The following is a 56,546-nucleotide window of genomic DNA, read 5'->3' on the forward strand; positions in this document are numbered from 1 at the left end:
GAGAGAGGTTGACCGCGATCTTGAGCGGTTTGTTCCAATGAGCAGCTTCAAGACAGGCCGTCTTGAGTACCCAATCCCCGAGTGCGTGAATAAAGCCAATCTTCTCTGCCACAGGAATAAATTCAACCGGCGAAACTGCCCCCCGGATAGGGTGGGTCCAACGGAGCAAAGCCTCATAACCGCAAATCTCACGCGTTATGGTGCAGGCCTGCGGCTGATAGTAAACTTCCATTTCACCATTCTCCAGTGCCTTCTGAAGATCGGCTTCAAATGACTTCTTCTCCCGCAAACGCGTCTGCATCTGCGATTTGAATACGCTCGCATGACCAGGCCCGAGAGCCTTTGCCTCATAAAGCGCCAAATCGGCATGTTTGAAAAGTTCCTCCGTGTCGGGTTCACCCTCGGAGATTGCGACACCAACACAGGTTCCGATTTTGATTTCCAGCTCGCCGACATGATAAGGCTGGCTGATCACGTCCATCAGGCGATCCGCAAGTTCCAGTGCTTCCTCTTCCCGTAATCCCGTGGAAAGCACGGCAAACTCGTCCCCACCCAGGCGACACACCATGTCACCTCGTTCGCCGAGTTTGGTAAGACGTCGTGCAACTGCCTGCAACAGTGCGTCGCCAACATCATGCCCAAGCGTATCGTTTACGTCCTTGAACCCATCAAGATCCAGAAGAAGAATAATGGCCGACTGGCTTCCCGTCTGTGCGGCCTCAAGCCTTTTCTCCAAATCCTGCCGGAACAGGACACGATTGGGCAATCCGGTGAGCGCATCGTGATGTGCATCGTGCTCCAGCCGAAAATTCTGCGACTGCAGTTCACCTGTCGCTTGCCGAAGATCGCTTGTCAGGCGTTGCATGCTGCCATGCGCCCGATCAAGAAGCTTGTTGTGACGCAGCAGAAGAATAACGAGCACGACGCCGCAGAGAATGAGGCCCGCTGCCAATCCGGTGTAGATGAGATGCAACTGGCGAACCTCTGCCTGGGCAGCATCGATAAGTCCGACATCATACTCAACTGCAGATGACGCAAGCGCTGTCATCGGACCATCAAGCGCACTCATTAATTGCAGATGGGTTTTGACCTCGTCTGCATCAAGTTTATCCAGTTGGACGTCAAGTGCCTGAAGAACGTCGCTTAACTTCAAAAAGAGATCGCGTCGCCGCTGATCGTTTTGAATGAAGGAGCGCAGATTGCCTTGCTGCAACAGTTCCAGTCGCCCGAGCATAATATCGAGGCGAAGCCGCACTTCGTCGCGCGTTTCTTCGTTCATATCCAGGACGTATCCAGCCAGAACATGTTCAAGCCGCATATATTCCGATACTGTCTGACCAACAGCCCAGGAATCATTATAACGGGAGAATTTCTGAAGCGCTGTCTGTCGTTCGGCAATGACATAGGCGATATAGGCCGTTGCCACCACGAAACAACAGATAATGACGCCTAGAATTCGTCTCACACTTTGCCTCTATTCAACTATCAGCTTGGCAACCTGCCACGCGGAACGTGTGTAATAGGTCTGGCTTTGGAGCTGTGGGTCGCTGTCATACGGGTAAATAACAAACAATGGCCCTTTATCGCGAACCGGCATGTAATTGCCATCTCGTTTCATGGCAAGAATAACATTGAACTTCTTGAAGTCTTCCATCGGTAACGAGCTAACATAATCGTTCAACGCTACCGCAGTCACTTTCGTTCCCTTGGCACCGACAAGCGTCATAAGCTTGTCCATCGACACGCCGTCAAAACGCACACGACCATCATACCATGGATTTGCCGTTTCTACGGTCACCAAACCCAGGGCCTCCAGCATATCCCGATCAAATTGCGCTGTATTACCAACATTTGTATTCGAAATATTGCCGGATATGACCAGGATCGGCTTACCCGTCGGTTTGGCCAGCGGTTCAGCAGCGGCCCCGGATAGCCAGACGAAAGGCAAGAGCAGACAGGCAAGGACTCGAATTAGTTTCATTGCATTTCTCCATGATAAATTAGAACAATAAAGAGAATTGCCTAAACCAACGTGAAGATCGCATGAGTCTTGTATTTTTTCATGTTCTTATGCAATAAAAATGGAATATCGACGTCAAGCTTGCCGCAACGTAACTTCAAACGACCGCAGTTAGTGAATTACCCTAATGTTAGATCGTTTTTATTGGATAGTAACGCTTTTAATATGCCGTATCAGCTGAGCACTAGGTCAATCAGGCTCAATTCGTGCTGTCAAAAACAAAAAAGACAACGTGTTTGACGCTGCCCTTTGGAGAAATTGGATAGTTATTGTCTCCTCAACCGACTAGTTTTCCGCCGGTCATCGGCTCAGGAACGCCGGTTGTGCTCGGAAAACTGATAGGCAAACTGCGCAAGGCTCGCACTGCGAGGAAAGCAAAACATTCAGCTTCTACAGCATCGCCTCGCCAGCCAAGCGTTTCGACAGGCACGAGTTCCACCTTGGCTCGCTCGACCAGCATATGCATCATGGTTGGATTGCGACGGCCACCGCCACTGACTGCAAGCCGTTTCGGCCGACGCGGCAGAATGTCCAGAGCCTTCCCCACCGCTGAGGTCGTGAACGCTGTCAATGTCGCCGCGCCATTTTCCTCGTTCAGACCGTCTGCCATCGTCTCAGTAAAGTCGAAGCGATCCAACGACTTGGGATACGGAGCAATCAGATAGGGGTGCTTGAGCAGTTCGGCGAGCCGGTTTTCGTCTACCTTACCCTTTGCCGCCAGTGCCCCATCGCGGTCCATTTCGCCCAATCCCCGCTTTTTCATAAAGTCATTGATAGGCGCATTGGCTGGACCGGTATCGAATGCCACAAGCGCATCATCACCATCCCACCAGGTGATGTTACCGACGCCACCGAGATTGAGGATCGCAGTATTGCCACTCGCATCAGCACTGCGAAGCAAGGCAGCATGATAGACGGCCGCAAGCGGAGCACCCTGCCCGCCAGCCCGAATATCTGCCGTCCGGAAATCATAAGCCACTTTAGTAGCGAGCAGTTCGCTCATAAGTCTTCCATCGCCAAGCTGCCTCGTATCACCAAGCCTGCCTGCCTGCGGTGCACGATGCAAAACCGTCTGCCCGTGGAAACCTACAACGCCGATATCCGTCATCGACAGCCCGCTTTCCTCGACCAGTTCGCGCACAGCCGCAGACTGCGCGCGTGTCAGCGCTTCCTCGGCCTCAGCAAAAATCGCAGGTTCCGTGCCCTCAAAATTCCAGACGCGAGCCTCGGCCTGCGCCTGTTCGAGAAGATCACGAATCCAAAGGGGATAAGGTTTCAACGCGTAAGCGCCGAATTCCGCAATGGTTTCGCCATCAGTTTTCAACAGAGCAACATCGATGTTTCCATCAAGAACGGTACCGGTCATCAGGCCAACGGCCCATATTGGCTGCATAGACGTCTCCTATCCCAATGAAATTGCGTCGCCGACACCCTGACGCAGCGCCAGAATACCGCCGTCAAAGTGACGTGTCGGATGAATACGATTGGTGAGCAAGGTCCATGCCCTGCCCGCTTCAAAATCAATCCACAAGCCGGTTCCCGTGAAACCGGTATGCCCGATTGTATCCTTCGAATTGAAATTGCCCCCCGACCAACCGTCATAAGGCCGTTCCCAGCCATGCGTGCGGGTGGCGGATAGTGGTTGGCGCATGTGTTCGATAACGTTTTGCGATGCACCCGTGCCGTCAAGCAAGCCAAGCGCAAAATCGAGTATGGACGCACCCGTACCGAACAGACCCGCGTGCGCCGCACCCTGCAACGCTGAACAATTGTCGTCATGCACCTCACCGCAGAGTACACGATTGCGCCAGGTGCAATCTTCGGTAGCGGCACTAATCTCCGGCTCCGCGGAAAAGGCAAAGCCTTCGCCGGGGTCCATCTCGCGAATGGTCTTGCCGTAAAATCTTTCCATCGCAAAACCGAGCAGAATGAAATTGATGTCTGAATAAACCAGCGCGGATTCTCTCCATTCGCGTTGCAATACGAATGCGCGCAACAATTCCGGATCTCGTCCATATGTGTAGATCGGTTCGACCGACGGAAATGGCGTCTGGTGGCCGAGACATTCACGAAAGGTGACTTTGCGCTCCCAGGCATCATTATCATATTGCCGAAGATCCGGAAGCAACGTGATCAATGGTGCATCGAGGTCAATGACACCTTCCTCGGCCAGCGTAAGGATGCGAGGTGTCGTGAAAATCACTTTGGTCAGCGAAGCGAGATCGAACCACGTATCGGTTGTCATCGCGCGCCGGGCCGGAATGGTCTGCGCATAGCCGGTCGCCCGGACAGCCCGGTTCCCGGAGAGATCGACCATTCCGAGCACACCTCCCGGAATACGGCCTGAGTCACACGCACCTGTCAGAAGGCTAAAAGCTTTTTCAAAGCGAGCCGTAAAAGCAGTATCGACGGAGTGGCGGACATTCGGTTCTGCCATGATAGTTATGCCTCGGTCCGGGCCATGTGATCATGACCATATGTCTGCCAGTTTGCCGGTGCCGGCTCATATCCCAGCGGGCGTACGAGTGAAGGCACTTGTCGCGTATCGAGGGTAAAATGCTCGTTGCGCCGATCAATACTTGGAACGGCAGAGATCAGCCGCTTCGTATAGGAGTGTTTTGGTGCAGAAAGGATGGAAGCGGCATCGCCAATTTCCACGATCTGCCCAGCATAAACGACGGCGATGCGATGCGCGATACGCTCCACCACCGCCATATCATGCGACACGAACAGATAAGCGAGACCACGTTCCTTCTGGAGATCGATCAACAGCTCCAGCACTTTCGCCTGTACGGATACGTCGAGAGCTGAGACGGCTTCGTCGAGCACCACCACTGAAGGATTCAGCATCAAGGCGCGGGCTATACAAAGCCGCTGGCGCTGCCCACCCGAAAACTCGTGTGGGTAGCGCTCCAGACTGTTTGCAGGCAGCCCCACCCGGTCAAGCAACTGCAGCATCTTCTGTCGTGTTTCCGGCCCGCCGCGCCCGCCAGCAGCTATAACCGGTTCAGCAAGAATGCCGTCTATACGCAGACGAGGATTAAGCGATGCATAGGGATTTTGAAAAACCATCTGCACAGAAGATGAATTTCGAGTGTCGGCGGTATCAGTTACACCGACTTCAAGCTTGCCGCGTGACGCTTTGACGAGCCCGAGAATTGCACGCGCAGTCGTCGACTTACCCGAACCACTCTCCCCTACGACCGCCAGTGTTTCGCCCGGAACAAGATCGAAATCGACACCCTCCACGGCATGAACTGCACCAAGTCTGCGGCCAAGAATGCCGCCCTTGACGGGGAACCGGACTGTGAGCCCTTCCACAGCCAGAATCGGATTCGTTCCGGGTTTGGCTGCGCGTACGTTATCCGTTCGTACAGCCTTGCCGCTTTCAAAATGTGGCACAGCCTTCAGGAGATGCTGCGTGTAAGGATGCTGAGGCTGATCGAGAACGACATTCAGTTCACCTTGCTCCACTGCCTCGCCGTGTTGCATGACCATGATCTTGTCGGCCATACCTGCGACCAGACCAATGTCATGAGTGATGAAGATCATCGCCATGCCGGTTTCGCGCTTCAGCTCTGCCAGAAGTGCCATGATCTGTGCCTGTACCGTAACATCGAGCGCAGTGGTCGGCTCATCGGCGATCATGAGGCGCGGATTGCACGCAAGCGCCGTTGCAATCATCACCCGTTGCAGCATACCGCCGGAAAGCTGGTTCGGGCAGTATTTGAGACGCCGTGCAGCATCCGGAATGCGTACGCGATCAAGTACGTCCTTGGCAGCGGAAGCTGCCTGCTTGCCGGTAAGTCCACGGTGAAGACGAAACGATTCCTCAATCTGTGTCCCGATAGTGAGCACTGGATTGAGTGACGTCATCGGCTCCTGAAAAATCATGCCGATTTCCGCGCCGCGGACTTTCGTCAGCTCAGCTTCTTTCGCAGTCGCAAGATCGATGGTGGTACCGTTCGCGCGATTCAGCTCGATCGTTCCATCGATAATGTGCCCGCCGCCAAAATCCACAAGGCGATTGATCGACAAGGCCGTTACAGATTTACCGGAACCGCTTTCCCCGACAATCGCCAGCGTTTCCCCGGCGGCGAGATCGAAACTCACACCGCGCACAATCTCATTGGCTTCAGGATTGCGCCCGAAACCGACACGAAGGTTTGAGACGGACAGAAGCTTGTTCATGCCGCTACCCTCCGCATTCTGGGATCGAGAATGTCGCGCAGAGCATCACCCAGAAGGTTGAAGCCAAGAATACCGATCATGATCGCCAGTCCCGGAAATGCCAGCAGCCATGGCGCGGTTTCCATGAGATTGCGCGCATCTGCCAGCATGAGACCAAGCGACGAAGCCGGCGGCTGCGTGCCGAGACCGAGGAAGCTCAAGCCTGCTTCAGTCAGCAGCGACCAGGCAAGCGCCAAGGTGATCTGTACGGTCAGAGGCGCGACCAGATTAAGCAGTAGATGGCGCGAAAGGATGTAACGGTTGCTACTGTGGAACGTACGCGCTGCATCAACAAATTCACGTGTTTTGATCGACAACGCCGGACCACGCACAACCCGCGTAAAAATCGGGGTATAGACGATGGCAATGGCGGCGATACTTGTTCCTGTTCCCGGTCCGACAACGGCAATGATCAGAAGCGCAAGCAAGATTGCCGGAAATGCCAGAAGCACGTCCATGACGCGCATGACAGTTCCATCCCACCAGCGCCCAAACCATGCCGCAGTCAATCCCAGAACGGTGCCCGTGATGGCGGCAATTCCGACCGCAGAAAAGCCAACGATGAAGGATTGCGCGATGCCTGCCATCAGGCGGCTCATGACGTCACGACCGAACAGATCAGTTCCCATCCAGTGAGCAGCACTTGGAGGACGCAGCCTGTCTATCCGGTACTGCATCAACGGGTCATGCGGCGTAAAACCGAAATACCCCAGAAACGCGACGATCAGATAGATCAATACGATGAGCCCGCCGATACGGCCACTCGGATGAGCAAAAACGGAACGCAATATCTGCATTAGTTTTCCCCCAGACGAATGCGCGGATCGAGCGCAACGTAAAGAAGATCAACAAGCAGATTGACGATCATGAAGTTTAACGCGATGAAGAGAATACTACCCTGTACCAGCGCATAGTCGCGCTGCAATATGGCATCCAGCACCATGCGTCCGAGCCCCGGCAGAGCATAGATCTGCTCGACCAGCACAGCTCCGCCCAGAAGGTAACCGAATTCTACACCACTCAGCGTCACCACAGGGATGAGTGCGTTCGGCAATGCGTGTCGCCAGATGACAGAGCGAGCCGAGGCCCCCTTGCTGCGCGCTGTGCGAACATAATCATCACTGAGAACATCCAGCATAGCCGAACGCGATATGCGTGTGACCGACGCCGCAAATGCACAGCCGAGCGTTATGGCGGGCAAAATCATCTGTAGAAAATTCTGCCACGGATTTACCCATAGTGGCGTGAATTCGCCCATGGCAGGCAAGACACCGAACCCTGCCGAAAGAATATAAATGAAGAGGAGACCAAGAACGAAGCTCGGAGTCGACTGCCCGATCATTGCAAAAATGCGAACCACGAGATCGGACATTTTTTCGTTGCGCGTTGCTGCATAAACCCCTGCCGGGAGGCCGATGAGCAAGGCAATAATCATCGACATCAATGCCAGCTGCAGTGTCAGCGGGAAGCGTTCAAGAATAACTGTCAGAACTGGCTTCCCGAATGTGACCGAGACACCCAGATTACCTTGCACTACGTCACCGAGCCAACGCCAGTACTGTGTGGTCCAGCTTTGGTCGATACCAAAATATTGCGCCAGAGACTGCCGCTGTTCCGGCGTCAGCAGCCCTGCTTCCGTTCCAAGCATAGCCGTAATGGAATCACCTGGAACCATACGGATCGCGACGAAGACAAGGATCGACACCCCCAGCATAACCAGGGGAAATGTCAGCAGCCGACGTGTCAGATAATTCATGTCAGATTACTCACGGCCTGCCATCAAGGAAGGCACTGGAAAGCCACGCCTCCATATTGAAGACGTGGCGGATTTCATGACATCACTGCCCGATCTGCAGCTTGGTTACGCCGAACAGCGAACCGGTAGCGCGAGGCTCAAAACCGGTAACGTTCTTCTGGTAGGCGACGTAGTTGTTGGCCGTATAAAGCCATATCCAAGGAGAAACTTCTGTTATGTGCTTTTCGAAGTCAAAGAAGATAAGCTTGCGTTTTTCAGGATCAGTTTCGGCTCTTCCCTTTTGCATCAAATCGTCAAGCGTATCGTCAATATACTGTGCGACTTTCTGCAGGTTACCCGCCTTTGTCCAGTAACGGCCATACATCGTGTAGGGATCAGCCGAACCACCGTTAAGCGCCACCGCCATATCGAAGTCGCCCTTCAACCACGTATCGACATAGACGTTGAGTTCCATCATGCGGATATCGAGCTTGATGCCGATTTCGGCGAGTTGCGACTGGAGAACCTGGGCTTCGGCTGCAGCGGTTGCAGGCTCTCCATTCGCAGCAATGATAGTTGCCGAAAAACCATCCGCATAACCGGCATCCGCCATCAGCTTCTTCGCTTTTTCGACATCGCGCTTGTAGCAGAAGAGCGTGTTTGGATCGCTCGCATAGGCCGGCATTGTCAGCGGGCCCGTTACCTTGCCTTCACCGAGCAAGGCTGTATCGAGCACATCTTGACGATCAACGGCGCAGGAGATTGCCTGACGCACCGCCAGTTCCGTCATCGGCTTGCGCGACGGGTTCAACTGCAGGACATGATAAGCAAGAGCCGGAGTGCGCACCAGTTCCAGAGCGCTTTCGTTTGACACCATCGTTGCGACCAGCGGGTCGCTGAGGAGCGCAAAGTCGATCTGCTTGGCGCGAAGCGCTGCAAGGATTGCTGTTTCGTCCGGCAGGACACTGATATCGATCCCGTCGATCGCTACTTTACCGCCCGCCCAGTCGGGATTGGCTTTCAGCACTTCCTTGGAATTCGGTTCCCAGCGCTCAAGGACGAATGGGCCCGACCCAACAGTTTTCGTACCTATAGTTCCCGCCTTGATCTCGCTTTCTGGAACGACCGCCGCATTGATGCTGGCGATTGCAGCCAATAGCGGAACGTCAGGCTGGGAGAGTTTGAAGACGACCGTTTCAGCGTCCGGCGTTTCAATAGCAGAAATGGAACCGAAGTTCGCACGCGCGACAGCGCCTGTCTTTTCATCCAGAATGCGCTCGAAGGAGGCCTTCACATCGGCTGGCGTTACCGGCTGACCGTTCTGAAATTTCGCATTCTTGTCGAGCTTGAATGTGAGAACCTTTCCGCCTTCGGAAAATTCCCAGCTTTTGGCAATGGCAGGCGCGATCTGAAGGTCGGAACCAAGACGGACGAGCGGCTCATAGATGAGCTCGAGCAGACGAATCGATGAGAATGCTGGCTGCTTATGCGGATCGAGACCAGTGGCATCCTGCGACCAGGCCATTCGGAGCGTCGCGGCAAAAGCCGTCGAAACACCTAATCCACCAAAGCTTCCAATGCTCAACGCTATTGCGGCTGCGCCCGCAATAAGGCTTTTCTTGAAACTCGCTCCCATTTTCTTCCCTCGCAAATGACTGCAATGCTAATGTCCGACTGCTTCCCCGCTTCGGCTCACGCTTTATTGGCATTTATTGCCTGTCTAAGAAATCCCCCAGCATTCTTTAATGCCTTTCTTGCCTCATCCACTGGCATTCCGGTGATCGTGATGAGGATTGCAAGCTTGACCTCATTATCCGTCAAAGCGAGAACGCGTTTTGCCTCCCCCGCCCCGCAACCGGTTGCCTGCATGACAATTCGCGATGCCCGCGCGACAAGCTTATTGTTGGTGGCACTGACGTCCACCATGAGATTCTCGTATGTTTTCCCTATTCGGATCATGCTCGCCGTCGTCAGCATATTAAGAACGAGCTTCTGCGCCGTACCGGACTTGAGCCGCGTCGAGCCCGTCAGTATTTCAGGCCCAACAACCGGCGATATCGCGATTTCAGCCATGGTCGCAATGGTCGAATCGGGATTGCAGGAGAGCGCTACGGTCGTAGCGCCGATAGATGCTGCGTAGGCGAGACCGCCTATTACATAGGGCGTTCGCCCGCTAACGGCGATTCCCACGACAACATCGTGCGAAGTCAGACCTATGTTGCGCAGATCAGATTCCCCGAGCGACGGATCATCTTCTGCCCCTTCGATTGCATGTTGCAATGCATCCACGCCGCCTGCAATCAGCCCGATCACCATGCCTTCCGGTACGCTGAAAGTCGGCGGACATTCCGATGCATCGAGAACGCCAAGACGTCCGCTTGTTCCTGCGCCCAAATAAATCAGCCGGCCGCCAACCCGAAATGCGTCGACGATCTTATCGACGGCCTCGGCGACCTGAGGCAGCACTTGCTCAACAGCAACGGGAACCAGATGATCCTCGTCGTTGATGCGGCGTACGATAGCAAGGCTCGACAAGAGATCGATATCCATCGTGCGTGGGTTTCGCTCTTCAGAAACCAGTCTATCCAGTTCAGATAACAACGCCTGTTCCGTCATGCCTCTGCCTGCTTATCGAGCAGCGTTCAAAACGCGCCGCCTTATAGTTAATAAATGTTAGGATTATAAATTCCTTCAGTCAATCAAAATAAGGAATAAATTATTCCTTATTTGCAGAAGCCATGTTTCGCGCAAGAATGATCGCACCGGAAACCGCATCACCGTCGGCAGGTTTCAACCGCCTGCGGACGTCGGGCGCCAACCACGGTTCAAGTGGGGTAGCAAGCCCGCCAAGCAAGGTCACGCGCGGCGCCCCCTTTTCGAAAAGCACGCGCACGATAGTATCTATGTGGCCCGCAGCCGCCTGAACGATACGGCGTGCCGCTGCATCTCCCTGGTCCGCATGACGCATGACCATAGGCGCCAGAGACGCATATTCCGTAGCGGTTGCGCAGTCCATCCACGCCACAGCTTCCATCGGGCTTTGGTTAAAGCGCTCCATAACCTCATAGAGAAGCGGCGTACGCTCGATCCGATCATCATAAGCCTGAAGGGCCTGTTGAATCGCTGACAGCCCCAGAAAAGCACCACTGCCCTCGTCGGAAATTGGAAAGCCGTAGCCTCCGACGCGAATGTCGATACCATTCACGAAGCCGAGACCAATTGAGCCGGTCCCGGCAATAACGATAGCCCCATCACTACCCGAATGTGCACCGAGACATGCGCCTTTGCCGTCACTCATGAAATGAATACTCGAAAAGGGATGCTGTATAGCCTGAAGTCCTTCAAGCGCACCTTGCCTGCCTATGCCCGCCAGCCCAACGCCTGCATGTGTTCTGGCCAACTCTTCAGCACCCAGGCCCGCCTCGCTGATTGCTGCGTCAAACGCACGTGCGATGGATTCCCACGCCTTGTCTATCCCGAGCCGTGTAGTTGCCGGGCCAGACAATCCTTGTCCCAGCACATTGCCGGTCTCATTTTCCAGCCGGGCTCGACAGCCCGTACCGCCGCCATCCACACCAAGATAGAACTGATCTTTCCCAATCCTGTCCGACGTCATTCTGACAGCCGTTCTATATCTGCACCGCAAAGCTTCAGTTTGCGGTCAAGCTGTTCATATCCACGATCCAGATGATAGATGCGATTAACGACAGTTTCTCCCTCGGCCACGAGCGCTGCAAGAACAAGTGACACGGACGCCCGCAAATCCGTTGCCATAACCTGTGCGCCATGCAGCGGGCGCCCGCCGCGTACCAGCGCAGTTGTCCCATGCAGTTTGATGTCGGCACCAAGCCGCATCAGTTCCGGCACATGCATGAACCGGCTTTCGAACACCGTTTCGCGAATGAGTGATGCTCCTTCGGCACAAGCTGCCAGTGCCATGAATTGGGCCTGCAGATCGGTCGGAAAACCAGGATAGGGCTCTGTCGTCAGATCAGTTCCACGCAAGGAACCGCTACGTGAAACAACCAATCCGCGATCACTTGGCCAAACGCTTACGCCCATCGTTTCAAGCACTTGCACAACAGACGCGAGATGTTCAAGACGGGCATGCGTGAGTTCGAGCGTGCCGCCTGTAATGGCGGCAGCAACAGCGTAAGTTCCGGCCTCGATTCGATCCGGTATGCCGTGGTGGCGTGCAGTCTGCCAAGATGTATCGCCCTGGATCAGAATGCGATGCGTACCCGCTCCTTCAATCTGCGCCCCCATGCCCCCGAGACATGCGGCGAGGTCGCCAATTTCCGGCTCACGAGCCGCATTCAATATTTCCGTTTCGCCACGAGCGGAAGTTGCCGCCATCATCGCCGTCGCCGTCGCACCAACGGAAGGCGCTGGCAAAACAATCCGGCTTCCGATCAGGCCGTTATCAGTCGAAGCCACGATCCAGCCGCGATCAATGGAAACATCTGCGCCAAGTGTTGCGAGCGCTTTCAAGTGCATATCCACGGGACGCGCACCGATGGCACACCCGCCCGGCAAGGAAACACGAACCTTGCCCAGTCTGGCCAACAAGGGTGCCAGCACCAGAACCGTCGCACGCATTCGCCTTACAGTGTCATAAGGAGTTTCTCCTCCGACAACATCTGTGGCGGTTATTGTCGTCGAGTGCGGCGCGCGGGAGATTCGTGCCCCATATGACTGCACGACATTGAGCATGTTTCCGACATCACTCACCGCTGGGAGGTTGGTAAGTTCAACAGGGTGAGGGTTTAACAAGGAAGCCGCGATCTGAGGCAGCGCGGCGTTTTTCGCACCGGAGATATTGACCGCTCCCTGCAATGGTCGTCCACCGACAATTCGCAATCGTTCCATGTCTCTCCACCATGTCCTCTCTTGCGGATTGTTAGCTCATTCCGTAAATTTTAAAAGATTGGAATTTTATATTCCAAATCAATTTCGGTTATCCTATGAGGCAAGGCAACCGAATATCGAGCCCTCCGGCGCCGGAATGGGGAATAATCGCGCATGTCGATCCTGCAAAAGATCAACGCCAAACTGAACGAATTGACTGTTGCAGACCGAAAGATCGGCCAGTTCATCGTCGATCATCCAGAACAGGTACTGAAGCTTTCCTCTTCCGCGCTCGCGGTCGCAACCGGTCGGAGTCAATCCAGCGTCGTCAAGTTCAGTCAGAAGTTCGGGTTTGACGGCTATCAGGAACTTAAACTCGCCGTCAGCGAGGCGCGCGCCAAGGAATGGCAGGTTCCGGCAGGCATGGTCCATGGCAGCATTGAGACCGGGGACAGCTATATCACGGTTCTGCAGAAGCTTATCGGCAGTAAACTGCAATCCATGCAGCAGACGATTTCCGTCAACAATGAAAAAGGTATCGACGGCGCTTTGCAAGCCCTGATCAGCGCCCGGCGTATCCACCTCGCCGGCGTCGGCGCATCGTCACTCGTCGCACGCGATTTTTCTTACAAGCTGATGAAGCTCGGTCGCAATGTGATGCACGACAGCGATAGTCACATCCAGATGGCCAATGTTTCCACATTGCACGAAGGCGATGTTCTGTTTGCTCTTTCCTATTCCGGAACGAGCATTGAAACCCTTCGCATTGCTGAACAGGCTAAAAAATGGGGAGCGACTGTGATTGCCGTCACAGGACTCAACGAGAACCCGCTCAATAAGATCGCCGACATTCGTCTGTACACAGTCGCAGACGAAGAACGCGTTCGCTCATCATCGATCACCGCACGCGATGCACAACTGGTTCTGACGGACTTGCTTTTTATCCTGCTATTTCAGCGACAACAGGATGCCAATGATTATGTACATAAAAGCGAAGCCGCAGTGTCTTCGCTGAAAATATAAGCGGTTGGATCAATCAATAATAGCTGCGGCGGCCAGGCTCGCAAGAGCGGCAACGAATGCCACTGCGACAGCGCCGACCTTGGTGAAAAGATTGAACATGTCGCCAGGCGTTTCACGGTTGGACATGTTGAGATAGACCAGCGCAGCGACGATGATGACAATCGAAAAACCGAAAGCGGAAACCCACTGCCATATCTCGGACATGAAACCTCACAAACGCTGAACTCATTTTGAAACTGCGCGAATTATATCAAAACATTATTACTACAGTGTGATGTCACTTAATGTTTCACATTCAAGCCTGCAATGTACCATAGGACGTTTGGTCCGGTAATCATCAATTTGTGAGCGCTTGCCTCTCTCATGCAGTTGCAGGAATGGTTTCGCATCTGTCGCAATAAATGCTGAAAAACGAACTCCACATCGTGTTACGCCGATTGACCTTATAGTCCTGCACTTTTGAACACAAGAGCAGAGAGATTACTTTCAGACAGCGCAAGCCGTGATATATCTGGCGACAAGTGAGCCGCTTTCAGACACAGGCTTGCGCACAAACAAAATCACAAAGGTATGCATTATGACTTTACCGTCATCTCCTCCGCGGGTCGAACAGGAAGAGCGCTTGGAACGACTGGCATTGTTGCAAGGCAAGTTGAGAGAGCGCGGGATTGGCGGCCTTCTGCTCGGACCAACGGCAAGTTTGCGTTATTATACCGGGCTTGTCTGGCACATCAGCGAACGTTTTCTGGGTGCCCTCGTCACACCGTCGGAAGTCATTTATATCGTTCCCGGCTTTGAACAGAGCCGCGTAGAAAGCCTGCCGCATCTGCCAGGAGAAATCCGTGTTTGGCAGGAGGAAGAAAGTAGCGCAGCGCTGATAGCATCACTCATTCCGGCAAGCGTGACACTTGCCGTGGACGATGCCGTGCCGCTGTTCGTCTATAATGCGCTTAAACAGGAAATCTCGCCGGAGCGCTTGCTTGACGGCGGCGAACTGATCCGTGAACAGCGCATCTGCAAGTCAACCAATGAAATCGCTATTATTCAGTACGCGATGGATCTGACGCTTGAAGTTCATCGCCGAGCGCACGCGCTGATCAAGCCCGGTATTGCCGCAAGCGAAGTGGTGCGCTTTATCGATGAACAGCACCGTGCCCTCGGCGCCGCAGGCGGGTCGACATTCTGCATCGTCTCGTTCGGAACGGCGACTTCGTTGCCACATGGCGCAGATGGCGAACAGTTCTATCAGCCCGGTGACGTTATCCTTGTGGATACCGGGTGCCGGATTGATGGCTATCACTCCGATCTCACGCGCACCTACATGCTGGACGATCCAAGCGCAGAGTTTTCGCGCATATGGGCAATTGAACGCGAAGCGCAGCAAGCCATTTTTGACGCAGCAAAGCTTGGTGCGGCTTGTTCAACCCTTGACGATGCAGCACGCACTACGCTCGTGAAGTATGAATTGGGACCGGATTATGCGCTACCCGGCCTTCCGCATCGAGCCGGTCACGGCCTTGGTCTGGAAATTCACGAGGCTCCATACATCGTTCGCGGGAATTCACTCCCACTTGCTAAAGGCATGTGCTTCTCCAACGAGCCGATGATCGTGGTCCCGGACCAGTTCGGTATTCGTCTGGAAGATCATATCCATATGACGGCAACCGGACCGAAATGGTTTACCCAGCCAGCGAAAGGCCCAACCGAACCTTTCGCATAATGCCATCACTGCTGCTATCGATTGCCGGGCATTCCCGCCCAGCTCTCCGATTGCTTCTCGCCAATACCGATCAGATCAATGGCTCGCGCCGCGATCTGATCAGCCACATCCTCTACCGATTGGGGTTTGAAGTAAAAGGCCGGAACCGGCGGCATCACAATCGCGCCCATTTCTGTCACCGTGCACATATTCCGCAGGTGAACCAGATGTAGCGGCGTTTCCCGCGCGATCAGGACCAGCTTGCGCCGCTCCTTCAAATGAACGTCCGCAGCGCGGGTTAACAGACTGTCGCTGTACCCCGTTGCGATCGCCGCGAGCGTCCGCATGGAGCACGGCGCAACGATCATACCGGCCGTTGCGACTGATCCGCTCGCAATCAGTGCACCTATATCGCTGACGGAATAACTTCTGTGCGCCAGCCTGTGCAGAAGCGCATAGCCGTCTGGACCCAACTCGTGGCGCAATGTGTGTCGCGCTGCGTCCGATACGACCAAATGGGGCTCGACATCGCTTAAAGCAGAAAGCTGTTCCAGCAGTTTGAGCGGGATGAGAGCGCCCGATGCGCCGGAAATGCCAACAACAACCCGTTTCATCGCATGCTTTCCTTAATCAACCCAAGCTCGCCCCACATTGCATCCACGCGGGCGATTACATCGTCGCTCATCTTCAGCACCGCACCCCATTCCCGGTCAGTTTCCGCACTGATTTTGTTGGTCGCATCAAGTCCGAGCTTCCCGCCCAGACCTGAGCGCGGCGACGCGAAATCGAGATAGTCCACTGGTGTGTCGGTAAGCGTGATGACATCGCGACTGGCATCGAAGCGTGTGGCAAGTGCCCACATGACGTCATCCCAGTTGCGGACATTTATGTCGGGATCGACGGCGATTATGAGCTTCGTGTAACTGAACTGTGGCAGCATCGACCAAAGCCCCATCATCACCCGCCGCGCCTGACCGGGATAGCGCTTGTCAATCGAAACGACTATTGCCCGATAGGAACACGCCGCTGGAGGCAACCACAGATCGGCGATTTCCGGGAATTGCTTTCGTACAATTGGCACGAACAGCTCGTTCATCACTTCGCCAAGTCTTGAGGGCTCGTCCGGCGGGCGACCGGTATAGGTCGAAAGATAGACCGGGTTTTCCCGCATGGTTATCGCTGTCACCTGCATGACCGGAAATTCCTCGACACTATTGTAATAGCCCGTGTGATCACCATAAGGCCCCTCTGGCGCTATCACTGATGTGGAAACTCGCCCTTCCAGAATGATTTCAGCGTTAGCGGGCACGGAGAGCGGCACAGTGTGCGCATCAACGACGGAAGGCCTTCGTCCAGCAAGCAGGCCCGAGAAGCCCAGTTCGCTCATCCCTTCAGGCAAGGGCATAACGGCTGCAAGGATCGTCGCCGGATCGGCCCCGATAGCAACGGCAACAGGCATATCCTCGCCTCGCTTTTGCCACATGCGGTGATGACGCGCACCGCCGCGATGGGCGAGCCAGCGCATGATCAACTTATCCCGGCCAAGCTTCTGCATCCGGTAAATTCCGACATTTACGTCGGATGGATCGTCTGGCGCCCGCGTGATAACCAGCGGCCAGGTAACAAGCGGCGCAGGCTCTCCCGGCCAACACCACTGGATCGGCAGTAGATCGAGGTTGATTGCTTCGCCTTCGAGTATCGTCGCCTGCACCGATGCGCGTCGGAGCTGCCGAGGACGCATATCCAATGCTGCCTTTGCCAAAGGCAGCTTGCTCCATATTTCCCCTGCTGAACGGGGCGGCTTTGGTGCACGCAGTTCCGCAAGCATCTCCGCAAGATCGGGAATTTCCTCGACGGCACGACCAAGTCCCAATGCAATACGTCGCGCGGAACCAAAAAGATTGGCCACGAGTGGAATTGAATGTTGATGACCGTCTGCATCGACCGGTTGTTCGAAGAGTAATGCCGGACCATCCACTTCGAGCACACGCTTGTGGATTTCTGTTATTTCCTGGACGAGCGAAACCGAACGTTTGATCCGAATGAGATCGTTGCGCCGTTCAAGCTCCGACAAAAAGCTTTGCAGGCAGTCGTAATGTGACGGAAGAGAGCGAGCCGTTTTCATGCCCTTAGTTTTGAATATCGAATTCCTTCGCCGTCTTTGATCTGAATCAAACTGTCATTGTATTGAATCGCCTAGTTCTGAACTCACCTTGTAAAGCTCACCGGAGCTGAGTGATGATGAAGATACCTCCGGCTGTGGCTGTTCCAGCCCGGCTTGTTCCGCCTTTTCTGATCGCCCCTTTTGTCTCGCGCATTTTCTTTCAAGTAATGCGCGCGCATCCGGGCCTCTTCGAGCGTCTCGGAGACTATGCGACGAAGCGGTTCCGTTTTCGCCCGTCCGACATACCATTCGCTTTTGTGATCGAGCCGGATAAGCCGCGCATCACAATCGTGCGCGGCGACGAAGCGACGGAGGTCGACGCAGGCATCGAAGGACCACTGGTTATGCTGCTAGCGCTTCTCGAAGGTAAGCTTGATGGAGATGCGCTGTTCTTCTCCAGGGATGTTACCGTGACGGGCGACATGGAGGCCATGCTAGCGCTTCGCAATGCGCTGGATGACTGCAATATAGACCTTCCATCCGACCTCGGCACAAGTGCAGGACCATTTGCCCCGATGGTCCGCGGCATCGCGAATTACGTACGCAGCAAGGCCCTCGGCAAGGAAGCTACCGGATGGAACTGATTTGCCCTGCAGGAACGCCATCGGCCTTGCGTGAAGCAGTGGGTGCTGGAGCGGATGCGGTCTATTGCGGCTTTCGCGACGAAACGAATGCACGCAACTTTCCCGGCCTTAACTTCAACCGTGACGAACTACGCGACGCAATCCAGTTCGCCCATGCTCGTAAAACGCAAGTTTTCGTTGCCATCAATACGTTCATGCGCGCAGGCGATGAGCACATTTGGTATCAAGCTGTAGACGATGCGTCCTCCCTTGGCGCAGATGCAGTCATCCTCGCCGATTTCGGGCTCATGGCCTATACTGCCGAGAAGCATCCAACACAGCGGCTCCACGTATCCGTACAGGCCTCAGCTTCCAACGCAGACGCGATTCAGTTTCTCGTCGATGCATTCAAGGCTAAGCGTGTCGTGTTACCACGCGTTCTGACCATTGCCGATATTGCGAAACTCGGCCGCAAGATCGGCTGCGAAATGGAAGTATTCGTGTTCGGTGGACTATGCGTGATGGCAGAAGGACGATGCTCTCTGTCGTCCTACGCCACCGGCAGATCGCCCAACATGAACGGTGTTTGCTCACCGGCCAGCCACGTCCGCTACCGGCAAGACGGAGAGGAACTCGTCTCCGAGCTCGGTGATTACACGATCAACCGTTTTCCTTTGGGCGAACCCACCGGCTATCCAACACTCTGCAAAGGCCGCTTCAATATCGCAGACGATCAAGGATATGCATTTGAAGATCCGGTTTCGCTCGATGTCATGAATCATATCGACGAGTTGCGAGCGGCGGGCGTCTCGGCGCTCAAGATTGAAGGGCGCCAGCGTGGCAGGGCTTATGTTGGTGAAGTCGTCGCCACACTTCGTCAGACACTCGCAGCAAGTCCCGAACGTCGCGCCGCCATTCTGTCCCGCCTCCGTCTGCTGAGCGAAGGCCAGCAAACGACTTCGGGCGCTTACGACAAACGCTGGAGATAGATATGTCAGCACCCAGCCTCAGCCTTGGTCCCGTTCTCTTCCTGTGGGACGGCCCAAAATGGCGGGATTTTTATTTTCGTATCGCCGATGAAGCCCCGATCGATCGCGTCACCGTCGGTGAAATCGTCTGCTCCAAACGGTTCCATTTCCTGACACCTTATATGGATGCTGTGATCGAGCGGCTGCAACGCGCAGGAAAAACGGTGAACGTCGGTTCGCTGGCGCTTGTCATGCTTGAACGGGAAGCAAAACAGGTCCGTCAAACAATCAAGGAGGCGACACTGCCAGTCGAGGCAAACGATCTGTCGGCGCTGGGGCTGTTGTCCGGTGTGCCGCATATAGTCGGTCCACTGGTCAATGTTTATAATGCTGCGACTGCCAAGGTTCTTGCGGCCCGTGGTGCACAGTCTATCTGCCTGCCGCCAGAGTTACCAATCAGATCAATCCGGGAGATCGTCAAAGCCGCGCCTGAGATTGCGTTTGAAGTATTCACGTTCGGACGAGTGCCGCTCGCCATTTCAGCTCGTTGTGCGCATGCGCGATCCAAGGGCCACATAAAGGACAACTGCCAATTTGTTTGCGGTGAAGAGCCAGACGGACTGCCAGTCAAAACCCTGGATAGCCAACCATTTCTGGCACTGAACGGTGTGCAGACGCTCTCTCATACCTGTCAGTCACTGATTGAGGACCTTCCTGAGCTGCAAGAAGCAGGGATCAGGCGTTTTAGACTGTCACCGCAAGACTGCGATATGGTGGAAGTAGCCCGTATCCATGACGAGGTGCTAAACCGATCTATCAGCCCTGACGACGGCATTGCGCGCTTGAGAACTGTCTATCCGGGCGTCCCGCTCTCCAACGGGTTCTTGCATGGGAACATCGGGGCTGCATGGATCAGCGGTCAACGTTCAACAGCGGCAAGCTAGACACAGGAAGCTCTTAATTCCGTCGAAAAAATCCTAGTCCTCACCTTCGGCGATCAATTTCAGATGCCGGAGGTCGCGAACGAGCAACGATTGTCTGCCACCTTCCACCCAGCCGTTAGTCTGCCACTGGCTGATAATACGCGAAACCGTGTGCAAAGTTGTTCCGGTCAATTCAGCGATATCTTGTCGCGAAACCGGAAAATCGATTCGCACACCGCCACTTTCTTTTACCCCAGCTTCACGAACAAGTCTCAGCACTGCATGTGCCACACGTGGTTCGACTTCTTGGGTTGATATCTCTCTGATGCGATTGTGCGCGGCATCCAGCCTGCGCCCGATCATCTGCATCGTATTGACAGCGAGTGCGGGGCTGCGCGCCATGAAATCAGTCATCATTTCCATCGGCCAGGCAAGGACGGAACTATCGACCGCAGCCAGAGGCGTACCGGGATAGTCTTTGCGCCCCAACGCTACCGCGAAGCCGAAAAGTTCTCCGGGATTGACAACCCGCACAATAATCTGCTGCCCAGCGGCGGTAACTTGCATAACTTTCAACCGTCCATGCAACAACACAAAAAAGTGGCTTGCATCGTCACCTTGATTGAAGACGGCGGCTCCTTTCGGAACAGCGCGCCGAGTAGCCAGACCAAGAAACTGATCTAAACCCGCATCATCCATGCCGGCAAAGACCGACAGGGAGCGGATCTGTGTTTTATCAAGGGGGGTAGCCATCACATCCTCATTGCCAGACCGTCGTCTGGCAAAAACTTGGCGTCAATATCAGCGGGTTCGCTGGCATCGTTATCAAACCAACCCCGTAATGAAAACATCAATCACGCTTTCTGAAGGTCGAAGCGTCAATTGCAAGCTTTTGCAGGCGGGCGTAGAGACTGCGCCGCGGCAATTGCAGCAGAATTGCAGCAACGCCTACATCACCGTTGCAACGATCCAACGTCGCGCGAATAACGCCGTCTTCAAAACGGTCCATCTGCTCCGACAGCGAAAGCGGACTGGGCTCCGTAATTGGATCGTGGCGCAATCCCAACACGACCTGCTTGGCATAGTTGCGCAGTTCGCGGACATTTCCCGACCATTCGTCCGAGTTCAATCGCGCTTCCATGACTGCATCAATTGCAGGTCGCGGTTGGCTGAACTGTGCTGCCGCTTCGTCAAGAAAATAGGAGAAAAGCAGACCGATATCCTTCCGTCGCTCGCGCAGAGGCGGAACACGGAGCCTGACCGTTTCAAGGCGATAAAACAAATCGGAACGAAAGCGACCGGAAGTCACAGCTTCCTCCAGATTGCCTTTCGCAGCCGCTATGATCCTTAGATTGACCGCGCGCGGCTCTCCTGAAAGCGAAGGCAACTCACGCTCTTCGACAACACGCAGCAGCTTGCCTTGAACGGACGGTGACATGCTATCGACTTCATCGAGAAACAATGTGCCGCGATCCGCGTCGGCTATTCTGCCGCGCTGAATGCGGCTACCGAACAGAACCTCATCGGCAATGGCGTCGGGCAACGCGGCACAATCGATGGCAACAAAACTGCGGGCATGACGCGCGCTCCAGCGGTGCAGGAGGCGAGCCACCAATTCTTTTCCGGTCCCGGTTTCGCCTTCTATCAACACATCGACATCGACACTGGCTAGCTGGCGGATCGTGTCACGCAGTCGCACCATCACCGGCGTCTCGCCAAGTAAGGGATAATCCTGCTCGGCATTTGCCGCAGCCCGGCGAAGGCGGCGATTTTCCAGCACCAGCCGGCGCATTTCCAAAGCGCGGCGTACGCTCGATATCAGATGATCGGCAGCAAAAGGTTTAGCTATGAAATCGAACGCTCCTTTCTTGAGCGAGGCCACAGCCATTCCAATGTCGCCATGCCCAGTCATCAAAATGACTGGCAGTTCCGGGTCACGCGCCAGCAATGCTTCCATCACCGCATGTCCATCGACCCGCGGCATGCGGATATCGGTCACAACGATGCCCGGATAGTCAGGCGTCAAACTGGTCAAAGCGGACTGACCGTCACCGTGCACTTCAATATCAAGACCTGCGATTTCAAATGAATCGGCCAAGGCCGTACGAAATGCTGCATCGTCATCGACCAGCATCACGCGCAAAGGCTCACTTTCCGACAAGGCCACCCTCCTCTTTCGCCCGCTTCAAGGTTGCCGCGAAAGCTGCACCGCCAAGCTGCGATGGAACGACGCGTAGCGTTCCTTCTAATTCGGTCATGAGGTCTCTCGCGATGCCCAGCCCCAGACCGAGGCCGTCCGCTTTTCCTGTAACAAATGGGCTAAAAATCTCGTCAGCCAACTGGGGATCAATGCCGGGGCCGTTATCGTCCACGACAAGGGAAATCTGGTCGCCCTCGTCGCGGACGCTGAACGAAACACGTGGATTCTTGATGTTCACGACCGCATCCAATGCGTTCTGCAGCAAATTCACCAGCACCTGCTCCGATCTGACGCGGCAGGCGAGTATCACCAAGTTGGAACGCTCGGGTATATCCAGTTGAACCTTGGCGTTGCGGAACCGGTCTCCCATCAGTAGCATTGTGCCATCCACAAGCTCATTCAGCGGGAGCGAGCGAACGACACCGCTGCGACGGCGCGCAAACCGGCGCATTTCCTGTGTGATAGAGCCTATGCGCGCTGTCAGTTCCACAGATGTATTGAGGTTTTGGGCGACCTTATCGAGCTTGCCATGTGCTAGATGATGCTGTGCGTTTTCGGTGAGCGTCCGAATGGTCGCGACTGGTTGGTTGATTTCATGCACCAGCCCTGCGGTTATCGACCCTAGGGAGGCGAGCCTGTTCGCCTGGGCGAGCTCTTCCCGCGCATCACGAAAGCGTTTGTCGGCCAGTTCACGTTCCGCCATTTCCGCGCTCAATGCGGCAGTGCGCTCTTCAACTGCAGTCTCGAGTTCGGCACGATAGGCTGCCGCACGCGCTGCGCGGCTCACTCGCCAGTAAACGGCACCGGCGATCATGACAAAAACGAGCATAACTGCCACCGTTATCAGGCGCGCAAGATCGTTGGCAGCGCGTAGCGCCCGCCCCATAGGTTCGATATGAACCAGTTTCAGAGAAGTTTCGGCAATCGGCTCGTCGACCGCAACTGAATACTGGCCAGACGGCCCGATCATCATCCCATCCGGCGCAAAACGATAATTGCTCGGCTTCATATCCGCAGCATTGAACTGTCCACTCTCGATAATCTTTGTGCGTTCTGTAGTTGATATCGGCTGAAAAGAGCGAAGGTCTTCGGCCTTATCAGTGGAGGCCAGTATGATCCCGCGAGGATCAACAACGAAGGTCTGGCCGGGGTCATTTGCCCATGTTTGCACCAGTCTGTGGAATTCAAATTTGATGACGACCACACCAACCGGACTGGCCTGATCACCGATGCGCCGCGCCAAAAAAAGGCCGAAACGCCCACTCAAATCACCTATGGCATAATACTCTGCCGAACCTCCTGCCATCGCGCCCTTGAAATAAGGCCGGAAATCGTAATTGCGTCCGACAAAGCTCTCCGGCGTATTAGCATTCGATGACGCAATAACAGTTCCGTCACGAGCGATCACATAGATGATTGGTGAACCAATCTGATGTGCAAGAAGTTCAAGCTTTCGGTTCAGGCGAGTGGTCGCGTCCTCCGATCTGCCAGCAAGCACATCACGCAGATCGCTATATTCCTTCAAAACCACAGGCAACAACCGGAACTTTGCCAGTTCACTGTCTATCAGGCGGGTCTGTTGACGCGCTATAAGCGTCGCATTTTGCCGAAGACCATCAAGCGCCTCGTTTTCCGCCCACAGCCGGGCGGAAAACCACACACCGATTGCCAGCAAGAAAGCCAGGGCAACCAAAAGGAATTTTGTAATACTCGATGGCACCTTCATTTGTGCAGATTTATGCAAAATCAAACAAAGAGTCACGCAGAATCTTGCACAATACCTGCACGAAAGTATATCGAAATCGGCAAAGAATCATTTAATTTCAATAGTTTAATCTTTTTAAATTCGCCCTCTGGCGGTCATTGTTCAGCTACAGCATGTTAGCGCTACTTCGAAAAAGGGAGTTTCGAAGAGAGGAGCTTAACCGTGAACCGCATCAATATAGCACCCGCATCGCAATCACTTCCGGAGCCACTCTTATCGGCTGGGTCACTGATGTTGCGTGCTCGAAGCTGAAGCGGAGCGCGGAGTGAGATTATTCACCAGCGCCAAACAAGCCTTCTCTCACGAACCTAAGTGGAAGTGCAGAGAGACGAGTTAATGGCGACGGAAAAACACCCTGAAACCGTTTCGCTGATCCGGTTCCACAACAAGGGGTGAAATTCAAAAATCCAGAGATTGGAAGGAGCAACCCATGGTCTCAATTACAAGTGAACGGAGTGAAGTGCAAAGCACCAATAGCCGCCTGAAATCCATCATCGGTGGCTCGACCGGCAATCTGGTCGAATGGTTCGACTGGTATGTTTACGCAGCATTTGCGCTCTATTTTGCACCGCACTTCTTCCCGTCTGAAAGCCAGACCGCGCAGCTTATGAGTGCTGCCGCAGTCTTTGCAGTCGGCTTTGTCATGCGCCCCATCGGTGCGTGGATCATGGGTATTTACGCCGACCGCAAGGGTCGCAAGGCGGGTCTTGCGCTGTCCGTGACGCTGATGTGTGCAGGTTCGCTCATCATCGCATTAACGCCCGATTATCAGACCATCGGCCTCGCAGCCCCAGCCCTTCTCGTGCTCGCACGTTTGATGCAGGGCCTGTCAGTCGGCGGCGAATATGGCGCCAGCGCCACCTATCTGTCGGAAATGGCAGGCAAGGATCGTCGCGGCTTCTTCTCCTCGTTCCAGTATGTCACGCTCATTTCAGGCCAGCTTCTCGCAATCTTGCTTTTGATTGTGCTTCAGTCGACCATGGAGACCCCGGCACTGGAAGCCTGGGGCTGGCGTATTCCGTTCTTCATCGGTGCATTGCTCGCCGTTGTCGTGTTCTGGCTGCGTCGCGGCCTTGCGGAAACCGAAAGCTTCAAAAACGCCAAGACCAAAGACACTCCAAAGTCCGGTTTCTGGACGCTTATCAAGCATCATCCGAAGGAAACCGCTCTCGTCATGCTTCTGACTGCCGGCGGTACGCTCGCATTCTATGCTTACTCGATCTACATGCAGAAATTTCTGGTGAATACGTCCGGCTTCAGCCGTGAAGTGGCAAGCCAGATCAATGCCGTGACCCTTTTCATCTTCATGTGCCTGCAGCCCATCGCTGGCGCTTTGTCAGACAGGATTGGTCGTAAGCCATTGATGATCGCGTTCGGCGCCGCAGGTGTTCTTTTCACCTATCCGATTTTCACGACGCTAGAACAGACCCGCGACCCGATCACGGCTGGTCTGCTGGTCATGGGTGCGCTCATCATCGTCACCGGCTACACCTCCATCAACGCTGTGGTGAAGGCGGAACTTTTCCCGGCGCATATCCGTGCACTCGGCGTAGCCCTGCCCTACGCACTGGCCAACACTCTCTTCGGTGGTACTGCCGAATATGTTGCACTAAGCTTCAAGAATGGTGGCTGGGAACGCGGGTTCTACTGGTACGTCACCATCATGATTGGCATTTCCCTCATCGTTTATCTGCGTATGCGGGATACGAGCAAGGACAGCATGATCAAGGAAGACTGATACCGCCTCCCAAGCGACAAAATGCCGGACTTAACCGTCCGGCATTTTTATTCCTCCTGTTGTACTGTCCGAAACCGCCCAGGGCTTTGCCCCATCCATTTATGGAAGGCGCGATAAAAGGCGCTCGGCTCACTGTAGCCAAGTTCGGCAGCCACCTCCGCCACGCTCAACCTGTTTTCCTGCAATAGCCTTTCAGCAATAACGAACCGCAACTCATCCTTGATCGTGCCAAAGCTCTGCCCCTCCCCGCGCAGCCTGCGTCGCAAGGTCGGGACGGACATGCCAAGTCCCTTCGCAAGCTCGTCAAAAGAAGGCCAGTCTGTGATTGGCAAAGCATTCAATTGCGCGCGTACCCTTGCGGAAAGATCATTATCATGACGATAGCGGATCAGAATATTGGCGGGAGCCTCTCGTAAAAAACTGTCCAGCGCTACATCGCTGCGAATGATCGGCAGTGATAGATAGGACGATGAAAAAACCAGTCGCGTCACCGGCTGGTCGAACAGGACCGGCGCTCCGAAGAACTTGTGATAGTCTTGACGGTGGACCGGTGCCGGACAAGCAAAGTCGAGCGTCCGCAACGGAATACGTCGCCCGATCAGCCAGCAGACCACACCCATCAGGATCAGCCAATAGGCACGATAAGCAAAGGCAGGTCTCGGGTGCCCGGCATCGGTCAGAACAACATGGGCCATGCCATCACGGATTCGCAATTCGCCCCGTGGATCATCCAGCACCACATTGAGAAACTGCAAAGCCCGTCGCAAAGCCCGTTCCAGCGTGCCAGCATGCAGCACGGCATGACAAAGCAGATTGAAGCTGCCGGGGCGCATCGGCCTTGCAGCCAGCCCAAAGAATTCGTCGTTGATCGTTTCGGCAATCAGCCACCACAAACGACCATATTCCACATTAGTGACGGGTTTTGTCACTGTCTCCGGCAGGCCGATCTTCGTCATCAGGGCAGCCGTATCCATGCCCTGGACACGCACACTTTCCAGCGCATCCTCGACAAAGCCCGGTGCAATATTTTGGCGTTCCATGGCTTCTCTATATTGCAAAATCGATCACACATTAATGCATCTAATGTCATTGTTTGCAATGCGTGACGCGCTAACCTTTAGGTATGGTTGGCCACGAGGAGGTGGCGGTCAGGGAGGTTATACTGGATGACTGAAACGTCCGTTTCAGCGCCACTGGCGCGTTATGCTGATGCAGTTGCACAATTTCGCATCGAAGATGCCATCGCAAAGCTTCACGGCAATCCTGAAAAAGGCATTAATGCCTGTATTGAATGCTGCGACCGGCATACGGGTGATAATCGCGTAGCCCTGCACGCGATTGCAGCCAATGGCGAACTTTCCGAATTTACCTTCGAGAACCTGCGCGATATGGCCGCTCGTGTCGGCAATGTACTAAAAGATGCGGGTGTCGGCGCTGGTGACGTAGTCGCCGGCCTGTTGCCGCGCACACCAGAACTCATTGCAACCATTCTCGGCGCATGGCGTGTCGGCGCTATTTATCAGCCGCTTTTCACCGCTTTCGGCCCAAAAGCAATCGAACACCGCCTGAAAACCGGCAGCGCAAAACTGGTCGTCACCAACACGGCCAACCGCTCCAAGCTGACAGAAGTTGAAAACTGCCCCAAAGTCGCAATCGTGCTGGCGCCCAGCGAAGATCTGCCAGCCGGCGACATCGATTTTCGCACGGCGACGGCTTCTGCTTCGGTTGATTGCGCGCCAGTGCTTCGCAAGGGCAGCGATCTGTTCATGATGATGTCGACTTCCGGCACCGCTGGCCTGCCCAAAGGCGTACCGGTCCCGCTTTATGCGCTGATGGCATTTGGCGCTTATATGCGTGAAGCCATCGGTCTGCGTTCCGACGATATTTTCTGGAACATTGCCGATCCGGGCTGGGCCTATGGCCTTTACTATGCTGTGACCGGGCCATTGCAACTTGGCATGGCAACCACGCTTTACGAAGGCGGTTTCACCGCCGAAAGCACCTACGACATCATCGAGCGTCTTGGCGTCACCAGCCTTGCCGGTTCGCCGACTGCCTTCCGTCTGTTAATGGCCGAGGGACCGGAAGCTGCGAAACGTGTCAAAGGTCGCCTGCGTGTGGTGTCGAGCGCCGGAGAACCGCTTAACCCGGAAGTCATTCGCTGGTTCGACGCATATCTTGGCGCACCGATTTACGATCATTACGGCCAGACCGAACTCGGCATGGTGGTGAATAATCATCACGGCCTTGAACATTCCGTTCGACACGGTTCGGCTGGCTATGCAATGCCCGGCTATCGCATTGCCGTTCTGGATGAACAGAGCAATGAGCTCGGTCCTAATCAGCCCGGTATTCTTGCTGTCGATGTTGCAAAATCGCCGCTTCTCTGGTTTTCCGGCTATTACAAGCAGGAAACACCAGCCATTGCGGACGGTTACTATCGCACCGGAGATACAGTGGAATTCGAGCCGGATGGTTCGATCAGCTTCATAGGCCGTGCCGATGACGTTATAACATCATCAGGTTATCGCATTGGACCCTTCGATGTCGAAAGCGCCCTTCTTGAACACGCAGCCGTCAATGAAGCAGCGGTCGTCGGCGTACCTGACCCGCAACGAACGGAAATTGTGAAGGCATTCGTTATCCTTGCACCCGGTTTCGAAGGTACGCATGAACTGAAGGATGAGCTGGCGTTGCACGTGAAGAAGCGGCTCTCCGCGCATTCCTATCCGCGCGAAATCGATTTCGTGAACGAGCTTCCCAAGACACCAAGCGGAAAAATCCAACGGTTCCTCCTGCGCAAGGCGGAAATCGACAAACAGCAACAGACGAAGGCCTGAGGACAAGATTATGCAGATTAAGGATCGGGTATTTCTGATTACTGGCGCAAGCTCTGGCCTCGGTGCAGCAGTTGCGAAAATGGCCGTCGGTGCCGGTGGCAAAGTCATGCTTCTCGATGTAAATGCGGAAGCTGGTGAAGCGCAGGTCAAGACGCTTGGTTCGGCGGCGAACTTTCATCGCACCGACGTCACCAGCGATGCGGATGGCAAGGCTGCCATCGCGGCAGCGCTTGAGGCTTTCGGGCACGTCGATATACTCATCAATTGTGCGGGTGTGGCACCGGGCGAAAAAGTTCTCGGTCGCGATGGCGCACATAAGCTGGAAAGCTTCACGCGCGCAATTTCGATCAACCTGATTGGCACATTCAACATGCTGCGCCTTGCTGCCGAAGCCATGGCAAAGAACGAGCCCGGTGAAGGCGGAGAACGTGGCGTCATCATCAACACGGCGTCGGTTGCAGCCTTTGACGGCCAGATTGGGCAAGCTGCCTATTCCGCTTCCAAGGGCGGCGTTGCTGCCATGACCTTGCCTGTGGCGCGCGAGCTTGCGCGACATGGCATCCGCGTCATGACCATTGCGCCCGGAATTTTCGCCACGCCGATGATGGCGGGCATGCCGCAGGAAGTCCAGGATGCCCTCGGCGCTTCCGTGCCTTTCCCCCCTCGCCTCGGTCGCCCGGGCGAATATGCGGCTCTTGCCCGCCACATCTTGGAAAACCAGATGCTCAACGGTGAAGTCATCCGTCTGGATGGCGCACTTCGCATGGCAGCAAAGTAACGAGGAACAATCATGTCCAACAGCGATCCTATTGTCATTGTCGGTGCTTCTCGTACTCCCATGGGCGGCTTTCAGGGCGATTTTGCCAACGCCCAGGCGACCGATCTTGGTGCCGCCGCCATTCGCGGCGCACTTGCGGGCGCGGGTCTTGCACCGGAAGCGGTCGAAGATGTCTATATGGGCTGTGTTCTGCCTGCCGGTCAGGGACAGGCTCCTGCGCGTCAGGCCTCAATCAAAGCCGGATTGCCGGTTTCAACCGGCGCGACGACGGTCAACAAGATGTGCGGCTCGGGCATGAAGGCAACCATGCTGGCGCACGATCTGCTGCTGGCAAGTTCTGCCGATGTCATCGTGTCCGGCGGCATGGAGAGCATGACGAACTCCCCCTATCTGCTGCCAAAGGCACGTGGTGGGTATCGTATGGGACACGGCCAGATTATCGATCATATGTTTCTCGATGGGCTTGAAGATGCCTATGACAAAGGTCGTCTGATGGGCACCTTTGCCGAAGACTGCGCGGAAGCCTACCAGTTTACTCGCGAAGCTCAGGATGAGTTCGCCATTGCCTCTCTGACACGTGCGCAGAATGCTATCACGAACGGCCTTTTCGCCGCCGAAATTACCCCCGTTTCAGTGAAAGCTGGACGTAGCGAAGTTGAAATTTCCATTGATGAGCAGCCCGGCAAGGCGAAACTGGAAAAAATTCCCACCCTTCGCCCGGCATTTCGTGACGGCGGCACCGTGACGGCTGCCAACTCCTCCTCGATTTCGGACGGTGCGGCAGCCCTTGTTCTCATGCGTGCTTCCGAAGCGGAAAAGCGCGGCCTCACCCCACGTGCGGTTCTGGTCGGCCATGCGACCCATGCCGACAAGCCGAATCTCTACCCGACCGCCCCGATCGGTGCTATAAACAAGCTTTCAGCGAAAATCGGCTGGAACCTGAAAGATGTCGATCTCTTTGAGATCAATGAAGCTTTTGCGGTCGTAACCATGGCGGCCATGCGTGATCTTGATCTACCGCACGACAAAGTCAACATTCATGGTGGCGCTTGCGCCCTTGGCCATCCCATCGGCGCGTCAGGGGCGCGCATACTTGTCACCCTGCTTTCAGCCCTTGAAACCCATGGTTTGAAGCGCGGTGTTGCTGGCATCTGTCTGGGCGGCGGCGAAGCGACTGCGGTTGGTATCGAGAGGATCGTCTGATGCTCTTGAGCGATACGCAGGAGCAGATTCGCGACGCCGCCCGGCAGTTCGTGCAAGAACGGCTCGCGCCGGGTGCCGCCGCACGTGACAGGGAACACGCTTTTCCACGCGCGGAGCTCGCCGAAATGGGCGAGCTTGGTTTTCTCGGAATGCTGGTGCCGGAAGAATGGGGTGGTTCCAATCTCGGTACGGTTGCCTACGCTCTGGCGCTGGAAGAGATTGCTGCGGGCGATGGGGCATGTTCGACCATCGTTTCGGTCCATTCATCCGTCGGCTGCGTTCCGATCGTGCGTTTCGGCACCGACGAACAGAAACAGCATTTTCTTCCCAAGATGGCAGCCGGTGAATGGATCGGCGGGTTCGCGTTGACCGAGCCACAGGCCGGCTCGGATGCGTCTGCGCTCAAAACCCGTGCACGCCGCGACGGTGATTATTATGTGATCGATGGCTCCAAGCAGTTCATCACGTCGGGTAAGAACGGCAGCGTGGTGATCGTGTTTGCCGTTACCGATCCATCGGCAGGCAAGAAAGGCATTTCGGCTTTCATCGTGCCGACCGACACTCCGGGCTACGAGGTTGTTTCCGTCGAGCACAAGCTCGGCCAGCATTCGTCGGATACGTGTGCGCTCGCTTTCACCAACATGCGCATCCCAGTAGAGAACCGACTGGGCGATGAGGGCCAGGGCTACAAAATCGCGCTTGCCAATCTGGAAGGCGGACGCATCGGCATTGCGGCGCAATCAGTCGGTATGGCTCGCGCAGCGTTCGAAGCTGCATGCGCTTACGCCAAAGAGCGCATTACATTCGGCAAGCCGATTATCGAGCATCAGGCCGTCGCTTTCAGGCTCGCCGACATGGCAACGAAGATTGAGACAGCCCGTCAGATGGTTCTTCATGCAGCTGCGCTGCGCGAGGCGGGCAAACCCTGCTTGACGGAGGCCTCAATGGCCAAACTCGTTGCCTCCGAAATGGCAGAACAGGTCTGCTCCGCCGCGATCCAGATTCATGGCGGCTACGGTTATCTTGCTGATTATCCGGTTGAGCGCATTTATCGCGATGTTCGCGTCTGCCAGATTTACGAAGGCACCAGCGACGTGCAGCGTCTCGTTATAGCGCGAGGATTGTGACGGTCACCTGCGATAGTGTTTGCAAGCCACGGTGAAAATCGGCCAAAAGATCGCGTGCGGATACGAGGTCTATCCGCGTGCAAAATGTGAGGTCCGATGACTGTTCGCCCGATTGTAAGCTATCCGGATAAACGGCTACGCGCTGTTGCCGAGCCGATCACCCTGTTCGACAGCGCTTTGCAGGAACTGGGCACCGATCTTCTCGATACAATGCATGCAGCGCCGGGTATCGGCATAACGGCACCGCATATAGGCATATTGAAGCGTTTGGTGGTTTTGGAACTACAGACCGAGCCAAGCCCGAAATTCTATGTGAATCCGGAAATAGTCTGGGCTTCGGACGAAAAAACCCGTCATCAGGAAGGCAGCGTTTCGATGCCGGGCGTAGTCGACGACGTCGAGCGCCATGCCCGCATCAAAATTCGCTATCAAGATCTGAGTGGCACCGAGCAAACCGAGGAATCGGAAGGCTTGCTCGCCGTTTGCCATCAGCACGAAATAGACCAGCTCGATGGTATTTTCTGGATTCAGCGCCTTTCGCGATTGCGTCGAGACCGCCTCATCAAACGTTTTGAGAAATCGCAGCGCCAGAGATAGTTGGCGCTGCGAAATACACTCAATAGAGCAGACGGGCCCGGATTGTGCCGGGAATTTCGCGAATGGCTTGCAAAACCTTTTCGCTGGCCTCACCGACGCCGTCTGCTTCCATCACAAGATAACCCACTTCGCCATCGGTTTGCAGAAACTGACTGGCGATGTTGATGTTATGCGTCGAGAAAACATTCACGAGGCTGTTGAGGATGCCAGGGCGGTTTTCATGCACGTGCATGAAGCGCGTACCAGTGGGACGCGGCGGCAGTTGGACTTGCGGGAAGTTGACAGCGCCCAGCGTGGAACCGACATCGGAATATTCGACCAGTTTTCTGGTGACTTCCAAACCGATACGTTCCTGCGCTTCTTCTGTCGATCCGCCGATGTGCGGTGTGAGAATGACGTTCTCCAGCCCCTGAATCGGGGAGACAAACCTGTCGTTGTTGGAGGCTGGTTCAACCGGGAACACGTCAATGGCAGCGCCTGCAAGGTGACCTTCCTGCAGAACCTTCGCCAGAGCCTCCAGATCAACAACCGTACCGCGCGCATTGTTGATGAGAAAGGCTCCCTTCTTCATCTTGCGCAGTTTCGCTTCGGTAATCAGCTTCGAAGTCGACTTGTTGGACGGCACATGCAGGCTGACGACATCCGAAATCTTCAGCAGCTCATCGAGGCTCGCAGCCGGTTTGACATTGCCATATTGCAGCTTGTCGGAAGTATCGAAGTAGCGCACAGTCATGCCGAGGCTTTCGGCCAGATTGCCGACCTGCGAACCGATATTGCCATAACCGATGATACCAAGCGTCTTGCCGCGCACTTCGCGGCTGCCGTTTGCCGTCTTGTCCCAACCGCCTGCATGTGCGGAGACGGAGCGTGGGAAAATCCGGCGCATCAACATGATGATTTCGCCAATTACCAGTTCTGCGACTGAACGGGTATTCGAAAATGGTGCGTTGAAGACCGGAATGCCGCGCTTGCGCGCAGCTTTCAATTCAACCTGATTAGTTCCAACCGAGAAGCAACCGACTGCAATCAGGCGGTTAGCCGCGGCAAAAATCTCTTCAGTCAGCTGCGTCCGCGAACGAATTCCGACGATATGCGCAGACGAAATTGCTTCAATCAGATCGGCTTTATCCAGCGCCTTCGGCAGATGCGTGACATTGGTGTAACCGGAGGCTTTGAAGTAATCGACGGCCGTTTGATTGATGCCCTCCAGTAGAAGAACATTGATGCGGTCGCGTGCGAGAGAGAGACGTTCAGTCATTTTGAAGATTTCCAGGCTGTAACAGCAGATAGTCGGTTTACGACATGAATGAACGCACAGCCGTCGTCAACAGGATGGACTGAAAGATTTCACCCCGATTGCAGATTCGTGAAGAAAGTGAACGGAGCAGTGTCTTTTCAGAAACCTGGGCGGGCCTATCTGAATATCATGGCACATTACGAAAGCTTGCATTTGACTCATCTGCCAGCCGAGCCAAAGATGTCCTTAATGATAGCAACCAGAGGAATGCTCCCGATGAGTGAAACGATCACCCTTGATACGCATGAAGCCATTCGGGACTGGGTGGCCGCTCGTAATGGAAACCCGGCATTTGTCAGCACTTCCATAGATCCCGATGCTTTGCCCGTTTTGCGAATTGTCTTCGAGCCGGAATTCGTTGCCGATGTCGAACGGCCCTTGGATGCTGGTGGTCTTGAAGTCGTGGAATGGGAAGACTGGTTTCGCGTGTTCGATCAGGAAAAACTGGTCATGCTGGTAGCCCACTCAAAGCCGGGAAAGCTTGATAATTTCTACCAGATCCTCCCGTCCTGATCGCGATTTAGACAATCAGTTAATGCCTAGCAGGTGGGCCGGCTTCGAACCAGCCCGCCTGATTGACAATTCAGCTTTTCAGTTTCTTGCCGACGATTTCTGCGACCAGAGCCAGTGAAATGGCGCCCGCATCGGGATGACCAACACTCTTTTCAGCTAATGGTCTTGCTCGACCGAGTTTCGGAATAAGCGGAGCCGTCGCTTTCGCAGCCACCTTGGCGACTTCTGCGGCTTGTTTCCATGCATCAGCAAGTGGTTTGCCCGATGCAAATGCGCTTTCAAGCGTTTCCACGAACGGCACAAACGCATCCACCAATGTCTTGTCGCCGGGTTTCGCGCGGCCGAGGGTTGTTACGGCATCAAGCGCACGCCTGCCACCGCAAACGACTGCACCATCATCAATGTTGCCATTGTCGGAAAGCTCTGCACTCCACGAACGCAACAGAAGTCCCCACAGCACTCCGGATGTTCCTCCCGCCCGATCTGCCCAGGCATCGCCTGCAACAGCCAATACGCTTGCGGTTCCGGCCCCAGCCTTGACGGCCTGATCAGCTGCATCTTTTGCAGCTGCAGAGCCACGTCGCATGCCCTGACCGTGATCACCGTCGCCGGCGAAGGCATCGATGCGGCCCAGTTCTTCTTCAGCCTCGACCAACACGTCTGCGACGGCGTGCAAAATTCCCTGAATGCAAACGCCACCGGCACGCCCGGCTTCATCCGCCTTAGCAAAATCGGGGGCTGCATCCTCGTTGGCAATGACATCGTTCGCAGGCTCGACTGCGATCGCTTCGCCGCGACGTAGAACCGGAGTATCGCAAGCTGCTGTCCAGTAGCGCTCGAGTTCGCCATCGAGCCAAAGAAGGGTCAGTGAACAACCCTGCATATCAAGGCTGGTGACAAATTCACCCGCTTCCGGTGCTACAGTATCGAGACCGGCTTTTTCCAGCAGCGACGCAATCGCCGTCCACAGAACAAACAGTTCTTCGTATTTGGTCGCACCGAGGCCATTCAGGATAACACCAACTTTTTGCGTTCCTTTTGGACGTTCCGCCAGAAGTTTTTCCACCAGCAGGCTTGCCAGACCGGAGGCAGGCAGGATCGCCTCCTCCTTGATCCCCGGTTCGCCGTGAATGCCGAGACCAAGCGCCATCTGGCCTTCCGGTACGGTAAAGAGCGGGTGCGGTGCGCCCGGCAAGGTGCAGCCTTTGAAGGCAACGCCGAAGGAGACAGTGTTCGCGTTCGCGTGGCGTGACAGCCGTTCGACTTCGTCCAGTGACAGACCGGCTTCGGCAGCCGCACCCGCAATCTTGAACACAACCAGATCGCCAGCAATGCCGCGCCGCTTTTCGTGCATATCCGCCGGAGCGCTAGCCACATCGTCGGTTACGGGTACGATGCGGACATCAATACCTTCGGCACGCAGACGTTCGGCGGCAACACCGAAATTAAGAACGTCTCCGGCGTAATTGCCGAATCCCAGCAGAATACCGCCGCCCTTGTGCGCCTGTCGGCAGACGCGCGCCACTGCCGCAGTGGAAGGCGAAGCAAATACGTCACCAGCAACTGCGGCATCCGCCAAACCTGGCCCAACGTAACCAGCAAATGCCGGGTAATGACCCGAGCCACCTCCGACAACCACAGCAACTTTGCCTTGAGGCACCTTTGTGGAACGAACAACGCCGCCACGCACGTGGCGAACATAGCGGTTATAGATACTGGCAAACCCGGCAAGAGCGGTCGAGGCAAACTCCTCCGGCGCGTCGAAAATCGTCGTCATTGAAACAGTCCTTGGTCTGGGTCATTAGCCGCGTGGCAGGATGCGGCGCAGGTAGTCACGATTTGTAGCCGAAACGGAGAGCCCGTCGCCACCATAATGTTCGCATAAGAAGGGGCTGGCAAAACCGTGATCCAGCGCCATCCTGATAGCCGTACGATAATTGATGATCCCGCTTTCAAGGGGAGCTGGATGCGTGACGGTCACACCGGATGCTGGGTCTTCCGTACGGGTGTAATTCTTAACGTGCCAAAACTTTGCGTATGGCGCTACCTTCTCCATCATCTTCTGCCAATGTTCGACTGGACGGTGCAGACGGATGAGATTACCTAGATCGGCATTGATCCCGACATTGTTGAGCCCCACGTCCTCGACAAAACGGACCGAGCTGTCCGCGGTGCCGAGATAGGTATCCTCGTACATTTCAAGCGACAGCTCTATACCAAGCTCCTCCGCATGGCGACCGAGTTCACGAATTCGCACAACAGCCTTGTTCCACACAACCGGATCGTCCGGGTTCTTAGCACCATCGACCGTCCAGAACCACAATGCCTGTTTTTGAGCGTCCGTCAGCGGTTCGAAAAGCCCGAAGGAAACGCAGCTCGCGCCAATTTCCTTAGCGGTGTCGATAACCCTGTGACCATAAGCCAGATATTCGTCGCCGTGTTCTGCGTCGATCACGCTGCGTCGCGACGTCGAAATTGCAGGCATAGTAAAGCCGAGCGATTTGACGACCGCCATAAATTCACTGAGACGGACGGATGACAAGTCAGCCAGTCGCAGCCAGCTGTCAGTCGGATCGAGTTCGGTAAACCCTGCATCCGCAACGTCGGACAAAGTGCGGGCCCAATCTTCCGCCGACTGATCCTGCACCGAACTGCCATCTGGCAGCATATTGGGATACTGGATCATCGCTGCTGCAATTGGCCAGGTTTCGCGTGTCCATTTGGAAGTCGTCTGTTGCAACTTACATTCCTGTTCTTTTGCGTGATCCATCGACATCAGGCCACGTTGCCGTTACCGGAGGGAATTTCGGGTTTCCGGTTCCGCAGTTTGCCAATGCCCCAGAAGATGGCGGGTGAAACAAGCAGGAAGACGCCGAGCGTCATCAGCGATGCAACCAGGCCATTCGACCAGAATATCGAAAGCTGACCGCTGGACATCATCATCGACTGACGGAATGCATCTTCTGCCTTGTCTCCGAGAACCATGGCGAGAACCAATGGTGCCAGCGGATAGTCGAGTTTCTTGAAGATATAGCCCAGCACGCCAAATGCGATCACCAGCCAGACGTCGGTTATCGAGTTGGCGACCTGATAAGCGCCGGAGAAAATGACCGCGACAATGATCGGTCCGATGATCGAGAACGGCACGCGCAGAATAGATGCGTAGAGCGGCACGGTCGCAATCACCAGAATAACGGCGACGATATTACCGAGATACATGGATGCAATCAGTCCCCAAACAAAATCCGGGCGATCCGTAAACAATGTCGGGCCAGGAGTGAGCCCCCAGATCATCAGGCCGCCCATCATCACAGCAGCAGTAGCCGACCCCGGAACACCAAGTGCCAGCATGGGGAGAAGCGCAGATGTACCGGCAGAATGGTCAGCGGTTTCCGGAGCCACGATACCGCGCGGGTCCCCCTTGCCGAACTTCGATTTATCGCGGGCGGAACGACGAGCCACGCCATAGCTCATAAAGGATGCAGCCGTTGGCCCGGCGGGCGTTATGCCCATCCAGATACCGATCAGCGTTGAGCGTGCAAGCGTGAACCAGTAACGCGGTATCTCCAGTAGCGTACGCCCGATCTCGCCGAGGCGCACCCGTGCCTTGATTCCATCAAAACGCAGCCCCTCCTCCGTCGTCAGCAACAGTTCACCGATCCCGAACAGGCCCATCACTGCAATCAGAAAGGAGATACCCTTGATGAGTTCCGGTATTTCAAATGTCAGGCGCAAATTGCCGGAGATAGTGTCCATGCCCACCGAGGCAAAGGCAAAACCGATCATCATGGAAACGAGCGTCTTGAAGGGCGATTGAGCACCCATGGATATAAAGCTGGCGAAAGCCAGAAAATAAACAGCGAAATACTCTGGCGATGAAAATCGCAGTGCGAAATTGGCGACCCAGCTGGAGAGCAGTGTTATCATTACCACGCCGGCCAGCGCACCTATACCAGCCGAAACGAATGCCAGCGTCAGGGCGCGGCTCGCATGTCCGGCCTTCGCCATCGGATATCCATCGAAAGTAGTGGCAACGGACGAAGGCTCACCTGGAATATTGAACAGAATGGACGTCGTTGATCCGCCGAACAATGCCCCCCAATACATACAGGAAAGCAGAATAATCGCGGAAATGGGGTCCATCGTGAATGTCAGCGGCAAAAGCAGGGAAACGCCGTTGGGCGCACCCAATCCCGGCAGGACGCCAACAAGAATTCCAAGCGTCACGCCCAGCATCATCAGCAGAACATGATTGAAACTGAGTATGTGGGCGAAGCCATCCATCAGGAGACTGAAGTTTTCCATGTCTTTCCTCCAAAGACATCGGACTTTCCGGTATCAATAAATGCCGAAGAAAGCCTCGACCGGACCTTTAAGGAGCGGAACCTTGAAGCCGATTTCAAAAATGACGAAAAAGAAGAGAGAGACGGCAATACCGGCTGGCAATGAAGCCCACCACTTGTAGCGTCCCTGAAACATCATCGCTCCAGCGATGTAGAGTGCTGTGCCGACATAAAGTCCGAGAACCGCGGATATGGCAGCGAAGGCAACCAGCGGAAGAGCGAAACCGAGAACCGGTTTCAGCCGGGAGAGTTCAACAAATACTTCCCCGCTACCACGATGTTTTATAAATGCCACAGCGAGATTGACCGCACTTCCGAACATGATCAGCAGCCCGATGTAGAACGGGAAATACCCCGCATCCGGCCCCATTTCCGTCCAGCCTGTGCCAGCCTGTTGTGAGCCGTAACAAACCGCCGCCCCCAGCGCGCCGGTCAGGAGAGCAACGCCCGCTTCGATGACGAACCGGGAAACGCCGCCTTCACCTTTCTCACTCATGGGATGAGCTCCTTCGATGAATGGTGCAGACGCCATTGGCGCCTGCATGAATGCACAAAACGTCAGTTGGCAAGCCAACCTTCACGCTTCAACACGGCCGTTACCGCTGTTTCATCGCTCTTGATAAAGGATGAGAGTTCATTACCGCTCATATAGGCGGCAGATTGCGAACTATCGGCAAGATACTTCGCCCATTCTGGTGTCTCGGCAACCTTCTTGAGTACGCCTGCATAGTAATCAACGACGTCCTGATCGACACCTGCTGGAAGCCATACGGTGCGCGGCATGGAATAATTTTCGATAGCGATTCCTGCTTCCTTGCAGGTTGGAATGTCGTTCCACCCCATATCACCAGCAACCTTACCTTCGCCCTTGAGCTTTTCGCCCTTGAAGACGCAAAGCGGCTTCACCATGCCCGCCTGCCATTGACCGAGGTTCTCACTCGGATTGTTGACATTGGCCGCGATGTGCTCGCCCGCCAGCTGGACGGCGGCTTCACCACCGCTTTTGAACGGGATATAGCCGAGTTTAGAGCCCGTCGCATCGTTGATCATGGATGTCAAAATCTGGTCAACGTCCTTGGACTGGCTGCCACCAACCTTCATGCCCGCATCTTCTTTCGACTTGGCGATGAACTCCGCAGCTGTCTTGAAATCAGACTTTCCGTTGACCCAAAGAATGAATTCGTCCGATGCCAGTGCTGAAACTGGAACCAGATCCACCGACTTATAAGGAACCTTCGCGCGCACTGGCAAAAGATAGGCGTTGTTGGTACCGAAAGCGAGCTTGTATGGATCGCCCTTATAGCCAGCGGTATAGACAAAGCCTTCCGCTCCGCCTGCGCTGCCCTTGTTGGTGACGACGATTGGCGCGCTCATCAGGTCATACTTGCCGATGATCGACTGGATCGTACGCGCGAAAATATCCGTACCGCCGCCCGGTCCGGCAGTCACGACAAACTCCACGGGCCGTGTCGGCTCGAATGCCAAAGCGGATGATGCGATTACTGCCACTCCTGCTGCCAGGCAAGCAATGTGCAAAGACTTCTTCATGGTCTATCCTCCCAGTTAAGCGGCATGGGCCTCCCCCCATGCCGATAGTGTCAAAATGACGAAAATCAGGCAGCGTCTGAAAGTGCTGCTGCTCTTTTCGCCATTCGTGCCGCGAGCAGGATCGCTTCGCGCGTGGCTCCCACGTCGGCGATGCCCTTTCCAGCAATATCGTAGGCTGTTCCATGAGCGGGCGTGCAAAGCGGGAATGGCAATCCGCCCATCATTGTCACACCTTTGTCGAAGCCCATCAGCTTCATCGCGATCTGACCCTGATCGTGATACATGGTCAGCACCGCCTGAAAATCATCTTTCAGCGCACGCAGGAACACTGTGTCAGCCGGGAACGGACCATCGACGTCGAAACCCTTGGCCTTCGCTGCCCTTACTGCAGGCTCAATAATGTCGATTTCTTCCATGCCAAAGCTGCCGCCATCACCGGCATGTGGATTGAGCCCGGCCACCGCAATCTTCGGATTGTCGTATCCCGCTTTCTTCAGGCACACCCAAGCCAGTTCCAGCTCGGCGAGAATTCCTTCAACAGTCAAGGTCGAAGCTACATCCTTGAGCGGAATATGCGACGTCACGCGCGCGTTCCAGACTTTCTCCAGAACGTTGAACTCACGCACCTTACCTGTGAAGTTCAGCACATCGGCAACAAAGCGGATTTCGTCGTCGTAACCCGGATAGGCAAACCGCATCGCCTGCTTGTTGAACGGTGTAAAACAAACAGCCTGCGCATGTCCAGCATCGGCAAATTTCAGTGCGGTACGAAAGTTCTGGGTCGCGAAAGTTCCGCCAACCAGCGTGGCTTCGCTACGCACAACATCCTTCGGATCGAGATTTTTCAAGTCAACGAAGACGTGTTTGCCGACCGGCATGTTAGGCGCATTTTCGAGGTTAGCATCCTGCAGATCAAGCTTAACCCCTGCGATATACGCACCTTCGTCCAGAATGCGGCGATCACCGAAGACGATGATATGCGCTTCTTTTCTGACATCCGGCAAAGCGAGCAGACGGGCTGTCAGCTCCGGACTGACACCAGCTGGATCCCCCATTGCAAGCGCGATCACGCTCGGTTCAGCGCCAGTAACGGTCATTAGCATCCTCCTCGTCTGCATTCTGTATGCAGCATTCATAATATGGCCTTCCACGCAGCACAAGCATTTTGTATTCTGTATGCAGCATTTTATGTTGACGGTTGAAAGCAGGCCAGCCATCTTCGCCTCAGTTGGTGCGATGAGGATTCGAAACCACTCTTTGAGAAAAAGGCCGATGGACGAAATTCAGAAAACCGGGCAAGCCGACAACGGCTCACAAGCGTTCCGCCGCACTGCCTTGCACGATATGCTCGTCAACCATCTGCGCGACATGATTATCGAAGGGCAACTGGAGCCCGGCACGCGCCTGCATGAAGGCCAGCTCGGAGAACAACTCGGCGTGTCCCGGACACCGCTGCGTGAGGCGATCAAGTATCTGGCCAGCGAGGGACTCGTCGAGCTTGTTCCAAGCCGCGGTGCTGTTGTGAAACGGTTCAGTGCAGCTGATGTCAGGGACATGCTCACGGTCCTGCGTACTCTGGAAGAACTTGCTGGGAAACTCGCCTGCGAGCTTGCGACCGACAAGGAAATCGCCGAGGTTCGTTCGCTACACGATGAAATGATCGAACGCTACAAGCATGCTGACCGACTGCAATATTACAAACTGAACCAGCAGATTCATCTCGCCATCGTTCGCCTTGCCAAGAACCCCACGCTCGCTGACATTCACCAGATGCTGCAGACGAGATTAAAGCGGATCCGTTTCGTCGGCCACGAAGGCGCCGAGAAATGGGCGGCGGCTGTATCTGAGCACCAAGAAATGATCGAGGCGCTGGAAGCCCGCGATGCGACCCGACTGTCTGAAGTATTGGGACGCCATTTGACCAAGGCATGGGAGCGCGTACGCGACTCGATGTAAAGGCAATCAGGTGGGTAGTTCTATCTGTTTATCACTATCAGTCAGATTATCGTTTGATCGAAAACATCGGATGGTTCTAACTTAATGGAGCCGGATCGCGTTCTAAATCAGGACGAGATCATTTTCGCTTATCCGATGCATTGGTGCAGACTATGGAACTAAAATGGCTGGAAGATTTCGTCAGCCTCGCGGAACACAGGAGCTACTCCCGTGCTGCAGGTGACCGCAATATCACACAGTCCGCTCTCAGCAAGCGCATCAAGCAACTAGAAGACTGGGTTGGTCTGCCACTAATCGATCGCTCATCCAACCCAATAAGCCTGACAAAGGCCGGAGAATGCTTTCTTCCGCGGGCACAAGACGCTCTCGAAATGCTGCTCAGTGCTCGCAAGAGTGTCAGCGACGGCTACAGCGCAACGTGGGAGATCATTTCTTTCGCAACACTCAACACGCTGTCGCTCACATTCTTCCCGCATTGGATGGCACAGATTGAAGCTTCTGGGGCTTCATTCCGCGCTCGTTTTGCCGATCCGCATTCATCGTTCGTCGGTAATATCTCCACACTCGTCAGCGGGCATTGTGACTTCTTTCTGACTTATGCGCATCCGGCTGTTCCGCAGATGGACGATCTTGGCGGTTATCCGTTTTTGGCACTGGGCACCGAGAGGGTCATCCCTGTATCCGCTCCTGCGCCGAATGGACGGGCCCTGCATAGCCTGAAGGAAAAGTCGCTACCTATCGACTTCCTCAGCTATCGTGGCAACTCGTTCTTTTCTCTCGCACTGCCCTGGCTGTTTGAGAAACATCGTTTCGAATTGAACACGGTTTACGAAAACGGCATGTCTGTCGCACTCAAGGCAATGGCGGTCTCCGGACACGGTGTTGCATGGATACCGGAAAGCCTTGTCGACGATGAGTTGAAGCGTGGCGTGCTGGTCCGCGCCGGTGAAACAAACACCGATCTGTTGATCGAAATCCGTGTTTACCGAACCCCCCAATTCAGGAACAAACAGGCGGAACTCTTCTGGCGCCGCGCCTCACAACTGGTTTCCCAGAAAAGTGGCCACAACGCCGGAAGTCTTGCGCCGAGTTAAAACATCAAGGCTGCTTGAAAAGCGCCGCAACAGCTTTCAGGTTCTCTGCATCGTCAAGATCACGCAAATCCAAATAGATCTGATCCGCCGCCGGAATCGCCGCAGAACAATCCAGAAATTTTCGCGTCCGGTCATCGGCACTGAACGGTTGCTGCAGAGTACCGACGGCGAAACTGCGCGATGCCTGCAAAACACACCCGTTTTTCAGTGCAACAGTTGCGACATGCGGCAGCTTTTCCGCTGATACCCGTTCTTCCTCCATCGAATAACTTCGCATGGCGATAACATCGAGCAGTGGATCATCCCGGAAAGCACCCACAGCCTCTGGGGTGAAATCTGCTAGTGCCAGATGTCCCTGCCGCAGCGCGCGCGCGACGCAATATTGCATGGAGAAGCGTGCCTGCATCTGGTCGGCCGGCTGCATATAGGTAAGATTGCGATAGTTCGCGATCCCAACCAATGCATCTACAGCCACAACATCCTCGGGATCAAACCCGTGCTCTTCCTTAAGATCAAGCAATGAGTCGATGATCATATGAGTGGACCCACAGCAAGGATGCCGTTTCGGCATGACACCGGCCGTTTCAATCACATGCGCCTTATCGGTGAGGATATCATCGATATTCCAACCGAGACGTGAATCCCCAGCAAATAACTCACGAATACCCTGTTCACCTTCCAGAATGTCGTGCCGTGCCTCCATTCCAGCTTTTGCGAGCAATGCAGCCTCAACGGCATTGCGCGCGGCCATGCCTGCATGAAACGGCTTGATCAGCGTGCCGAACTGTCCTTTCGTGCCGGATGCGAAACTGGCAGCGATAGTGATCGCCTGTGTGGTCGTGTCGATGTCGAGACCGAGCATATGAGCCGTGGCGACAGCCGTGCCAATACTCCCCACGGTTGAGGTTCCGTGCCAGCCAGCTGTGTAATGTGCCTGTCCCAGGCCCTCGCCTACCAGCGCCTGCGCCTGCAGTCCTGCCAGATAGGCGTCGATCAGACGTCCCCCTGTGGTTTCATCTAGATCGGTCAGCGCCAGGATAGCGGGCACGATCACCGCCGAGGCATGGCTCATACCGGGCAGGAAATTATCGTCGAAATCGAGCGCATGCGCTGCTGTACCATTGACCAGCGCAGCGAACATCGGGCTGCCTGTTCCTCCCGCAACCAATAAAGCAGTTCCACCAGCGCTGAATTCTGCAAAGGCTTTCGCAACGCTTTGCGTGCTGTCGTCGTCACGACCTGCCAGCATACAGGCCAAGGTATCTAAAATGGCATCGCGCGCCAGTTCCCGCGCATTGGCACTCAACACTGGTTTTGCACATGCCGAAGCAATCGCGAGTGCGACTGTCATCTCCTTCTGCTGCATGACGTTACCCCTGAAAAGCATCAAGAATGAGCTTCAAAAGACGCCCGAACTTGTGTCGATTGAGCTGGCGCCCAGCAATGTCGGTATCCACGCGATGCACAATCACCATATCAAGCGCGGGCAATATGATGCAGAAATGGCCGCCAGCGCCGAAGCCTGCATAGCTGCCTTTCGGTGTCACCACACCGGGGAAGAACACACCGTCTCTCTCCAGCCACCACATATAGCCATAAGCGCCACGTGCACCAGCATGAGAGTAAGGCATCACACATTCCTGCGCCCACCCGTCAGGTAGAACGGATACACCGTTCCAGCGGCCATTGCGCAGATAAAGCTGGCCGAAGCGTGCCAGATCGCGTGTCGACAGACGGAACGGGTAGGCGGCGTGCCGGCTTTCCGTAAAGCGATCATGCCAGCCATCCGGCTTGTCACCATCCAGTCTGAAATCTTCAAGCCCGAGCGGTTTTGCGATACGCTCATCGAAAGCTTGGTGTACGGTCTTGCCGGCCAACTGCTCGAAAATAGTGCCGAGCGCATTGAAATCCCAGTTATTGTAACACCAGAAAGTACCCGGCGCATGGGAGTGGCGCTTTTCCTTGATCATCCGCATCCATGGCGTCTCGTAGCCCGCGGGATGATAAACGCCGGAACGCGCAGTCAGGAGATCATAAACCGTCGCCTGCTTCTCAACTTCGCTCAAGCCTTCATTGTCATCAATACCTAGCTGTTCCAGCGTCAGACTGAGATCAATGGTGCCATCAGCCACATCCTGCCCCATGAGTGCAGCAAGGATGCTCTTGCGAATGGAATGGCAGAGATATTTGTGTGTGATGTCACCATATGTGTGGACGATCTTGTTACCTTGGATGACCATCAACGCATCGGTTTCCTGTTGGTCCGCGTAAGCATCAACAGCACGAAGTCCAGCTTCCGACCAACCCGCCGCAGCAGGACTCTTCAAACGTTCCCATTCCTGTCCAGGATTGGCCACCGAATGATAGTTCATACCCGTATTTCCCTAGCCTGATTATGTGCGACGGCTTCCACGCTGGCCTGCAGAAATTCCTGCGTATATTCAGCCTTGGCGTGCAAATGACGAAGATCGTCTGCCGTCAGTTCTTCCAGAATGATGCCCTTGTGCATGACCCCGACACGCTCGCAGATATGGGCCACTACGGCGAGGTCATGCGAAACCATGAGATAGGTCAGATTGCGCTCGCGGCGCAGTACCTTGAGCAGATTGAGAATTTCCGCCTGCACGGAAACATCGAGCGCGGATGTCGGTTCATCGAGAAGCAGCACATCCGGCTCGATGATAAGCGCACGCGCTATTGCGACGCGCTGACGCTGACCACCGGACAATTCATGCGGATAGCGATAAAGGAAACTTGGGCCGAGACCGACCGCCTGCAATACGTCACGAATACGCTCGTCTTTGCGATCCATGTCGTGAATGGCAAGCGATTCCGCCAACACCTTGTGCACCTGCTTGCGCGGGTGCAGCGAAGCATAAGGGTCCTGAAACACCATCTGCACACGACGGAAAAACGCTTTGTCGCGCTCGCCGCCCATTTTCTGTTCATCAAAAACGAAATTGCCTTGATGGTGCGGGATGAGGCCTGCGAGAGCACGCAGGATCGTGGACTTGCCACAACCGGATTCACCGATCAGGCCATAAGCCTCACCGCGCTCGATATGAAATTTTACCTTCCTGACGACAGTGGCGTGCTTGCGCCCTTTGCCGAAGCTGATGGAAAGGTCCGAAACATCTACAAATGGAGAGTTGGCGGCATGTGTCATGAGTTTTCTCCCACCAGCGTCGGCTCGGTGAGCCAGCTTTTGTCGCGTTCGGGCACCTTTAGCATATCGACCGGCTGATCCAGCCGAGGAAGACTTGCCAGAAGCGCCTGCGTGTAGGGATGACGCGCCTTGTGCAGGTCCTTGGCCCGCAGATCTTCCATGATGCGCCCCGCATACATAACCAGTACCCGGTCGCAGAAGTCCGCCACCAGGTTGAGGTCATGGCTGATGAACATCAACCCAGTACCTGAACGGCTGACCAATTCATCGAGAACAGTCAAAACCTGACGCCGCACAGTCACGTCGAGCGCGGAGGTCGGTTCGTCAGCAATAATCATGTCCGGTTCAGGGATCAGCATCATTGCGATCATCACCCGCTGACCCATGCCACCGGAAATCTCATGCGGGAACAGACGCATGACACGCTCGGGATCGCGAATATGCACGGCCTCCAGCATGGCAATTGTCTTCTGTCGCGCCGCCGCCGATTTCACCCGATGGTGTAGCCGATAGGCTTCCATGATCTGATCACCGATACGGATCAGCGGGTTGAGCGAATATTTCGGGTCCTGAAGGATCATCGAAATGCGGTTGCCACGTACACCGCGCATCTGACGTTCGCTGGCCGACAGCAAGTCAATCTCGCCGAAACGCAGGCTCTTGGCACGAATTTGTGCCGCCTTTGGTGTCAGCTTGAGGATCGAGCGCCCAGTTATCGATTTGCCGGAGCCGGATTCGCCTACAATGCCAACCTTTTCGCGACCAATGGAAAAACTGATACCACGAACGACATCGATGTTGCGGTCAGCGCCGGGAAACGACACCCACAGATCGTCAACTTCAAGCAATGGTTTTGTCATCGATCTTATCCGTTTCTGGGGTCGAGAACGTCGCGCAAACCGTCGCCGAACAAGTTGAAGGCGAGGCTCGCGATCAAGATTGCAGTGCCGGGTACAGCAGCAAGCCACCACGAGGTCATCATGAATTCGCGACCACTGGAAAGCATCGCGCCCCATTCCGGGCTTGGCGGCTGTGCGCCAAGACCGAGAAAGCCAAGGCCGGCGGCCGTCAGAATGATCGAAGACATGTTGAGCGTAATACGGATCACCACCGACGGAATGCACATCGGCACGACATGTTTCGTAATCACCCGCATCGTGGAAGCCCCCTGCAGACGAATGGCGGCCACATAGTCAGACGAGCGGATGGTCAGTGTTTCGGCACGTGCAAGACGGGCTATCGGTGGCCATGCGGCGAGCGAAATGGCGATAACGGCATTTTCGATGCCTGGCCCAAGCGCTGCAGCAAAGGACAGCGCGAGCACGAGACTAGGAAAAGCAAGAAAGATATCGACAATACGCATCAGTGCCGTATCAACCCAGCCGCCCATATAGCCTGCGGTGGTGCCAACGACGAGACCAATAGGCGCAGCGATGACAGCAGTCAGCGTCACGATGTAAAGCGTGATGCGCGAGCCATAGACAAGGCGGCTGAAAATATCGCGCCCCAGTTCGTCCGTACCAAAGAAATGCCCCCATGACGGTGGTTGAAGCCGGTTAGCGAGATTGTTGGCACCAATGTCGTGCGTGGCGATTAGAGGCGCAAAAATAGCTACCAGTACCAAAAGCACGATTACGGCCAGACCGAACACGGCGGATGTATTGGCCATCAGCTTGAACCAGGAAAGGCGTAACTGCTGGATATTGGCCTGAAAGGCAGAAATAGGCACGGGGGCAGTCAGCCAACCCCGCAGAGAATTGGAAGCTTGGGCCGACGATGTGCTGGTGTGGGTGTTCATCGGCAGTGTCCTATCGTGTGCGAGGATCAAAAACGCGATACAGAAGATCGCTGATCAGGTTAATACCGACGAACAGGATGCCGACGATCAGCGTGCAGCCCACCACCGCGTTCATGTCACCCGCCAGAAGCGCATTGGTGAGATAGCGCCCAAAGCCCGGCCATGCGAACACCGTTTCGGTCAGCACCGCACCTTCCAGCAGGAACGCATAGGACAACGCCACCACCGTCACGACCTGAACCGCCACATTACGGAAGGCATGGCCCCAAACGGTACGCGCCCAGGACAGCCCCTTCACGCGCGCAGTGATAATATATTCCTGATTGAGCTGCTCGATCATGAAGCCACGCGTCATGCGGCTGATATAAGCCATGGAACCAAAAGCGAGGATCAGGGCCGGCATGATGATATGGCTTACAGCGTTCCAAAATGCATCCCACTGCCCCTGCATTGCGCTGTCGAGAAGCAAGAAGCCGGTCGTCGGTTCGACGGAATATTCGTAGATGAAGTCGATCCGCCCCGGCCCACCGATCCAACCCAACGTGGCATAGAAGATCAGCAGTGCCATCAGACCGAGCCAGAAGTTCGGCGTAGAATAGCCAAGCAAACTGACCATACGCACGGCATGGTCCAGCGGCGAATTGCGATACATGGCAGAGAAAACACCAAGCGGAATACCAAGCGTGGTGCCGATGACGATAGCCACGGTCGCCAGTTCGATGGTGGCTGGGAAGACGCGTGCAATATCTTCTAGTACCGGACGACCGGAAGTCAGCGCATTGCCAAAATCGAACATAAGCGCATTCTTGAGGTATAGGCCGTATTGCACGATCAACGGCTGGTCGAGACCCAACTTACGATACATCGTGTCATAGGCTTCTTGGGAAACATTGTCCCCCAGCATGGCAATAACCGGATCGAGCGGCAAAAGGCGGCTGATGAAAAAGGTTAGTGTGACCAGTCCCAGAAGCGTAATCGCCACTGAAATGATCAGGCGCACTGTGGCGGCGAGAAACTGAAGCACCGGACCGGCTTCCCTGTCGCGGTCCGCCTCCTCCACGTCTTCCATGATTTCGTGCGTCGTCATCTGCAAATTCCCGAAAGAGAAAAACGGGATGCCGGGCCAGGATCGCACTGCGAGCCACAAGCGGTCACACGGTCATCCATCGAAGCGAAGAACGCCCGGCGACTGTGAGGAAGCCACCGGGAACGCTATTCTCGCTATTTCGCGGCCAGATCGTAGTAGACGCGGAAGCCGTTCCAGCTCCAGTTCTTCATAGCCTTGTTAACGCCAGCGACATTATAGATCTGGAAAATGAAGGCGTGCGGCCCCTTCTCCATCATCTCCTTCTGCAGATCGATATACATCTGTTTGCGTTTGGCCTCGTCCTTCTCGAACAAAGCCGTGTCGACTTCCTTGTTTACGGCTTCGTTGAAGTAGCTCGCGCGCCAGCTCGGATACATGGTCTGCTTGGCCTCAGCTCGGTTATCAGGATTGAAAATCTGACGCGAAGCATTGCCATGCGCGTCCGGAACGGTGGTCTGCCAGCCCATCAGCGACGTCTGGAACTCACGACCGCGAATGCGGCTGAACAATTGCGCGTTGGCCATGCGTTCGATCTTGATCTTCACGCCGACCTTGGCGGCGGCATCCTGAATGCTTTGGGCAATCGGAGCCGCATAAGGCGCGGTACTGATAAACATCGTCGTCTCGAAGCCCTTCTCGTAACCGGCTTCCTTCAGTAGTTCACGAGCCTTTTCCACATCGAGTTTGAATGGCTGCCCTTCCTTCTCATCCAGTGCACCGAAAGCACCTAGCTGCACGAAGCTCGCACGCGGCACGCCGACATTGTTGATGACCGTCTTGCCGAGGCCCTCGTAATCAATGAGATAGCGCATCGCGAGCCGCACCTTTTCATTGGCGAAGATCGGATCGGCATTGTTGAAATTCCAATAGAACAGTGAAGGCTTTAGCGAGCGTGAAGCGGTCACCTTGTCCTGGGCTTCGAGATCGCGCAGGTCCTCCGGCGTCAGATCGCGAGCAATGTCTATGTCACCTTTTTCAAGCAGAAGCCGTTGAGTTCCCGCTTCTGAAACATGGCAGATCAGTACCTGTTTGAGCTTCGGTGCTTCTCCCCAGTAATTGTCGGTCGCCTGAAGGATAACCACTTCGGCGGGGTTCCACCGCATCAACTTGTAGGGGCCGACGCATTCTGACCGAGTGGCCAGATATTTGTTGCCCATGTCATTATCGACCTGGTTCTCCATCAACACCTTCTGATTAAGAAGGCTGGCAACCCGGTTGGCAGCGATCGCCGCCAGAATGAGGTTGACCGGATAGGGCTTGTCCAGCTTGAAAACGACCGTGTCGTCGTCAGGTGCCAAGATGGTTTGGTCCACATTGTCCTTGGTGAAACCATATTCTGTCAACGTCGCGGCATTGCCAAAACCCAGCTTGACCGCGCGCTGGAGCGACCAGGCCATATCGCCCGCCGTCGCCTTGTCGCCATTATCAAACTTCAGGTCATCGCGCATGTGGAACGTGATCTGCAGACCGTCCTGCGAGACGTCCCAGCTTTTGGCGAGTTGCGGCACGATCTTGGTCTCGTCAGCCGGATCGAAATCAACCATGGGGTCGCAGATATTCTGGATGATCTCGTTGGTAGCCGCCTCACCGATCTGTGCTGGGTCAAAAGTGCTGATAGCGTCGATGTTCCACGCCATGACAAGCGCGTTCGGTGGCGACGCGGCCTCAGCAGGGAACGTCGCAGCACTCATACCGGCGACAAGTGCGAGTGTTGTGGTACGGCGCAAGATGGTTGTCTTTTGTTTTTGCATTATTATCCCCTTTTATGGTTGAGCATTTTCGAAAGGTGCCGCGCGAGTCCGCGCGGCACGAAATGCAATTATTCAGCCAGTCAGTCTGCTGGACGCGGTTGGAGCGGCGGATTGACGTCTGGCGGGATCGGGCAGGTATAGGGCGTCTTTGCCGTACGAGCCTTGTGATCAGCCTTGGCGTCGTTCAGCGTTTTCTCGTTCTGAAGAACATCAAGTGCAGTGCCCGCCATCACCTTGGCGGCGTAGACCATGCCCTTATGCGCGGCTGGCATCTTGCCTTGTGCGGTGATCTGCCACGAATGACCGGGCGAGCCGATCGCATGTGTTGCCACGCGCGCCTGAACGGTCGGGACGACCCAGCTTACATCACCCAGATCGGTGGAGCCGATCATCGGCACGCCCTTCTGTTCACGTGGCAAGACGTAGTCGCAAAGAGGTTCATTTTCTGTCAGCGGCTGGCCGACGCGCAAATAATCGGTTTCAATGTCTTCCTTCGAAAGCGTTGCCTGAATCTTGGCTGCGAAGGCACGGTCCACATCGTCAAACGGCACACCGCCCAGACGTTCCATGTTCGAATGCATCGCGATTTCCAGCGGCGTATTACCAAGCAGGTTCGACACCGCGCTCATAATGGAGATGTTGACGGTCGTTTCCGTCATCATCGCAGCGCCTTCTGCAACCTTCTTCACCCGGTCGTTGAGAGCGAACATACCTGGAAGGTCGGTTGCGCGGATGGCGTAGCGCACCTTGGCTTTGGCTTGAACCACATTCGGCGCGATACCGCCCGCATTGAGATAGGCATAGTGAAGACGGCAATCAGAAGGGATGTGTTCGCGCAAATAATTGCAACCGACGCTCATCAGCTCCACCGCATCCAGAGCCGAGCGCCCCAGATGCGGTGCCGCGGCGGCGTGGGAGGCCCGTCCGGTAAACTCGAAATCCATGCGCGTATTGGCGAGCGACTGCGCGTCGTCTACCTGGGTGAACGAAGCAGGATGCCAGCAGATGGCAATGTCGACATCATCGAAAGCGCCAGCACGCGCCATGAACGACTTCGCCGCCCCACCTTCTTCCGCCGGGCAACCGTAATAGCGTACACGTCCCTTCTTGCCGGTCTGTTCCAGCCAGTCCTTAACCGCCGTCGCAGCCAAAATGGCGGCGGACCCCAGAAGATTGTGGCCGCAACCATGGCCATGTCCCGTACCAGGGATCGGACGGGGTTCCGCAATACCCGCTTCCTGGCTGAGGCCCGGAAGGGCATCGTATTCACCCAAGATTGCGATGACCGGTCCACCATCCCCGGCTTCACCCATCACGGCGGTGGGAATGCCCGCTACGTTCTCGGCAATACGGAACCCCTGTTCCTTCAACATTGCAGCATGCTCGGCACAGGACTTATATTCGGTATAAGCGATCTCCGGCATGCCCCAGACGCGGTCACTCAAGGCTTCAAAATCAGCCTTCTTCGCGTCCACCAGGTCCCAGATATCTTCACCATTCTTCACGGTGTTCTCTCCCAACAATGCTCTTAAAGATTCTCGTCAATGAAACGGGCCAGCGCGCCAAACACGCGGCGCCGATTTTCGATACGCGCGAAGCCATGGCCCTCATGCGGTACACGCAGATATTCGATCGGTTTGCCGAGGCCGCGCAGGCACGAATAAACCATCTCGCTTTCGCACGGCGTGACACGCGGGTCTTCCAGACCATGTGCGATCATCAATGGCGCGGCGATATTGCCTATGCGATTGATGGGCGAGAACCGCTCCAGGTCATCCCGCATGGTTTCGGCATCACCATATTCGATGGCGCGCAGTTCCTTGCGCCACGGTCCCGTTGTCTGCAGCAGAGTGAGAAAATTGGCGATCCCGTAATATTCGACACCAAGCTTCCACAGGTCGGGATATTCCGTCATGGCCGAGAGGACCATGAATCCACCATAAGACCGGCCAAACACGCCAATACGACTTTCATCTACGTCACTACGTGCTGCAACCGCCATGCGCACCGCTTTGAGATCGGCGACGCTGTCCATGCGTAGTTCACGGTCGTCGAGATGCTGGTAGTCGCGGCCATAACCGGTGCTGCCGCGAATATTTGGCGCGATGACCATGATGCCCCGTGCCAGCATGTACTGGATGTCCGCCCGGAAATCCGGCTTCCACTGGGCTTCAGGACCGCCATGCACAATGATCATAACTGGATAACCATCACGACCCGGTGCACGCTCCGGCTTGTAGACGAAATACGGAACGTCGAGACCGTCGAAACTTGCAACGCTCGTTACCGTTGGTTCCAGAAAGGCCGGCAATTTCACCTTGGCTTTCGGCGCATCTGTCAGGCGTGTAAAAACACCGCTTTCAACATCGCAGCGCCAGATATCGCCCGACGTCGCTGCACCTTCCACAGGCATGATCAACGACATGCCATCGGGCGTCCATGCAATCGAAGCAACGACCCCGACAACCGGCATCTCTAGCTGTTTCAGCACCATTCCGTCGCGACCGATCAGAAGCAAATCATTCCAGCCCTGACGGTTCAGGACGAGTGCTATTCTGTTTTGATGAGGTGAGATTGCGAGCGCTTCAACATCCTGACCTTCAAAAGCGGCGAGTTCGGTCAGCGGTGCCGCGTCATGCGGCTTGACCATGACCGAGAGATATTCGCGTTCCTGATCGGCAATCAACAGAATACCGGAGCCATCCTTGAAGAATTTCGGCCCCTGATAGCGCGCCCGGCCTTCATGCGGCAGAATGTTTTCATAGGCGTCTGTTTCGAGATCGAGGCGGCAGAGGTCCTGATCCGTCATGGCACGCTGGCAATCATTGACCAGAAGCGACTTGCCATCGGGCGCAAAAGCTGCGGGGCTGCGCCAACCGATACCCTCGTAGACGCATTTCGTCTCGCCCGTTGCAACGGTCATCACATGAATATCCATGTGCGAACGGTCGCGATAATTAGCGCCATAAGCGATCTGCGTGCCATCCGGTGACCAGCAGCCCCAGGCGTGCACAACCGTAGTATCGGTGGTGAGGAGGCGCGGCTCACCTTCGGCGTTTTCGATCAGCCAGAGCTGGTGACGCTCGTCGCCACCCCAGTCTGTAGTGATCAGCAGATCACGGTTCTTGGGATTGAAGGCAAGATTGCCGACCGGTTCCGGCAGATTGGTGAGCTGGCGTGGCTTGCCACCTGCAAGCGAGCGCGTCCAAACCTGTGCCGTACCGCTTTCATCGCTGAGATAGACCAGAAGTTCACCGTCCGGTGATACGGCGGGCTTCACCGCCTTGCAGATATCAATGTAGTGTGTCATCGAAAGCGATGTATCGGCGGTCCTTGTATCGAACATCGAATTGTCCTCAATTCCAAGCATTGATGAACTGGATTACACCAACTGCCGCGCCAGCCGGGCGGATGCAGCTGCCAGCGCATCGGCCATCGGGCCGATCGTCGACTGATGATTGGCAAGTGTGACGATGGTGAATCCGGCCTCCGGCCAGGCTTCCTTGAGTTTCCAGGCCGTCATCATCGGCGTCACCGTATCGTATCGCGCCTGCACGATTTCAGCCGGCAGGTGACGAATACGATCAATTCTCCCGATGAGATAATTCTCCGGCAAGAAAGCGCGGTTGATGCAATAGTGGGTAAAAATCCGTGATACGGCCAAGGCCGCTTCCGGCTTCAGAAGTTCGGAGACGTGGTTCGTGTCCGGTTCGAAGGTCTGCGTGCGCGCCGAAAATCCGCGCAGGCTCTGGGCCGCCGCCTGTTCTTGTACCGGATCACCAGACGTTAGCCGCGTATAGTAGGCGGCGAGCAGGTCGGCGCGCTCACTTTCCTGTACGAATTCGGCGAATTCCTGCCAGTGATCCGGGAAAATGGCACGGCAGCCATGGAACCACCAGTCAACATCCTCCTGCCCGCCCAGAAATATTCCGTGCAGCCGAAACCCGAGACAGTGCTGCGGATGCGCTATTCCATAGGCAAGCGAAAGACATGATCCCCAAGAGCCTCCGGCCACAAGCCAGCGCTTGATACCCAGTTTTTTGCGCAGGGTCTCCATGTCCGCGATCAGATGCTGTGTGGTGTTTTCAGCAATTTCCGCGATAGGGGTGGAACGGCCCGCACCGCGTTGATCGAAGGTAATGACACGATAAGTATTGAGATCGAAACTGGCAATCTGCTTGTCCGAGACACCTGCACCGGGACCGCCATGTAGAAAGACAGCTGGGATCCCTTTGGGATTGCCATATTCCAAAACGGAAAGTTCATGCAGATCACTGACCGGCAAGCGAAACTCCTGCACTGGTTGCGCAAGACTTGCCGCTCCACTGGCACCGCTTTGCGGCTCCATATTGTTGAATAGCTGCGCCTTTTCGTCAGAAGAGTAAATCTTCCCCTCCAGAACGCGCTTGGCTTCCGTCATTCATTTCCCCATTTTCGCGCTCATTTGAAAGGCGCACCAGTCATCATTATCCGAAGCTAATCTTCTTGCTTTTTCAAGAGCTTGAAGAAAATCCGAGGAGTGATCTCCCTTGACCGTCAATTTTGTTATTTGAAATTTATAGGCAGCAAATTTAGGCTTTGGCCAATGCAATTTTAGACTTGCCATTCCAATCTGGAATAGAAAAGCTGACGCTTGTTGAACAAGCCCTGTTAAAAACAGGCGAGCGCTTCGACCCTATCTATATATACCGGTATGAATCTCCCCGTCTGCACCGCACCAGGCACGATACATGCCGGGGCTGTTGAACGGCAGGCTGACATTGCCTTTGCGATCCACCGCAACAAGACCGCCGGAGCCACCGATTTCACCCAGCTCGCGGACAACCGCGCCAGCCGCCTCATTGAGCGATTGCCCTGCCCAGCGCATCCGTGCATCCACTTCGTGACCCACCACCCAGCGAATGAAATATTCTCCGTGACCTGTGGCGGAAAGCGCTACCGTCTCGTCATCCGCCCAGGTTCCAGCACCAATGACCGGGCTGTCACCAACGCGTCCCGGGGTCTTGGCGGTCATGCCGCCCGTGGAGGTAGCTGCCGCCAGATGACCGAAACGATCCAGCGCAACGGCCCCGACAGTGCCATGCTTGCGGGCAGGATCGCCATCATCGGCAGCACCACTGCGACGACGTGCCATTTCGTCATGCAAGGCCTTGCGACGCTGCTCCGTCGAGAACCACTCCGGCGCCATCATTTCCAGACCCGCAGCTTCGCAAAATCGCTTTGCCCCTTCGCCTGCAAAAAATACATGCTCGGTCTGCTCCATGACCGCACGCGCGGCCAGAACAGGATTGCGCGGCCCGCAAATTCCGGAGATGGCGCCGCATGCCCGTGTTGCACCATCCATGATGGCCGCATCCATCTCATGCGTTTCATCCGTCGTGAAAACAGCCCCATGACCAGCGTTGAAGAGCGGATTTTCTTCCAGAGCAATCACAGACGCCGTCACAGCATCAAGTGCTTTGCCACCTTTACGCAAGACATCCAGTCCAGCCTGCAGGCATTCACGCAGACCGGCATGATAGGCTGCTTCCTTCTCTGGCGTCATATTGGCTTTAAGAATGGTTCCAGCGCC

Annotated in this window: 50 protein-coding genes (1 of these 50 running past the window's edge); 14 read left to right on the forward strand and 36 right to left on the reverse strand. The window is 55.3% G+C overall.

The annotated features are described in order from the left end of the window. The 11 genes from AAE521_RS22810 to murA all read right to left on the reverse strand — a co-directional run. Nucleotides 1-1,465, reverse strand: the 5' portion of a protein-coding gene (locus AAE521_RS22810) for a putative bifunctional diguanylate cyclase/phosphodiesterase (protein WP_342062578.1). The gene continues 515 nt to the left of window position 1, outside the view; 1,465 of the gene's 1,980 nt are visible here — the first part of the coding sequence; the start codon lies at nt 1,463-1,465; its stop codon lies off the left edge, out of view. A 9-nt stretch (nt 1,466-1,474) separates the two neighbouring features. Then, a complete protein-coding gene (locus AAE521_RS22815; protein ID WP_071633830.1) occupies nt 1,475-1,981 on the reverse strand; it encodes a putative pterin-binding protein in 507 nt (168 codons plus the stop codon). A gap of 316 nt (nt 1,982-2,297) precedes the next feature. Continuing rightward, complete coding sequence (locus tag AAE521_RS22820) at nt 2,298-3,413, reverse strand: anhydro-N-acetylmuramic acid kinase (RefSeq protein WP_071633831.1); 1,116 nt, start codon at nt 3,411-3,413, stop codon at nt 2,298-2,300. Nucleotides 3,414-3,422: 9 nt separating this feature from the next. Then, nucleotides 3,423-4,457 (reverse strand): serine hydrolase domain-containing protein, encoded by a 1,035-nt coding sequence (locus tag AAE521_RS22825; protein WP_342062579.1) that lies wholly within the window; start codon nt 4,455-4,457, stop codon nt 3,423-3,425. 5 nt (nt 4,458-4,462) lie between these two features. Next, a complete protein-coding gene (locus AAE521_RS22830) occupies nt 4,463-6,211 on the reverse strand; it encodes an ABC transporter ATP-binding protein (RefSeq protein ID WP_071633833.1) in 1,749 nt (582 codons plus the stop codon). Then, nucleotides 6,208-7,047, reverse strand: a complete 840-nt coding sequence (locus AAE521_RS22835) for an ABC transporter permease (RefSeq protein ID WP_071633834.1) — start codon at nt 7,045-7,047, stop codon at nt 6,208-6,210. The genes AAE521_RS22830 and AAE521_RS22835 overlap by 4 nt, the downstream gene beginning before the upstream one ends. Then, on the reverse strand, nt 7,047-8,006 hold the full coding sequence (locus AAE521_RS22840) for an ABC transporter permease (protein ID WP_071633835.1): 960 nt from the start codon (nt 8,004-8,006) through the stop codon (nt 7,047-7,049). Before AAE521_RS22840 ends, AAE521_RS22835 begins: the two co-directional genes overlap by 1 nt. 82 nt (nt 8,007-8,088) lie before the next feature. Beyond that, nucleotides 8,089-9,621 carry an ABC transporter substrate-binding protein gene (locus tag AAE521_RS22845; RefSeq protein WP_342062580.1) on the reverse strand — a complete coding sequence of 511 codons (1,533 nt, stop codon included), beginning with the start codon at nt 9,619-9,621 and terminating at the stop codon, nt 8,089-8,091. A 56-nt stretch (nt 9,622-9,677) separates the two neighbouring features. After that, complete coding sequence (gene murQ, locus AAE521_RS22850; RefSeq protein WP_342062581.1) at nt 9,678-10,601, reverse strand: N-acetylmuramic acid 6-phosphate etherase; 924 nt, start codon at nt 10,599-10,601, stop codon at nt 9,678-9,680. Between the two features lie 100 nt (nt 10,602-10,701). After that, a complete protein-coding gene (locus tag AAE521_RS22855) occupies nt 10,702-11,601 on the reverse strand; it encodes a glucosamine kinase nucleotide-binding domain-containing protein (RefSeq protein ID WP_342062582.1) in 900 nt (299 codons plus the stop codon). Beyond that, nucleotides 11,598-12,854, reverse strand: coding sequence for a UDP-N-acetylglucosamine 1-carboxyvinyltransferase (gene murA / locus AAE521_RS22860; protein ID WP_342062583.1), 1,257 nt, complete (start codon nt 12,852-12,854; stop codon nt 11,598-11,600). Before murA ends, AAE521_RS22855 begins: the two co-directional genes overlap by 4 nt. 153 nt (nt 12,855-13,007) lie before the next feature. Here murA and AAE521_RS22865 point away from each other — a divergent pair, with 153 nt between their 5' ends. Beyond that, a complete protein-coding gene (locus AAE521_RS22865) occupies nt 13,008-13,856 on the forward strand; it encodes a MurR/RpiR family transcriptional regulator (protein WP_071633840.1) in 849 nt (282 codons plus the stop codon). Nucleotides 13,857-13,865: 9 nt separating this feature from the next. Here AAE521_RS22865 and AAE521_RS22870 read toward each other — a convergent pair whose 3' ends face one another. Further along, nucleotides 13,866-14,060, reverse strand: coding sequence for a hypothetical protein (locus AAE521_RS22870; RefSeq protein ID WP_342062584.1), 195 nt, complete (start codon nt 14,058-14,060; stop codon nt 13,866-13,868). Between the two features lie 373 nt (nt 14,061-14,433). Here AAE521_RS22870 and AAE521_RS22875 point away from each other — a divergent pair, with 373 nt between their 5' ends. Then, a complete protein-coding gene (locus tag AAE521_RS22875) occupies nt 14,434-15,576 on the forward strand; it encodes a M24 family metallopeptidase (RefSeq protein ID WP_342062585.1) in 1,143 nt (380 codons plus the stop codon). Nucleotides 15,577-15,590: 14 nt separating this feature from the next. Here the strand turns inward: AAE521_RS22875 and AAE521_RS22880 are convergent, their stop codons facing one another. Beyond that, on the reverse strand, nt 15,591-16,169 hold the full coding sequence (locus AAE521_RS22880; protein WP_342062586.1) for a UbiX family flavin prenyltransferase: 579 nt from the start codon (nt 16,167-16,169) through the stop codon (nt 15,591-15,593). Further along, a complete protein-coding gene (locus tag AAE521_RS22885) occupies nt 16,166-17,680 on the reverse strand; it encodes a UbiD family decarboxylase (RefSeq protein ID WP_342062587.1) in 1,515 nt (504 codons plus the stop codon). The genes AAE521_RS22880 and AAE521_RS22885 overlap by 4 nt, the downstream gene beginning before the upstream one ends. A 113-nt stretch (nt 17,681-17,793) precedes the next feature. On the opposite strand from AAE521_RS22885, the gene ubiT reads away from it, so the two are divergent. Genes ubiT through AAE521_RS22900 form a run of 3 tightly spaced genes read left to right on the forward strand, consistent with a single transcriptional unit; the run spans nt 17,794 to nt 20,194 of the window. Further along, nucleotides 17,794-18,303, forward strand: coding sequence for a ubiquinone anaerobic biosynthesis accessory factor UbiT (gene ubiT, locus AAE521_RS22890; protein WP_342062588.1), 510 nt, complete (start codon nt 17,794-17,796; stop codon nt 18,301-18,303). Next, complete coding sequence (gene ubiU, locus AAE521_RS22895; RefSeq protein WP_342062589.1) at nt 18,294-19,271, forward strand: ubiquinone anaerobic biosynthesis protein UbiU; 978 nt, start codon at nt 18,294-18,296, stop codon at nt 19,269-19,271. The genes ubiT and ubiU overlap by 10 nt, the downstream gene beginning before the upstream one ends. A gap of 2 nt (nt 19,272-19,273) precedes the next feature. Continuing rightward, nucleotides 19,274-20,194 carry a U32 family peptidase gene (locus AAE521_RS22900; RefSeq protein WP_342062590.1) on the forward strand — a complete coding sequence of 307 codons (921 nt, stop codon included), beginning with the start codon at nt 19,274-19,276 and terminating at the stop codon, nt 20,192-20,194. A 33-nt stretch (nt 20,195-20,227) separates the two neighbouring features. Here AAE521_RS22900 and AAE521_RS22905 read toward each other — a convergent pair whose 3' ends face one another. The 3 genes from AAE521_RS22905 to AAE521_RS22915 all read right to left on the reverse strand — a co-directional run bounded on the left by AAE521_RS22905 (nt 20,228) and on the right by AAE521_RS22915 (nt 24,099). Further along, nucleotides 20,228-20,926: a Crp/Fnr family transcriptional regulator gene (locus tag AAE521_RS22905; RefSeq protein WP_071633847.1), complete on the reverse strand. Its 699-nt coding sequence runs from the start codon at nt 20,924-20,926 to the stop codon at nt 20,228-20,230. A gap of 97 nt (nt 20,927-21,023) precedes the next feature. After that, complete coding sequence (locus tag AAE521_RS22910; protein ID WP_071633848.1) at nt 21,024-22,334, reverse strand: sigma-54-dependent transcriptional regulator; 1,311 nt, start codon at nt 22,332-22,334, stop codon at nt 21,024-21,026. Beyond that, on the reverse strand, nt 22,321-24,099 hold the full coding sequence (locus AAE521_RS22915) for a sensor histidine kinase (RefSeq protein WP_342062591.1): 1,779 nt from the start codon (nt 24,097-24,099) through the stop codon (nt 22,321-22,323). The genes AAE521_RS22910 and AAE521_RS22915 overlap by 14 nt, the downstream gene beginning before the upstream one ends. Before the next feature lie 469 nt (nt 24,100-24,568). On the opposite strand from AAE521_RS22915, the gene AAE521_RS22920 reads away from it, so the two are divergent. After that, nucleotides 24,569-25,876, forward strand: coding sequence for an MFS transporter (locus tag AAE521_RS22920; protein WP_012092554.1), 1,308 nt, complete (start codon nt 24,569-24,571; stop codon nt 25,874-25,876). Nucleotides 25,877-25,923: 47 nt separating this feature from the next. On the opposite strand, the gene AAE521_RS22925 is transcribed toward AAE521_RS22920, so the two are convergent. Beyond that, nucleotides 25,924-26,916: an AraC family transcriptional regulator gene (locus AAE521_RS22925; protein WP_342062592.1), complete on the reverse strand. Its 993-nt coding sequence runs from the start codon at nt 26,914-26,916 to the stop codon at nt 25,924-25,926. 126 nt (nt 26,917-27,042) lie between these two features. Here AAE521_RS22925 and AAE521_RS22930 point away from each other — a divergent pair, with 126 nt between their 5' ends. The 5 genes from AAE521_RS22930 to AAE521_RS22950 all read left to right on the forward strand — a co-directional run bounded on the left by AAE521_RS22930 (nt 27,043) and on the right by AAE521_RS22950 (nt 32,421). Continuing rightward, complete coding sequence (locus tag AAE521_RS22930) at nt 27,043-28,716, forward strand: acyl-CoA synthetase (protein ID WP_342062593.1); 1,674 nt, start codon at nt 27,043-27,045, stop codon at nt 28,714-28,716. Between the two features lie 10 nt (nt 28,717-28,726). Continuing rightward, nucleotides 28,727-29,494: a 3-hydroxyacyl-CoA dehydrogenase gene (locus AAE521_RS22935; protein WP_342062594.1), complete on the forward strand. Its 768-nt coding sequence runs from the start codon at nt 28,727-28,729 to the stop codon at nt 29,492-29,494. A gap of 12 nt (nt 29,495-29,506) precedes the next feature. Then, nucleotides 29,507-30,697: an acetyl-CoA C-acyltransferase gene (locus AAE521_RS22940; protein WP_342062595.1), complete on the forward strand. Its 1,191-nt coding sequence runs from the start codon at nt 29,507-29,509 to the stop codon at nt 30,695-30,697. Further along, nucleotides 30,697-31,824, forward strand: coding sequence for an acyl-CoA dehydrogenase family protein (locus tag AAE521_RS22945; RefSeq protein WP_342062596.1), 1,128 nt, complete (start codon nt 30,697-30,699; stop codon nt 31,822-31,824). The genes AAE521_RS22940 and AAE521_RS22945 overlap by 1 nt, the downstream gene beginning before the upstream one ends. A gap of 96 nt (nt 31,825-31,920) precedes the next feature. Then, the gene (locus AAE521_RS22950; RefSeq protein WP_071633855.1) at nt 31,921-32,421 is read left to right on the forward strand and encodes a peptide deformylase; all 501 of its coding nucleotides are present in this window, start codon (nt 31,921-31,923) and stop codon (nt 32,419-32,421) included. A gap of 19 nt (nt 32,422-32,440) precedes the next feature. Here the strand turns inward: AAE521_RS22950 and serA are convergent, their stop codons facing one another. Next, nucleotides 32,441-33,679, reverse strand: coding sequence for a phosphoglycerate dehydrogenase (gene serA / locus AAE521_RS22955; protein WP_342062597.1), 1,239 nt, complete (start codon nt 33,677-33,679; stop codon nt 32,441-32,443). A 255-nt stretch (nt 33,680-33,934) separates the two neighbouring features. Between serA and AAE521_RS22960 the strand changes: the two genes are divergently transcribed. Beyond that, entirely contained in the window at nt 33,935-34,231 is a 297-nt protein-coding gene (locus AAE521_RS22960; RefSeq protein WP_071633872.1) for a hypothetical protein, read from the forward strand. A 70-nt stretch (nt 34,232-34,301) separates the two neighbouring features. Here the strand turns inward: AAE521_RS22960 and AAE521_RS22965 are convergent, their stop codons facing one another. The 6 genes from AAE521_RS22965 to AAE521_RS22990 form a co-directional block, all read right to left on the reverse strand. Beyond that, nucleotides 34,302-36,008: a dihydroxyacetone kinase family protein gene (locus tag AAE521_RS22965; protein WP_342062598.1), complete on the reverse strand. Its 1,707-nt coding sequence runs from the start codon at nt 36,006-36,008 to the stop codon at nt 34,302-34,304. A 24-nt stretch (nt 36,009-36,032) separates the two neighbouring features. Then, nucleotides 36,033-37,007: a sugar phosphate isomerase/epimerase family protein gene (locus AAE521_RS22970; RefSeq protein WP_071633857.1), complete on the reverse strand. Its 975-nt coding sequence runs from the start codon at nt 37,005-37,007 to the stop codon at nt 36,033-36,035. After that, entirely contained in the window at nt 37,007-38,536 is a 1,530-nt protein-coding gene (locus AAE521_RS22975; RefSeq protein ID WP_342062599.1) for a tripartite tricarboxylate transporter permease, read from the reverse strand. Before AAE521_RS22975 ends, AAE521_RS22970 begins: the two co-directional genes overlap by 1 nt. 33 nt (nt 38,537-38,569) lie before the next feature. Then, nucleotides 38,570-39,070 (reverse strand): tripartite tricarboxylate transporter TctB family protein, encoded by a 501-nt coding sequence (locus AAE521_RS22980; RefSeq protein WP_071633873.1) that lies wholly within the window; start codon nt 39,068-39,070, stop codon nt 38,570-38,572. Nucleotides 39,071-39,132: 62 nt separating this feature from the next. Further along, a complete protein-coding gene (locus AAE521_RS22985) occupies nt 39,133-40,122 on the reverse strand; it encodes a Bug family tripartite tricarboxylate transporter substrate binding protein (protein ID WP_071633859.1) in 990 nt (329 codons plus the stop codon). 65 nt (nt 40,123-40,187) lie between these two features. Beyond that, a complete protein-coding gene (locus AAE521_RS22990) occupies nt 40,188-41,219 on the reverse strand; it encodes a 4-hydroxythreonine-4-phosphate dehydrogenase PdxA (protein WP_071633860.1) in 1,032 nt (343 codons plus the stop codon). Between the two features lie 175 nt (nt 41,220-41,394). On the opposite strand from AAE521_RS22990, the gene AAE521_RS22995 reads away from it, so the two are divergent. Together AAE521_RS22995 and AAE521_RS23000 are read left to right on the forward strand one after the other, a co-directional pair. Beyond that, complete coding sequence (locus AAE521_RS22995; protein WP_071633861.1) at nt 41,395-42,078, forward strand: GntR family transcriptional regulator; 684 nt, start codon at nt 41,395-41,397, stop codon at nt 42,076-42,078. A gap of 152 nt (nt 42,079-42,230) precedes the next feature. Beyond that, complete coding sequence (locus AAE521_RS23000; RefSeq protein WP_071633862.1) at nt 42,231-43,172, forward strand: LysR family transcriptional regulator; 942 nt, start codon at nt 42,231-42,233, stop codon at nt 43,170-43,172. A gap of 4 nt (nt 43,173-43,176) precedes the next feature. Here AAE521_RS23000 and AAE521_RS23005 read toward each other — a convergent pair whose 3' ends face one another. From AAE521_RS23005 to AAE521_RS23055, 11 genes are all read right to left on the reverse strand, one after another. Next, the gene (locus AAE521_RS23005; protein WP_342062600.1) at nt 43,177-44,538 is read right to left on the reverse strand and encodes an MmgE/PrpD family protein; all 1,362 of its coding nucleotides are present in this window, start codon (nt 44,536-44,538) and stop codon (nt 43,177-43,179) included. 4 nt (nt 44,539-44,542) lie between these two features. Further along, nucleotides 44,543-45,544, reverse strand: a complete 1,002-nt coding sequence (locus tag AAE521_RS23010) for a serine hydrolase domain-containing protein (protein ID WP_342062601.1) — start codon at nt 45,542-45,544, stop codon at nt 44,543-44,545. Continuing rightward, nucleotides 45,541-46,338, reverse strand: a complete 798-nt coding sequence (locus tag AAE521_RS23015; RefSeq protein ID WP_071633864.1) for an ABC transporter ATP-binding protein — start codon at nt 46,336-46,338, stop codon at nt 45,541-45,543. Before AAE521_RS23015 ends, AAE521_RS23010 begins: the two co-directional genes overlap by 4 nt. Continuing rightward, nucleotides 46,335-47,198, reverse strand: coding sequence for an ABC transporter ATP-binding protein (locus tag AAE521_RS23020; RefSeq protein ID WP_342062602.1), 864 nt, complete (start codon nt 47,196-47,198; stop codon nt 46,335-46,337). The genes AAE521_RS23015 and AAE521_RS23020 overlap by 4 nt, the downstream gene beginning before the upstream one ends. Nucleotides 47,199-47,203: 5 nt before the next feature. After that, complete coding sequence (gene nikC, locus AAE521_RS23025) at nt 47,204-48,136, reverse strand: nickel transporter permease (protein ID WP_071633866.1); 933 nt, start codon at nt 48,134-48,136, stop codon at nt 47,204-47,206. Between the two features lie 10 nt (nt 48,137-48,146). Beyond that, a complete protein-coding gene (locus AAE521_RS23030; protein ID WP_036578792.1) occupies nt 48,147-49,223 on the reverse strand; it encodes an ABC transporter permease in 1,077 nt (358 codons plus the stop codon). A 134-nt stretch (nt 49,224-49,357) separates the two neighbouring features. Next, nucleotides 49,358-50,974: an ABC transporter substrate-binding protein gene (locus AAE521_RS23035; RefSeq protein ID WP_342062603.1), complete on the reverse strand. Its 1,617-nt coding sequence runs from the start codon at nt 50,972-50,974 to the stop codon at nt 49,358-49,360. An 80-nt stretch (nt 50,975-51,054) separates the two neighbouring features. Then, nucleotides 51,055-52,479 carry a M20 family metallopeptidase gene (locus AAE521_RS23040; protein WP_342062604.1) on the reverse strand — a complete coding sequence of 475 codons (1,425 nt, stop codon included), beginning with the start codon at nt 52,477-52,479 and terminating at the stop codon, nt 51,055-51,057. Between the two features lie 23 nt (nt 52,480-52,502). Beyond that, nucleotides 52,503-54,320, reverse strand: a complete 1,818-nt coding sequence (locus tag AAE521_RS23045) for a S9 family peptidase (protein WP_342062605.1) — start codon at nt 54,318-54,320, stop codon at nt 52,503-52,505. A gap of 36 nt (nt 54,321-54,356) precedes the next feature. Further along, a complete protein-coding gene (pip, locus tag AAE521_RS23050) occupies nt 54,357-55,394 on the reverse strand; it encodes a prolyl aminopeptidase (protein WP_342062606.1) in 1,038 nt (345 codons plus the stop codon). A gap of 255 nt (nt 55,395-55,649) precedes the next feature. Beyond that, on the reverse strand, nt 55,650-56,546 hold an 897-nt coding region (locus AAE521_RS23055), incomplete at its 5' end, for an isoaspartyl peptidase/L-asparaginase family protein (protein ID WP_342062607.1).

Source organism: Brucella cytisi (assembly GCF_038433355.1).
GTDB classification, from domain to species: Bacteria; Pseudomonadota; Alphaproteobacteria; order Rhizobiales; family Rhizobiaceae; genus Brucella; species Brucella cytisi.

Coding starts and splice junctions, on each gene's coding strand:
- AAE521_RS22820 (WP_071633831.1), bottom strand. CDS start 3,413: ATGCAGCCAATATGGGCCGTTGGCCTGATGACCGGTACCGTTCTTGAT.
- AAE521_RS22945 (WP_342062596.1), top strand. CDS start 30,697: ATGCTCTTGAGCGATACGCAGGAGCAGATTCGCGACGCCGCCCGGCAG.
- AAE521_RS22835 (WP_071633834.1), bottom strand. CDS start 7,047: ATGCAGATATTGCGTTCCGTTTTTGCTCATCCGAGTGGCCGTATCGGC.
- AAE521_RS22840 (WP_071633835.1), bottom strand. CDS start 8,006: ATGAATTATCTGACACGTCGGCTGCTGACATTTCCCCTGGTTATGCTG.
- AAE521_RS22885 (WP_342062587.1), bottom strand. CDS start 17,680: ATGAAAACGGCTCGCTCTCTTCCGTCACATTACGACTGCCTGCAAAGC.
- AAE521_RS22830 (WP_071633833.1), bottom strand. CDS start 6,211: ATGAACAAGCTTCTGTCCGTCTCAAACCTTCGTGTCGGTTTCGGGCGC.
- AAE521_RS23000 (WP_071633862.1), top strand. CDS start 42,231: ATGGAACTAAAATGGCTGGAAGATTTCGTCAGCCTCGCGGAACACAGG.
- AAE521_RS22985 (WP_071633859.1), bottom strand. CDS start 40,122: ATGAAGAAGTCTTTGCACATTGCTTGCCTGGCAGCAGGAGTGGCAGTA.
- AAE521_RS22875 (WP_342062585.1), top strand. CDS start 14,434: ATGACTTTACCGTCATCTCCTCCGCGGGTCGAACAGGAAGAGCGCTTG.
- pip (WP_342062606.1), bottom strand. CDS start 55,394: ATGACGGAAGCCAAGCGCGTTCTGGAGGGGAAGATTTACTCTTCTGAC.
- AAE521_RS22855 (WP_342062582.1), bottom strand. CDS start 11,601: ATGACGTCGGACAGGATTGGGAAAGATCAGTTCTATCTTGGTGTGGAT.
- AAE521_RS22950 (WP_071633855.1), top strand. CDS start 31,921: ATGACTGTTCGCCCGATTGTAAGCTATCCGGATAAACGGCTACGCGCT.
- AAE521_RS23035 (WP_342062603.1), bottom strand. CDS start 50,974: ATGCAAAAACAAAAGACAACCATCTTGCGCCGTACCACAACACTCGCA.
- AAE521_RS22940 (WP_342062595.1), top strand. CDS start 29,507: ATGTCCAACAGCGATCCTATTGTCATTGTCGGTGCTTCTCGTACTCCC.
- AAE521_RS23010 (WP_342062601.1), bottom strand. CDS start 45,544: ATGAACTATCATTCGGTGGCCAATCCTGGACAGGAATGGGAACGTTTG.
- AAE521_RS22865 (WP_071633840.1), top strand. CDS start 13,008: ATGTCGATCCTGCAAAAGATCAACGCCAAACTGAACGAATTGACTGTT.
- AAE521_RS22975 (WP_342062599.1), bottom strand. CDS start 38,536: ATGGAAAACTTCAGTCTCCTGATGGATGGCTTCGCCCACATACTCAGT.
- AAE521_RS22935 (WP_342062594.1), top strand. CDS start 28,727: ATGCAGATTAAGGATCGGGTATTTCTGATTACTGGCGCAAGCTCTGGC.
- AAE521_RS23030 (WP_036578792.1), bottom strand. CDS start 49,223: ATGACGACGCACGAAATCATGGAAGACGTGGAGGAGGCGGACCGCGAC.
- AAE521_RS23045 (WP_342062605.1), bottom strand. CDS start 54,320: ATGTTCGATACAAGGACCGCCGATACATCGCTTTCGATGACACACTAC.
- AAE521_RS22880 (WP_342062586.1), bottom strand. CDS start 16,169: ATGAAACGGGTTGTTGTTGGCATTTCCGGCGCATCGGGCGCTCTCATC.
- murQ (WP_342062581.1), bottom strand. CDS start 10,601: ATGACGGAACAGGCGTTGTTATCTGAACTGGATAGACTGGTTTCTGAA.
- AAE521_RS22900 (WP_342062590.1), top strand. CDS start 19,274: ATGTCAGCACCCAGCCTCAGCCTTGGTCCCGTTCTCTTCCTGTGGGAC.
- serA (WP_342062597.1), bottom strand. CDS start 33,679: ATGACTGAACGTCTCTCTCTCGCACGCGACCGCATCAATGTTCTTCTA.
- AAE521_RS22960 (WP_071633872.1), top strand. CDS start 33,935: ATGAGTGAAACGATCACCCTTGATACGCATGAAGCCATTCGGGACTGG.
- AAE521_RS22825 (WP_342062579.1), bottom strand. CDS start 4,457: ATGGCAGAACCGAATGTCCGCCACTCCGTCGATACTGCTTTTACGGCT.
- AAE521_RS22925 (WP_342062592.1), bottom strand. CDS start 26,916: ATGGAACGCCAAAATATTGCACCGGGCTTTGTCGAGGATGCGCTGGAA.
- AAE521_RS22980 (WP_071633873.1), bottom strand. CDS start 39,070: ATGAGTGAGAAAGGTGAAGGCGGCGTTTCCCGGTTCGTCATCGAAGCG.
- AAE521_RS22815 (WP_071633830.1), bottom strand. CDS start 1,981: ATGAAACTAATTCGAGTCCTTGCCTGTCTGCTCTTGCCTTTCGTCTGG.
- AAE521_RS22915 (WP_342062591.1), bottom strand. CDS start 24,099: ATGAAGGTGCCATCGAGTATTACAAAATTCCTTTTGGTTGCCCTGGCT.
- AAE521_RS22965 (WP_342062598.1), bottom strand. CDS start 36,008: ATGACGACGATTTTCGACGCGCCGGAGGAGTTTGCCTCGACCGCTCTT.
- AAE521_RS22930 (WP_342062593.1), top strand. CDS start 27,043: ATGACTGAAACGTCCGTTTCAGCGCCACTGGCGCGTTATGCTGATGCA.
- murA (WP_342062583.1), bottom strand. CDS start 12,854: ATGGAACGATTGCGAATTGTCGGTGGACGACCATTGCAGGGAGCGGTC.
- AAE521_RS23020 (WP_342062602.1), bottom strand. CDS start 47,198: ATGACAAAACCATTGCTTGAAGTTGACGATCTGTGGGTGTCGTTTCCC.
- AAE521_RS22920 (WP_012092554.1), top strand. CDS start 24,569: ATGGTCTCAATTACAAGTGAACGGAGTGAAGTGCAAAGCACCAATAGC.
- ubiT (WP_342062588.1), top strand. CDS start 17,794: ATGATGAAGATACCTCCGGCTGTGGCTGTTCCAGCCCGGCTTGTTCCG.
- AAE521_RS22870 (WP_342062584.1), bottom strand. CDS start 14,060: ATGTCCGAGATATGGCAGTGGGTTTCCGCTTTCGGTTTTTCGATTGTC.
- AAE521_RS22845 (WP_342062580.1), bottom strand. CDS start 9,621: ATGGGAGCGAGTTTCAAGAAAAGCCTTATTGCGGGCGCAGCCGCAATA.
- AAE521_RS23015 (WP_071633864.1), bottom strand. CDS start 46,338: ATGACACATGCCGCCAACTCTCCATTTGTAGATGTTTCGGACCTTTCC.
- AAE521_RS22905 (WP_071633847.1), bottom strand. CDS start 20,926: ATGGCTACCCCCCTTGATAAAACACAGATCCGCTCCCTGTCGGTCTTT.
- nikC (WP_071633866.1), bottom strand. CDS start 48,136: ATGAACACCCACACCAGCACATCGTCGGCCCAAGCTTCCAATTCTCTG.
- AAE521_RS22970 (WP_071633857.1), bottom strand. CDS start 37,007: ATGTCGATGGATCACGCAAAAGAACAGGAATGTAAGTTGCAACAGACG.
- AAE521_RS22995 (WP_071633861.1), top strand. CDS start 41,395: ATGGACGAAATTCAGAAAACCGGGCAAGCCGACAACGGCTCACAAGCG.
- ubiU (WP_342062589.1), top strand. CDS start 18,294: ATGGAACTGATTTGCCCTGCAGGAACGCCATCGGCCTTGCGTGAAGCA.
- AAE521_RS23005 (WP_342062600.1), bottom strand. CDS start 44,538: ATGCAGCAGAAGGAGATGACAGTCGCACTCGCGATTGCTTCGGCATGT.
- AAE521_RS22990 (WP_071633860.1), bottom strand. CDS start 41,219: ATGACCGTTACTGGCGCTGAACCGAGCGTGATCGCGCTTGCAATGGGG.